The following is a 57,671-nucleotide window of genomic DNA, read 5'->3' as shown; positions in this document are numbered from 1 at the left end:
TTTTCTTTTCATCAAGTCTTTCAAAAGCATCCGTGAGCTTTGCCATATCCTCATCTTTGATGCCCATTCCGGTGTCGCTTACTTTGATTTTCAAAATTATGTTTTCGTCAAAATTATCGTCGGGATACTCCGGCACATATTCTTCGCATCCTATATCAAGCATTACCTTTCCTCTGTCGGTATACTTGATAGCATTGGTCATCATATTCATTATGCACTGCTTTATTCGTATCTCATCGCCAAAAAGAATATGCGGAATATCTTCCTGAACCTTGAGCACAAATTCAAGGCCCTTATCCTTGGCTCTCAGCTGCGTCATATTTGCAACGTCATTTATTAAAGATCCGACTTCGTACTCAACGGGAATTATCTCCATTTTACCTGCTTCTATCTTGGAGAAATCAAGGATCTCATTTATAAGTGCCAAAAGAGTTTTTCCCGAATTCTTTATATCAAGCGCATATTCCAGGATCTCTTTATCCTGTGCTTCTCTTACTATCATCTCATCAAACCCAAGCATGGCATTGATGGGTGTTCTTATCTCGTGAGAGATATTTGAAAGAAATCTCGTCTTGGCCTCATTTTCAAGTTTCTCGGTCTGCAGCTGATCTTCTATGATCTGTCTTGATTTCACAAGCTCTATATATTCCATAAGTCTGTAAAGCGTAAGATCCACAGCATGATAAAGCTCCTCGATCTCATCCTTGGTTTTTATCGGAAGCTTATGAATATCATCAACTTTTTTCTCAAGATCAAGTTCCGAAGAATTGTAGATATCGGTTACCGCCTTGGACAAGCTTCTTATAGGCTCGGCGATCCTTCTCTGAGCAAAGCCGTTTACGAATACCGCAAGCGGAGTGATTATGATGGAAATAAGCATCGCCAGTTTTACCCCATACTGAGAGTTGTTATATGCCCTTGCGTATGAGACAGAACTAAGCTGCGCATTCTCCGATGTAAGTGTATTGCTTACGATTCCTTCAAGCATTTCTGCGTTATGTGCAATTCTTAGGTCTTTATATTTTTCATGCGTGTTATCACCGCTCTCTTCCATCTCCGCAACCACACCAAGTGTAGGAATTAGTGTATTGGCCGAGATCTCCGCGGACACTCCAAGGACAAGCGCCTCGAATACGATTATGAGCGTAACTACTTTTCCTATCCTGGATTTACCCTCAACAATGTATCTCTCATCTTCATTCAGAAGCTCTTTGTCGACATAATAGATGCCGTTTCCGAGAAGCATTTTATGATTGTCGGGAAATCTGTTAAAAAGGAAAAAAACAAAGAAGCAGCACAAAAGACATCCCGGCGCTTCCGAGAAAAAGAACTTCCAAAAGTTTACGAAATTAATATTTGCCGCGGATCTTCCTCCCAATAATACAAGTATTATTCCCCAGAAATCTCCTGCGATAAACTGTAAGATAATTGCAGCCATCAGCGTCTTGAACCGTGTCTTAAAAAAACCTTTCATAGTAAGGATCTGCACAGCACAAGCCATAACAAGATATATAAATGTAAGATATGAGAATCCACTGGATAAAAAACATCTATAGATAAAAACAATAAGAACCGTCCACATTCCGGGCACGATTCCGCAAAGCGCGGTCACGACCGTAACGGGAACATATTTAAAGATATAAGTAAAAAAAGGAAAAACGCCGGATACGCTGCTAAGATTGTGAACATTCCGGCTATACATTATAGTAAAAAGAGAACAAAAAAATACCAATACGATATTGATCAGGTCCTTTTTGGAAAAACCGGAAAACAGCCTGCGTTTCATGACAATCACCTCGTAATGACCGGTCACTATGTTGCACTACTATTTTACCATAATTGAGTATATGTATAAACTTTATTCAATATAATGAAGCGCCCAATAATTATTCTTGTAATTGATGATACAAGGGGCTGTAGCGAAAACTTCATCGCCTATATAGCAGCGATCCTTTTCCTTATCGAAAGTGTACTTTCTGCCTTCCTTGTCGTGTTCATTGATATATTCAAGCGCCTGTTCAAGGGTTTCATCTCCCTTGCAAAGATGGATATTCATCAAAGTCCTCCCGCTATAGGTAAATCTCTCCGGCGCTTATCAAAGGCCGCCGACTGCCTTCTCCATGAATCGCTCGATGAGTTCGGGACATGAAGGATAATAAAGGTGAGGGAATCCCGCAAACAGATTGTTGTTGGAATGTATTCCCTTCCAATAGCGGTTTCTTGTACCCTTGGATACTATGCAGGCATCTCCGTTGTCGGATGTATCATAGTAGTGGAACTCATGTCCGCTCACTGATTCAAACGGTCTTAAGTAGTCGTTGTTTCTTGCAGCCGTCACCGTAACGTATCCAAAATGCGACAGCTTGTCCGTCATATACGATTCACCGGGGATCACGCCGACCATAGGATATTCGTTGTCATCCTTGTCCTTCATATTTTCCTGAAGATACATGAATCCGCCGCACTCAGCAAAGATCGGAACTTTTCTAAGATAAGCTCCCCTTAAGCTGTTGATCATGTCGGTGTTCTCAGAAAGCTCTTTGGCATACAGTTCGGGATAACCGCCGCCTATGATATAGCCCTGCGCCTTTGGAAGCTGCTTGTCATGAAGCGGTGAAAAGAATGATATCTTAGCACCCATATCCCTGAGCATATCTAGGTTATCTTCATAGTAAAAGCAAAATGCCTCATCCATCGCGATCGCAATGTGAGGATTAAAAAGAGCTCTTTTCTTTTTGTACGTGGGAGCAAAGCTCTCCTCAACGTCGGGGATAGTATCTGCCTCCGCAGCGATCTCAAGGAATTTTTCAAAATTAAGATTCTCCTCAAGTTTATCTGCGACAACATCTATCTTGCTTACAAGCTCGGGAACCTCATCGGGAAGCACAAGTCCCAGGTGCCTGCTCATAATATCAGCCTCTTTTATCTGAGGAAGGTATCCGATAACGGGAATATGTACCTCTTCCTCCACAAGCTTGATGATATCGGGAGCTATGGACGGAGAAATGTTGTTGAGAAGGATAGCCTTGATCTGGTTATGATCATAGTCCATGTACTCGCAAAAGCCCTTAACAACGGCTGCTATAGATCTGCTCATGCCCTTGGCGTTGACAACAAGAATCGCGGGAGTTCCCGTGATCCTACTGATATCATAGCTTGAGCCCTCTATGGACGAAGCACCAAGGCCGTCGTAGAAGCCCATAACGCCCTCAATGATGCCTATATTTCTGTCTTTTATGCCTCTTTTGAGTGAGCGCATAACTCCGCTCTTACCGGCAAGGAAAAAGTCCAGATTTCTGGAAGGGATACCCAGCACCTTCTGATGAAAGAGCGGATCGATATAATCGGGTCCACACTTAAACGATGCGGGTAAAAGACCTTTCTTTATCAAAATACGAAGGAGCGCACAGGTAATAACAGTCTTACCGCTGCCGCTTCCGGGTGCACATATAAGTACTCTTGGAAAAATATGTTCCATCTTGAGTCCGTCCTTTGCTGTAATATACAAGCTGTTCCTATAATTATAACCAAAGAGCAGGCGGTGTACAATTACTTTTGCGGAGGTGGACCCGCTCTACACGGAGAGCTTCCAGTCGCAGGTGGCTGTATTGAAATACAGGCGGACTGTTCGGTATATATCGAGGATGAGGACGCGGCATTCGAAGATCTTGTCTCTGCTGCTGACCGTGACGCCGTCCGGTGTTGTGTAGCAGCCCTTCTTAAGGATCTCGCGGTATCCCTTTATCGTGTAAGCCTCGTAGGCGCCATCCTCATTTACAAGCCTAAAGCGTAGCGGAATAACGGTTCCGTCGCTCTTGTGCTCACAGATTACATCTACTTTATCAATTATTCTTCCCATGGTTCATATAACACATCCTTACTGCTTAATCGCATACTCCACAGCGGCGTCGGTGCAACCGACTGCCCTGTCGTCTATGTACAGATCACAACTTATCTTCCTGCTGTTGTTGCCGTACTTCTCTGTAATCTCGGGAAGATTGTCATTGATGGCGTCAAACTCAAGCCCGTTACTGCTGCAAAAATCAACCGCATCGGCAAGCGCCTCTCCCGCTCTGCACGTCCACAATATAAGCTTGTCTCCAAGGTTCTGTCTCTCTTTAAGATATGTGATAAGAGCCCCGTTCGCAGGCCCAACTTCCGGCCACTCTCCAAGACTTAATGTTCCGTCAAAATCAACTGCCAATATCATATCAAAGCCCTCTCTTTCGGTTGAGTTGTACTAATCTACTGATCTTTTCCCTGATTATAGTTCCTGACTTGTTTGCAAACATTTGTTCGTTTCTTCACCTTTATTATACGAACGTTTGTTTGTATTTTCAACCGCAAGATATGGGGATTGGGGGGCCAAGGCGCCACAAGATTGTGGCAAGATTATAGCAAGAATATGGCAAAAAAGGCCTCATCTCCACAAGATTGGGAGATGAGACCGATAATAATATTGCATAGAATGATGCGCATTTGATGATTCGTATTGATTTACGGGTTGTAGCCGCATTTCTCTACGCGAGCCGTAATAATATGCCTGTGTTTACGGGTAATATTGCTTGTTTTTTCTCCGACCCGTAAAAGCACCTCTGGAATTACGGGTTACTCCGACATTTGTCTATCCGAGCCGTAAATTTTGTCGTATGCTCTTGCAAATGATGTATTCTCTGCAAATTCTTTTTTCAACTAATGTTCCCAACTCATACGGCGGTTTTCTCGACTATTGTATTTGGTCAAAAAACACACTAAAATATGACAAATAGAGGACTTGTCATAAATGACAGATTTCACACTATTGACAGCGAAGCTCTATAGCAATAAAAATAAGGAGATTGATGTATGATTACGTTAGAGCTTATATTTTGATAATTACAAGATTTAATCCTCTTCAAACTCTTCCACAAATCTTATAGCCGCATCTCTACTGAGGTATTCGTATGTGGAAAGCAAATATTCAACGATTTTCTCATTCGACACACCAAAACTTTTTGCAGTTTGTATTGATGCCTGTACAGCCGCTTCGTTTCTCATAATTTCTATTGTTCGACTCATGGTTTATTTTTCATTCTCCTCTTCAGCCAGCATAGCACGTCTGCATTCTTCTGCTCTTTTATGAAGTTCTGTTAGATCCGATTTTGGTGTGCTAAGGATTGTTTCGATAATACTTCTTCCGATTCTTCCGCTCAACGCTCCCATATAGGGCTTATGATAACGTATTTCTTTTCGTCTCGCCATTTGTATCACCTCTCTCATTTTCAGTCATAATCAAATAATAAAATAAGCCACAAACAACGCAATCCCCACAACGCACATGATAATCCCTAAGACAAACATAATCTTATATCCTGTGCCATATGTAATGCATCTCTGCACATAGGCCATCTTTGGCTTGTCGGGATTGTAATAAACAGAAGCACGACTTCCTATAGGATAAAGCTCGAAGATCGGATCTTTGTGCTTATTCATCAGCTTATGATCGTAATAAGTAACCTTCAATACATCAGGAAGATCTTCTCTTGTAGTAAGATTGGATTCCTCCGAAACAGCATGTTTATTGAATGGATCCGGTATTTCTTTGAATTTTATTCCTTTGAATTTCGGACCGACTACTTTATATCTTTTACCGGCCACATAGTACTCAACCACAGGAAGCGCGATGTCAATCGAATCTCCCGAGTAAAAACGTATCACCGTTCCTTCAGTATGCTCGGTGCATTTTACCGATCTGTTATTGCTTGGCAGACACAGTATCAGCCACAAAAGAACAAATACTATACCGAATGCAAATAAAGAAATTCCTAAAAGCAATAATGCAATCATCAGTCGTATTTATTCCCCTTCCAAAACATTTTATAATATCATCATAATAGCAAATGCAGTCAAATATATGTTATTAACAGATTATCTAAGAATTCATTATGTGTAAAGGAAATAATAGAACATCTGAATATGTGAAATATACCTTTTACATGGTGCTAATATAAAAAGCAATAAGCAAAAGTTATATTTACAATTATAATAATTTGAATTATAATAATTACAAATATAACTTTTGAGGTATCTACTATGTCCACATTCATAGATAGAATTGATGAACTGAAAACATTGGAAAATGAATACTCAAGAAACTCTGCCTCCTTTGTAGTTTTATACGGAAGACGCAGGGTTGGTAAAACTACGCTCATCAGCCATTTCTGTAAAAATAAGAACTCAATATATTTTTTGGCAACCGAGGAGAATGAATCAGAAAACAGAAATACATTTAGACAGCTTATAGCCGAGAAATATAATAACGAACTATTGGCAAGTGCCTCTTTGGATTCGTGGACACCACTATTTAAAATAATAGCTGATGAAGCAAAAAAAGAACGTATCGTGCTTGTAATTGATGAATTTCAATATCTATGCAAAGCCAATAAAGCGTTCCCTTCCATCATGCAAAAAGCCTGGGATGAAATATTGCTCAAGTCTAATGTGATGCTTATCTTATGCGGTTCTTTGATCAACATGATGACATCACAGGTTTTGAACTATGACTCTCCTCTTTATGGCCGTAGAACCGCTCAAATAAAGTTAAAACAGATCGATTTTTCTTTTTACCACGAATTTAATGAGTCATTATCACTTGAAGAACAGATACAGCAATACGCCGTAACGGGTGGCGTACCTAAATACATAGAACTTTTTGACACAAAAAAGAACATATACAGATCAATAAACGAAAACATCTTAGCAACAGGATCATTCTTGTACGCAGAACCGGAGTTCTTACTTCAAAAAGAAGTCACGGAGATAGGAAGTTATTTTTCCGTGTTAAAAACAATAGCTGCGGGAAATCATAAGCTAAGCAAGATTTCATCTGCATTAGGAGTATCTCAATCAAATCTGACTTCATATCTGAAAACGCTTATTGATCTGGACATTGTTGAAAGAGAAGTTCCTATCACAGAAGAGAATCCCGAAAAGAGCAAGATGGGATTGTACCAAATCAAGGATAATTTCATTTCATTCTGGTTTAAGTTTGTTTATCCAAACAAAAGCATGCTGGAATCAGGGCATTCAAACTATGTAGAGGATAAGATAAAGAACAATTTTATTGATAATCACGTTTCATATGTGTATGAAGACATTTGCAGAAACGATGTATGGAGTCTTCTCTCTGAAGGCGTTTCATTCAATCGTGTCGGAAGATGGTGGGGATCAAAAGATGTCGAGATTGACATCCTTGCATATGATTCGGTCGGTACGGATATTGTATTTGGAGAATGCAAATATTCTAAAAACAAAAAAGGAATGGAAACACTTGAAAATCTCCAAAAAAAATCCCCCGCAGTCAATTGGAAAAAAGATAATAGAAATGAGTACTTCGTGATATATTCCAAAAGCGGCTTCACCAAGGAACTGCTTGAATTTGCCCAAAGTAAGAACAATGTGTTTTTAAAGACTCTGTGAGACAATCAGAATGATTCATCATTCTGACTGTCTCCTTTAATCTTTATAGATTAAATCATCGCCAAAAACTCTGATATATACTATCGCATCTCCGATGGACACTCGCTGCTTGCGTCCACGCACAAAAGCAAATTCTGCACATTTGCAATTATTTATTCCCCTTCCCAAAACATACACAACTCAGCACGCCTTCAATACCGTAGAATATTGCCGAGACCCTCTTTAGCGCAATGTCCTGAGGATGATATACAATCATTGACATAATATTAAAAACGTGACCCGAAAAATCAGTTGGTACATTCTGAATAATATAATTCACTGTTATAATAAATACGATAAACACGGCAACCATTGCCACTACTATCAACTTATTTATCTTTTTTCGTCCGGAGAAAAAATAATAGCTAACTGCCAACGCACTGCCTAAGCACAGAACATTCTGTACACCATACCATGCACCGGTCACTATATCAGGTAACCTGTTAAACAGCGCGAATAGCAAATATTCCACACCGCTCCCAACAGCTCCCCATATAACGGTATAAATAATTCCCATTTTTATTGCATGCTTGATATCTTTTGTATAGGTATAATCCACTATCGCAAAAACTCCTACCCACACAAGAATAAAGATACTTCTAACACCTATAAATAAAAAAGATATATTACCGGTTAAAGTCATCAAATAAAAAAGCAGAGCCTGAACTGCAATTGATATTATGGATAATTTTTTCTCCCGCATTTCATACTCTCCTCTTTTTCCTGCGCAAATCCGTAGGTTCTTAATATTCCCAAAACTTTATACGCTATATCTTCATTAGCACCCCAACTTTCATGGAGTAGTCCGGTTTCACCGCCCAGGCCGGAAACCACTGCCATTTGAGTATCGCCCGTACAAATACATTGGATGATCACAGCTGCGCTACTACCTGCTCTAAGATAGTATCTTTCGAATCCAAGAAGTAAAACTTCTGTATCTCCGACATGTTCTATATTGCAAACCTCGATCTCCGATGAAAAGAAACCTTTTGTCATTTCATCTATGATCTTTTGAGATAATTCGAGCATCGTTTCCGATGATTGTCTTTTTAATTTGAAATTTACTCCACTCATATTTATGCACCCAACTTATCTCACGTTAAGATCGAGGCCAAAAAACTCTTCTATCTCTTCAGTTGAGATATAAAAATCATCATCATAGTTCCTCAAAAAAGTTTTCTCCCCATCCGCCAAAACATATATTCCGTCTCCGTCATAGAAATCATAGGAAAATTCGTATTCAATTCCGGAAGGAGCTAAGACTGTATAATGTGTCGCATATCCGGTGACATCAAATCCTTTTTCCTTTAAAAGAAGATACAGGCTTCCAAATGTAAGATCCCAGCATCTGTATGATATGACATCAGGAATGAGTTCTTCGGTCTCATCGGCATTGACTACGCTGACATGTATCATATGTTCATATGCAAGCATCTCTTCTATATCTTTTTCCGTTATGTCATCAAGAAAGACCGGCCATTGATAGTTATACGCGTGCCAGACATAGTACAGCTTGATCTCGTTATAGATTTCATCTCCTACATTTTTTCCACAACTTTTTTTAAAAGAGATATCTGCGTCATCAAGGTCTACATCAGGCAATTTATTGTTTACATCTTCTTTAAACGAAAAATCCAAAATGCTGCTATAAGTTACTGCAACTTCTGAATTCATTTTGCTAAGACGTCTATAGATTTCTTCCAGTTCATCACAACGTTTTCTAAGATCGGCAAGGTTTTTGTAATGAAACTCAAATTTGACCGGATAATATGGATTGTCAGAATTATCAACACACTCAAACTCATCGAATCCATCAAGTAATATGTCACTTTTGTTCATAACAAGTGAAAATTCATAATCATCAGTTAGATAATATCCATCATGACCAAGGTTAAACAAATCGGTGACGCTGAACTCTACGTCATTCTTTTTATCTACGACAGTCCAAACATCAGCTCCGTCTTTTTCCTCAGATTCTTTGGATATGCTTATATTCCAAAGTCCATATTTTTTAAACACATACTGTCTGACATTAAACCTACTGTGCGGAATAATCCTACATCCGGTCAAAATAACAGCGATTAACATCAACGCTGTAGCCATCACAATAAATTTTTTCTTATACACAATTCCTATCATCCTTCAATTTATATTAACCATGGTCAATGTCTTTATCTAATAAACATTTATCCCTGCACATTTGTTGCAATCATCTCTACCATCCAACTTATTTCCCTGTGACAACCTTCTCAAGCTTCTTAAGGAGCAGCGCAAGTGGGATGGTTGATGCGATCACGGCGAGCGCGTAAAGGCTGACTTTTTCTATGGGGAAAGGTGAAGGTGCTATTCCCACAAAGTCATGATCGTAAAGCTCAACAAATATTCCGTGTATCAGGTAAATCTCAAGAGTATACTTTCCAAAGAATGCCAGCACCTTGTTTCCGAGCCTTATATTCATTCCGATCAGAAGGATGCAAGCAATGAACACATATAATGCAAGCATTTGCGCCGAGAGACTTAGGAACTTGTATATCACGCCGTTTGGAATGCTTGCAGAAAAATAGCCCAGTTTTTTATATACAAAATAAGACAGTCTAAACGCAGGGTAAGCAAAGATCAGATGAATAACGAGATAGACGGCGTAATGTCTTTTTACATGATCTATGATCCGACCTTCGTTTCTTGCAAACAACATACCCAGAGGCAGCATGAAAACAGAGTTATACCACCACTCGCCTCTGATAAAATAATCATTTCTTGGGATAAAAAGAGATATCGCAATGTACGCAAATACAATAATTGTAAAAAGAGTCACTGCGGAGCGTTCGTTTTTGGCACGCTTAAACACCAGATAAAACGCCACATAAAAGATTAAAAGAACAACTATATACCAGCTGTAAGGACTGCTGTGAACAACTCCTGTAAGCTGAAGCAAAAAGAGTTTTCGTCCCATTTCTTCTCCGACCAAAACTCTTATCGCAAGAAATATCCATCCCGTTACATAATAGGCCACAACAGGTGCGACCAGTCTTTTCCTCAAAAAATTGTCAAGATATCCGGGCTTATTTATATAGCTCTTGTAAAGACCATATCCGTTAAAAAAGAAAAATACGGCGGTCAAAAAAACTCCGATATTAACAAAAGGAGACAGCATGTTTCTGATAAATACAGCAACCTCCCGGTTTGCAAAAACCTTTTGAGAAATGTGATGAACGCCAATGGCAACGACGCAGATTCCCTGAAAAGCTTTGGTCTGTTCCAGAGAAAGAAATCCATCATTCCACTTACCTTCTTCTGCTATCCTTGAACCCCAAAACAGGATCACGGGGAGGATAAAATATATGAAAAAAATAAATTGCATTTATTTATGTCCTCAAAGTTATGTACAAAATCAGGTCTCCACAATACCTACATTGGGAGACCCGATCACATTTGAAATTATAATCAATATTAGATTGCAAGCTATGCTTACGCTGAAATGGTCACTTTCTTAACTGCGCCGCCCTCGATAATAACTTCAAAGGCAAGTCCGCCTGAGCCAAGACAATTTTTGAAATGCTCTCCGAATTCTTCCTTTGTAACCGTCTCAGGGCCTGTATCTCCGCCGCTCATAACGAACTCGGTTGAATCTGTAAGCTTAAGTGCATGTGAGCCATCAGCAGTAAATCCTGTGGGATCGTAAGGATCGGGAGCAAGCACTCCGACTACGTTAAGCACGTCGCCTTCTAATCCGCCGTCATAAATGATGCTCATCGGCTCTCCTACTTCTCCTACTTTACCTGCGTCATCTTTTCTTGTGTTATCAAGATATGCGCTCCATGTACCGTCTGCAATATCTGAACTTGCGCTCTGCTGAGTATCCTCTGCAGTCTCCTTAGATTCCTCTGCGGGAGCTTCAGCTGTTTCTTCCGGCTCAGATTCGGTCTGTGCCTGGCTCTCATCTGTAGCAAATTCAGGAGCCATTTCCTCAAAGCCTGCATCTGTCGCAGTTTCTTCCTGAGATGTGCATCCGACAGCCATAGCAAGAACGCATCCTGTCATCAGCGCAACAAGAAATTTATTCTTCATCTCTTTTTCCTCCTATTAAGCGTTTTTGAATTACAAAGTATATTGTACCACACAGACGCAAGTTTGCCGAAAAAAATACCGCCCGGCCGTGAAGCCAAGCGGTATATCTAAAGATTTATGAAGAAAAAACTTTGTTAGCTTAAATGGCTGCAAATCCTTTTTCAAGGTCTGCGATGATATCGTCGATGTGCTCTGTTCCGATCGAGAGACGGATCGTGCTCTGTGTGATCCCCTGATCGGCAAGCTCCTCATCGTTAAGCTGTGAGTGAGTTGTTGTAGCGGGGTGGATAACAAGGCTCTTTACATCGGCAACGTTAGCAAGAAGTGAGAAGATCTCGAGATTATCGATGAACTTCCAAGCAGCTTCTTTTCCGCCCTTGATCTCAAATGTAAAGATTGAAGCACCGCCGTTAGGGAAATACTTCTCATAAAGCGCATGATCGGGATGATCTGCAATTGAAGGATGGTTGACCTTGGAAACCTTGGGATGGTTCTTAAGGAACTCAACAACCTTCTTGGTGTTCTCCGCATGTCTGTCGAGACGAAGTGAAAGTGTCTCAACACCCTGAAGAAGAAGGAATGCGTTGAAAGGAGAAATTGTTGCACCTGTATCTCTTAAAAGAATGGCTCTGATATATGTTACGAATGCAGCAGGTCCTACAACATCGTAGAAAGATACTCCGTGGTAGCTGGGGTTGGGAGCTGCGATCTGAGGGTAGTTGCCGCTCTCTTTCCAATTGAACTTACCTGCCTCAACGATGATACCGCCGAGTGTTGTTCCGTGTCCGCCGATGAACTTTGTAGCTGAGTGAACTACGATGTCAGCGCCGTGCTCGATAGGTCTGATGAGGTAAGGTGTTCCGAATGTGTTGTCGATAACAAGAGGAAGTCCGTGCTTGTGAGCTATCTCTGCGATCGCGTCGATGTCCGGGATGTCACTGTTGGGGTTTCCTAATGTCTCAAGGTAGATGGCTCTTGTGTTGTCCTGAATTGCATCCTCAACTTCTTTTAAATTATGAGCGTCTACAAAAGTAGTCTTGATTCCGTACTGAGGTAATGTATGTGCAAGGAGATTGTAGCTACCGCCGTAGATGGTCTTCTGAGCAACTATGTGTCCGCCGTTTGCGGCAAGTGCCTGAATCGTATAAGTGATGGCTGCTGCACCGGATGCAACTGCAAGTGCTGCGCTACCGCCCTCAAGGGCTGCAATTCTCTTTTCAAAAACATCCTGTGTGGAATTGGTAAGTCTTCCGTAGATGTTACCCGCATCCGCAAGTCCGAATCTGTCGGCTGCGTGCTGTGAATTTCTAAATACATAAGATGTGGTCTGATAGATCGGAACCGCTCTTGCGTCCGTAGCGGGATCGGGCTGTTCCTGTCCAACGTGTAACTGAAGTGTCTCAAATTTGTAATTGCTCATAGTCTCTAATCTCCTTTGAATTTGGATTTGAATTTGAAATTTTATGTTGCAATAATATCTCCTATGACCTACTATGTCAATAGGTAATTCAATCAGTAATATCTATCGCAGGCGATAACCCGAAGTAATATTTTGTTTTACCCGCTCGCAGCGCAGGATTTTACTATTGATGAGCCCATTTATCCTAGTATATAATAGGTAAAAGAAAAGGAGTGATGTTGTATGTTTTCCACCAGAGGACGTTATGCATTAAGGGTCATGATCGATCTTGCTGAGCACAAGGACGAAGAACACATTCCCCTTAAAGATATTGCAGAAAGACAAGGTATCTCCAAGAAGTATCTTGAGATCATAGTAAAAGATCTTGTGAAAGGCGGTCTTATTTCCGGCGTGAGCGGCAAGCACGGCGGATATACTCTCACAAGAAGTCCGGAGAAATACTCGGTCGGCGAGATCGTTGAGCTCATGGAAGGCTCTTTTGCCCCTGTAGCATGTCTTGAAAAAGGCGCTGAGAAATGCCCTCGCGCACGAGGCTGCAAGACTGTTAAGATGTGGAAAGAGTTTTATAAGATAGAGAAAGACTTCTTTTTCGGAAAGAAACTTAGTGATCTTGTTTGAATATAAATATAAGAGGAAAAGAAATGAGTACACTTGCTACAAGAATCAAGCTTAACAACGACACAGCGATTCCGTGTCTGGGCTTTGGAACCTATAAGATAAAAGATCCGGTTGAAGCATATAATTCAACGAAAACCGCGCTGGAAACCGGTTACCGCCACATCGACACCGCCGCTTTTTACGAAAACGAAAAGCAGGTAGGACAGGCGATAAACGACTTTATAAAAGAGAATAATGTCAAAAGAGAAGACATCTTTGTGACAAGTAAAGTCTGGAAGACAGAGCTTGGATACGATAAAACACTTGCAGCATTTGAAAAGACAATGAGCGAGATCGGTCTTGATTATCTTGATCTTTATCTTATTCACTGGCCCGCTTCCTATGCTTTCGACGATGATTGGGAGAACACCAACCGCGATACTTGGAGGGCCATGATCGAGATCTACAAGTCGGGAAGAGTTAAGGCAATCGGTGTTTCCAACTTCCTTACTCATCATCTTAAGGCGCTCATGGAATTTGATATCATCCCCGCGGTCGATCAGATTGAGATAAATCCCGGATTTCTTCAGGAAGATACTGTGGATTTCTGTCAGGAGCACGGCATCCTTGTTGAAGCATGGAGCCCGCTCGGGCGCGGCAAGTCACTTGATCATCCTTTGTTAAAAGAGCTTGCGGATAAATACGGTCGCACCGTCGCACAGATAATATTAAGATGGGAGATCCAACACGACGTCGTTCCGCTTCCCAAGTCGGTAAATCCCGACAGGATCGCGCAGAACGCGAATGTTTTTGATTTTGAAATATCAGATGAAGATATGGAAAAAATAGACGCGATCGAGCCTTACGGAAACTCCGGACATTCACCGGATCAGGCTGATTGAAATAGTCCCGGGGTACGGGCTTTGTGATCCATTATAGACAAAAAAGCAATGTGTATTTTCAGATCAATACACATTGCTTTTTAATTCTTAATAAACCATAATCTCGCTTACGCAAGTATCATCATACTTCGCACCTTTTTTGGCTCCTGTGATCTTGATAGTGATCGTATCTGTCTCAACAGGCTCATCAAGCTCAATATGATTAAGATTATCCTCCACCAGATCCTCTACGGTTTCGTTCTCAATATCATGTGCAAAGAGGTCTACACTTACCTTCTTGCCATTTCCAAAATCAACTTCTATATCCGTAAGCACGCCGTTTGAATGATGAAGGTCATAACTTGCAGTGTAACCGTTACAAATCTGGACACCGTTTACAGACTGCTTCTTATCAAGTTTAAGCGTTATTGTTTCTCCAACGCCTTCCCCTTTAGCACCTTCACACCATACTGTGGAGTAATCACCGTCTATAAGATTCTTACCGGAATAATTCTTACCCTTCGAAGCCGCAAGTTCTGAAGATGTAGTGACGGAAGCTACCTTTACCGTGTCCTTTCTATATCTTCCGTATATTGCAGTAAAACCAAACACGCTATCAGTATTCTTCTTAAACAATATATCCGCATATCCTTTAAATGTTCCGTCGTTTATGTTATGTCCCTCAAAAACCGGTCCCGTGAAAAGAAAATACTCATCATCCTCATGGTACTCACAGTGTGATGCTAATGCTACCTGCTCTCCATCACCAAAACTATAGTAAATCTTTCCATCCTTAACATCCTCATATTCTCCGGGATTAAAATCATCCTCGCCATAGAAATCCAGCCATATTTTCTTGGCGTCTTCTACACTTACAACGGTTTTATAATCTTCTTCTCCGGTTTTAAGTGATGCAATCTTTTTTAGCTCCGAATTCTCATATGTGCTGTACCTGATTACTTGATTTCGAAGTCTGGCCTTTGAATTATTATCCGCTTTAGAAAAAACGCCATTTTTATCAAGCACATTTGAAATTGTAACAACTCTGGCCATATCCGAAAGAAGCTCTTCCTTATCGGGAGTAACCGCTTTTGTCTTTAAAAGCTTGTCAATCGTTGAATCGTATTCATTGTCTGAAGAAGCCGTATCCTTTTTATCATCAGCTTTAGCAGTTGACGCATCTGCGTCTGAAGCTTCCGATTTTGAATCATTTGATGCTCCTTCTGTAGCAGCTTCGGAAGACTCATCCGATGACGAATCCTCAGATGAAGCAGTGTCAGTTGAAGCTTCTTCCGAAGTTTCTTCAGTCGCCTGCTCTGTAGCCTCCTGCGTTACTTCTTCTGTTGCTTCCTGCGTGGTCTCGGTGTTGATAGCGCCCTGTTCCTGAACATCAGCCGATGTACATCCCACTGCAGCCGCACTGACCATTACACTGATTGCCATTGCAATAAATGATTTTTTCATATTTTTCCCTCTTTCCTTTTTAAAATTGTTACTTTGTTTTCTGCTGTTTAAAACTCATAATTCATTTATGAATACATCATCTACGCAGGTTGTTTCTATGTAACCCACATACAAATAATACTATCATTTGTCGTTTTTTACAACCTGCTGTCGTTTTTATAACAAAAATGTGAATTTTTTATTCCCAAACAAGCAGCCACTATCGCCAATAAGGATGCTACTATTGCCAAGTTGCAAGAAGAATTACAAAAATATAAAAGCAAATGATCAATTACAAATGCCGGATCGTATGATCCGGCATTTTGTATCTCTTCATAGTGTTATGATATACACAGGGTTTATCGCATCGGGCATGTGGTAGTCGCCGACTTTTTTGTACCTGCTTGCGCTGAGCTGGACGATATCGGGCTCAGCAAAATTCATCTCCTTTATCAATGAAAGGGTCTCGGTCAAAGTCTCAAGAGTAACGCAGTTTATAACGATCCTGACGTTCTCATTTTTCTTTTTGAGTTGTTCGATGATAGCTTTGAGATTGCCGCCGCTGCCACCGATGAAAGCATGGGTCGGCGCGGGAAGCTCCTCAAGCGCAGCGGGCGCTTCGCCCTTTATGATATTGATGCTATCTGCACCGAACTTCTCTTTGTTTTTCTCAAGAAGATCAATCGCCTCATCGTTTCTCTCAATCGAATAAACCTTGATATCGGGATGCAAAAGAGCTGCCTCAACAGAAACAGAGCCTGTTCCGGCGCCGACATCGTAAAGTACGGAATCCGAAGAAAGCCCAAGCTTTCTGATAGATATCGCACGCACCTCTTCTTTGGTCATGGGCGTTTTGCCCCTTATAAACTCATCGTCAGGTATTCCTCTTATCACAGGGCTTTCGCCCGCGCTTCTATTCTCAATAAACAATAGACATTTTCCTTTCTCATCAGGTGAAAAGATATCGTTTCCAAGTTCATTTTCCGTAACTTCAAAAACTCTCTCCGCCTCAGTTCCAAGTTCGTATCCAAGAACTATTCGGAGCGGGGTTCTGATTGCTTCGCCCACCTCGCCCGGCATCGCCAAAACTGCTGCCTCGCGATTCTCGCTTTGCGCTGCCCTTGCTATCTGCCCTGCGTGCGCACAGCTTGAAGGAAGGACGATAAGCTTCTTACTGCCGACAATGTATCCCGTGACATTACATTTTCTTCCGTGCGCACTCACAACATCGCAGTCTTCAAGTCCAAGTCCCAATCTGTTTGCAAAAAGAGCTATCGAAGAAATTCCGGATATCTTATGAACTTCATAGCCCGCCTTTCCAAAGATCACTGCTGCACTTTTTGCTCCGCTGCAAAGACTGATATCTCCGGAGAAAAGAGCAAGCGGATGCTTATACTCTGAATAAGATGCCTTTGCTTCTCTTCCGTGGAAGCCACTCTCTACCAAGCCTTCATGGAATCCGCTTCGAGCCGAATCTTCACCAAGCCCGCGCTTTTCAAGAAACTCCAATATATCCTTTCCCATATACAGCGGTTCAAAATGCGCCTTGATCCCGCTCTTATCTACTCTCTCAAGAATGCTCTTTGCACCGAAAATCACGTCTGCTTTCTTAAGCGCTTCCTCAAGCTCCCGTGTATAATAACGCGAATCTCCGGGTCCGATCCCGGCAAGAGTAATTATCTTTCTCTCAATACCCGCCTCTATATCTTTAACGCCAACCTTATCAAGTATTTCAGTTAAGCTGTGGCCTTCCGATGTAATCACACTCTCGGGGCTCTTTATCATTACGGCTTTTATTCCGCACTCTTTTGCCGCAAAAAGCTTTTCATCAAGTCCGCCCGCAGCGCCGCTTTCCTTGGTAAGAATTACCGATGCACCAATCTCTTTTATCAGAGCAATATTCATATCCTTGGAAAAAGGACCCTGCATCGCGATTATCTGCTTACCTTTAAGCCCGGCTTCTTCACACTTTGTAATGCTTTCAAGATTTGGAAGGACTCTTGCATATACTCTGGAAACATCGCTGATTCTTGAAACTATTGCTTTTAAATCCTTGCTTCCCGTAAGAAGCAGAATATTGCCTTCCGTCTTTTCAAGCTCGTCAGCGGCAGCCTCAACCGAAGAATATGCTTCCGCCGCAGGCAAAGCCCTAGCTCCCGTATCCCTAAGAAGCCTTAAATACTCTACCCCTGACTTCTCGCAGGCTTTCTTGATCTCACCGGAAACAAGCGTGGCAAAAGGATGTGTTGCATCAACGCAGACAGTAACGCCCTCGTCCGAGATAAGCTTTGCCATCTCGTCCGCATCCTTCCTTCCTACAATAACATTGTCTTCACCGCAGGAATTCTCGATTTCTTTTCCGTAGTCCGTCGCAACGCTGACAACATGCGATACGCCTGCCCGTAAAAGCGCAGATGCAAGCTCTCTTCCTTCAGTTGTTCCTCCGAAAATCAGGACCTTTTTATCCTTATCTCTCACTCTTGTATCCTCTTTGAGTAACCATCTTTCCGCCAATATTCGCAGTTGTGGAATTGCCGATAAACACAGTTGAAAACATGTCGGCGTCCGCATCCTTAAGCTCTGCCAAAGTCATAACGCTACAGCTCTCGCCGTCTCTTCCGATGTTATTTGCAATTCCGCATACCCTGTCCTCAGGCAACGTCTCCAACAAAATTTCGCACGCGTGCTTAAGATACCCTTTCCTTCCCTTGCTCTCCGGATTGTAGATAACTACCGACATATCTGCCATCGCCGCGCACCGCAGCCTCTTCTCGATTAGCTCCAAAGGCGTAAGTCTGTCGCTCATGCTGATAAGGCAAAAGTCATGTATTAAAGGCGCCCCAAGAAGTGCCGCTCCACTAAGAGCCGCAGTAACCCCGGGGATTACCCTGATATCGACATCAAGAAATTTTTGTCCCAAAAGAAACGCAAGTCCCGCCATTCCATAAACTCCCGCATCCCCGCTGCAGATAAGCGAAACCGCCTTGCCCTTGGCCGCTGTCAAAAGAGCCAGCTCAACCCTTTTCTCTTCTCCCATCATGGGCGTAGAGATGTATTCCTTGTCCTTGTAATAAGGTCTTACAAGATCGCAGTACACCGTATACCCCGCGATCACATCCGATTCCAAAAGAGCTTTCTGAGCTCTGACAGTCATATCTTCATAGGCGCCGGGCCCTATTCCTACTACGGTTAAAGAGCCCTTCTTGTTAGGCCTCATAACACCCGCAGCAAAGGTCATCCCTGTTCCCTTGGTCTTGTGGACAAGAACTTCTTCCGCTCCAAGAGCAACAACCGCTCTCTCGCAGATGTTATCGCAGCCCGTCACCTCAAGTGCAAACTCGGAAGCTTCAAAGTCTCCCGGCATCGCCATAAGATCATCCGCTTCAAAGGTCACAAAATATGCATCAAGCTTATCAGCGACATATTTTAGTCCCTCTTCATCTTTTTTTATCGATGCGGAAGCAAGAGCATCCACCGCCCTTGCATCAATCCTCGCTTCTTTAAGCTTATCAAGGCAAAAAGAGTAAAGAGCTTCTCCGTCCGTACCCTTCTTGCAGCCCATACCGACCGCGATACATTTGGGAATGAGCTTTAAGAAATCACCTTTTAAACCAAGCGCAGAAAGTGCATCGTCGTCTCTGTACGAGATCACAAAGAAGTTCTTTCTACCGCGCTCCGGCAGCGCAGCTTTCTTCTCAGGATTCGCATCATCACTATACAAGTCACCGATGTCTTCTACCCTTACAACATTCTCATATCCTATGCCGCTTCCCACAAACGCTTCCGCGCCTTCATCTACAAAGTAGTAGCCTTTCTTCTCTTCCAAAAGGCGCGCCGTAAACTCTTTTGCCGCCTTCATATCGGATATAACAAGGTCATTTGCCTTGGCATAGACATCAACAGCGAACTCGTTCTCAACATCCGTTGCGGTTGTAAGAACCGGCTTGGCACCAAGAAGCATCGCCATAAGGCGCGCCTGTTTAACTCCGCCTCCGATGTGCCCCGACAAAATCGGAATCACGTTCCTGCCTTTTTCATCGATAACGATGACCGTGGGATCTTTGGTCTTATCCTTGATATATGGTGCGATCGCTCTTACAGCAATGCCTGCGGCACCTATAAATACAAGAACTTTTCCGGTATCAAAATTTTCTTTTACAAAAACATCAAGCGACTCTACGGGCATAACCGCAGCGCTTTTGCCTTGCAGATCATCTTCCGCATTACCCGAAAAAGCTCCTTCCGCCCACTTGGCTTTGCCGCCTGTCACAAGAAGAATAAGGAGCCTTTCTGCCAACTCACGCCCCGCATCGGTAAAGCTTATGATCTTGTATTTTTCATATTCTACCTTGTTCATAGCATTCTCTTTCCGAGCGCCTTCTCATACATCTCATCCGTAAGTGAAAAGAGCTCTTTTATCAGCCCCTTTTCAAGAACCTTCGAAGGTTCCTCGCACATCGTCCTTCCGTCATCATAGATAAGAAGAAGTCTGTCCGAATAGTTAAGTGCAAGCTCAAGCTCGTGAAGCGACATGATAATTGTCACGCCCTCTTTTGCAAGCCCTTCGATCACATCCATAAATTCCATCCTATACCTGATGTCCAGGTACGAAGTGGGCTCGTCCATGATAAGGTACTCAGGCTCCTGAGCGATCGCCCTTGCTATCAAAGTCCTCTGTTTTTGCCCGTCGCTAAGCTTGTCGTAAGGCTTGTCCTTCAGCGCTTCTATCTTCATAAGCGACATCGCCCTCTGCACAGCCGCAGAGTCTTTTTCCGAACCGAATCCGAAGCAATCGGTAAAAGGAAGCCTTCCCGCACTCACAACATCCTTGCACGTCATAAGCTCAGGCTTTATCCTGTCCGTCGTAACGATCGACATCTTCCTTGAAAGCTCGCGAAGCGATATCGTCTTAAGCTCATCCTCGCCGAGGTAGACCGCGCCTCCAAGAAGCGAAAGCTCGCCTCTTATACTTTTTAAAAGAGTCGACTTACCCCCGCCGTTTGGACCGATCAGCGAAATGATCTCACCCTTTTTCACCTCGAGGTTAACGTCCTTAAGCACTATGTTTTTGCGATATCCGGCAGAAACGTTCTCTATTTTCACCTGCTCTTACCTCGTCTTATTATCATAAAAATAACTATCGGCGCGCCAAAGAGCGACGTCACCGCTGAAATATTCATCTCCGTCGGCGCAAAGAGCATCCTCGCTAGAAGGTCGCTCAGCATGCAAAATACCGCGCCCGAAAGGAACGACGCCGGGATCAAAAGAATCGGCTTGGACGATTTCAGCACTTCTCTCATAAGATACGGAACCGCGATTCCAATGAACGACACGGGTCCCGCGAATGCCGTAACGCACGCCGACAATATGCCCGACAAGATTATTATCACGATCCTGCAGAGCTTAACGTTAACTCCCACGCTCCTTGCATAGCCCTCTCCGAGCCTGAACGCATCAAGAGTTTTGGAAAAAAGAACCACCGCAAAAAATGTAATTCCCACAATGATCACGGAAAAAAGAGCTCCCTCGGCATTCGCTCCGGAAAAACTTCCCTGCGACCAGCTGTGGAGGTTAACGATGTCCGAGTCCTCCGCAAACGTCACAAGAAAATCCGTTATCGCGCTGCAGATGTATCCGATCATGATTCCCGCAGCCAAAAGAGCCGACATACTCCTAACCTTTTTCGAAATCATGATGATAAATCCCGTCGCCGTGATCGCTCCGACAAATGCAGCAAACACAAGCAAAAGATTCGATACCCTTCCTATTTTTCCCGCAAAAAATATAAGCGTAAGCGCAACCACCATCTTGGCTCCCGATGAAATACCAAGGATATAAGGGCCTGCGATGGGATTGGCAAAATACGTCTGAAGAAGGAATCCCGACACGGCAAGTGCGCCCCCGAGAACCAGCGCCATGACCGCCCTCGGAAGTCTTATCGTCATTATTATGTTTATGATCTTGGTATCGGTGCTCTTTCCGGCAAAAACTTCCGCGATCTCCTGCGGGCTTATCCTAACATTTCCCACGAGTATATTTACGAAAAACGCGCCTGTCACCAATATCAAAAGAGCTGTAAAAACAACCGCCGTTCTTTTCTTTATCTTTTTTTCCATCTTAAGGATTCTCTTTGGCCTTTCTGAATTCCGTGCTGAAATCCGCGGCGTAAAGCCTTGATCTCTCGTATCCCGCCTGTTTTAGCGCATCACCGACTATGATGAGTGCCGTCTTATTTATACCGTGCTCGCTTGCCATATCAGGCAGTTCTTCCAGCGTGCAGATAAATTTCTTTTCATCATCCCAGGTCGCTTTGTAGACAACCGCGCAGAGAGTCTTAGGATCTCTCCCTGCATTTATGAGCTTTTCCTTAAGCCCCTTGATATCTCCCGCTGACAAAAAGAACACCATGGTCGCGCCGATAGAAGCAAGGTTCTCAACCGACTCTTTTTCCGGAACCTTGGTCCTTCCTTCCATCCTCGAGATAATTACGCTCTGAGTGATCCCGGGTAGCGTGTACTCAATCTCAAGCGCTGCCGCCGCCCCGCAAAAAGAGCTCACTCCGGGCGTTACGTCATAGGCTATTCCAAGCTTATCAAGCTCATCCATCTGCTCTCTTATTGCGCCGTAGATGCTCGGATCTCCCGTGTGAAGCCGCACAACATCAAAGCCTTTTTCCTCAGCTTCCTTCATAATAGCAATCACTTCTTCAAGCGTAAGCTTGGCGCTGTCATGAATCTGCGCGCCTTCTTTAGCAGAATCCAAAAGCTTTGGATTAACAAGCGATCCCGCATATATGATCACATCCGCGTTCTCTATGAACTTCTGTCCCCTGAGGGTTATGAGATCCACAGCCCCCGGTCCCGCTCCGACAAAATGTACCATAGTCACACTCCCTCCATGAACCCGTGCGCACCCGCCGTGCTTACAAGTTCCGTGTACTCATTGGAAAAGACTATAATTTCTATCTGTATTTTTCCCTCAGCCCATTCTTCCATGTGCTTTTTAATAAGCTCCGCCATCTTGGGAAAAACCTTGTCCGCAAGGCCTTTCTCCGTGATGATCCTTACGGCTTCGTCCGTCATTACACACTCAGATAATTCGGATCTGATACCATCATCATTCGCGATGTCCGATAAGATCTCCATTCTGTGGTCGCCGTACCTTGAATGTGTATTCTTTATTCCGCCCGCAACCTTTACGAGCTTACCGATGTGTCCGACAAACAGCATCTTCGAAAAGCCTTCAGAAAGCGCGATCCTCACCGCGTCGTAGACAAAGTTGGAAGTCATTACTGCGTTTCCGTCTTCAAGCTTGTATCTCTCGCTTAAAAAAGTTATTCCGTAGTTTCCGGGCGCCGCCAGCAAGATCTCTTTTCCCTCGGCTTTTTTTACCCTGACATGTGTCCTTATCGTCTCAACGATCGCGCTGTCGCTCATAGGCTCTACGATCCCGGTTGTTCCAAGGATCGATATCCCTCCGACAATTCCGAGCATCGGATTAAATGTCTTTTGCGCGATCTTTTCTCCGCCCGGAACGCTTACGATAACGTCGAGTCCCTTTATATCTGATTTTCCTGTCAAAAGAACCTGCTCAAGATTCTCCTTTATCATTCTGCGCGGAACGGAATTGATGGCGGCTTCTCCTATCGGCTGATCGAGCCCGGGCTTTGTGACTCTTCCAACGCCTTCTCCGCCGTCTATCCTTATGCCTTCTTTGTCCGACTTTCTTAAAGTCACATAGACATAAGCACCCGTCGTGACATCGGGATCGTCGCCGCCGTCTTTAATGACCGCGCAGGTAACTTCGCTGTTATCAGCGCTTTTCTTAATGTCAACGATCTCTGCGTTGTATATGATACCTTTGGGCGTAACTATACTTACGTTATAGATATCTTCGCCCGTAATCATCATTATAAGGGCCGCCTTCGCCGCCGCAGCTGCGCAGCTTCCCGTTGTATAACCGCTTCGAAGTTTCGTAGCGTCCATATGATCATCTTTGCCGCCGGGATTTGAGCCGGCTCTTTTTCCTGTTCCGCTCATATGCCCTCCGCGGGTTATTTCCCTCTTTTTTCATCCATTGAATAAAGGATGGAGTTGACGATCGCAGCAGCAACGCCGCTTCCGCCCTTTCTTCCCCTGTTTACAATATACGGAACATCACTTTCAATTATCAGCTCTTTTGCCTCAACGACATTCACAAAGCCCACGGGAACGCCGATTATAAGCTCAGGCTTGTAGCCTTCATCCATCAGCTCTTTTAGTTTAATAAGAGCAGTCGGTGCGTTGCCGATTGCAAAGATCAGCTTCTTATCCATACGCGAAGCCTTCTCCATGCTTACGTAAGCTCTTGTAACCTTCCTCTTTGAAGCTTCGCCGGCAACTTCTTCATCCGCCATAAAGCAGAAAACTTCGCCTCCGAATTTTGCAAGCGATCTTTTGTTGATCCCCGAAAGAGCCATGTTGGTGTCGGTCACAATGCAGGCGCCCTCATAAATGGCCTTTCTTGCCTTCTCGATAACATCATCGGAAAACATTAAAGTATTGGCGTACTCAAAGTCGGCCGTGGTGTGAATAACTCTCACAACGGTCTGCTCAACGGCTTTGGGAACGCTCACGCCGCTTTGCGCCAGCTCTTTTCTTATGATCTCGAAGCTTCTTTTTTCAATATCCGAAGGAAGAATGTGCTCTATCTGCATGCGCCCACCTTGTCTTGTTATTCATTTATTTAAGTTTATGGAAAAACTCCGTATCTTCCGAAGCTTTCGCAACAATATCATTCAGATCCTTGATTATATTTCCTGTTCTGTCCGTGAACTGATACAGCGATTTATCCGTGTACCAGACATCGCCGCTTTTTACCGCCTTGAAATCGGCGAATATCGCATCCTCGGCTTTTAGATCCGAAAGGCTGTCGGGACAGTCCTCAATCGTTGAATTGTAGATGAGAATGTCCGCATCCTTGGCGTAGTCGTAAAAGGCTTCCATACTTACGGAAAGATATGATGAGTGTCCCTTGGAATCAACATTCTTCGGGGCAAGATACTCTCCGCCCGCCTTTTCAACCATCTTGGGAAAATAGTCATCGCCGCTTCTCGTATACACGAGGTGCTTGGAATTAATGGAGAAAAAAGCTATCTTCTTGCCGGAAACATCCGAGCTTTCAAAGGTCTTTGCAAGCTCTACCTGCTCGTCGTAAGCTCTTTTTGCTTCATCTTCCTTATCGCAGATAAGTCCGTAAACCCTGATCCATTCGCACCTTCCAAGCGGATCGCTCTCATAGCTCGATCTGTCCACAAATACTGGAACTCCCAGCTTTTCAAGCTTCTCCATGACCTTGGGTGTATGAAGGATCATCGTCGATTCTATTGCAAGATCAATGTCGTTATTTACTATCTTCTCGTAGTCGGGAGCACTGTATTTGCCGCCGTATTCAAGCTTTCCGTCGTCCATGCTCTTCTTTGCGGCGTCTATATACCAATTATCTCTTTCTATTCCGGAAAGTGCAATTTTATCGACCGAATCTATGGAATCAAATTGGCACATCGCGCTTGAAGCCGCAAGGTATATCTTATTCACGGTTTTTTTTATCACGATAATACTTCTGCCGTCTCCAAGGCCCTTTTTCACCGCTTTTAAAGTGTCCTTTGGAAGTTCTTTTCCCTCAGGTACAAGGAGGTAATTCCTGCCGTCATAAACGCTGATAACAGCGTAATCGTCTTTATATCTATGTATAGCGTAGCAATCCGCGTACGCGTTTTGGTCTGTACTTAAATATTCAAGCCCTTCGATATCGGGAGCTTTATTAACCAGCGCCTTGTTCGCAATATCTGCGCTGTCTGCGCTTTCATCATCGGCGTCGCCCGGTTCTTCACCGAATTCTTCGGGATCCCCTGCTTTGTCGCCGGACTTTGCATCTTTTACCGAGAAAAAGAGTTCGTAGTCGATCAGGTGGGGCGTGCTCATCGCAACGGTATCCGCCTGAACCATCATCTTCTTATCAAGCTTAACGGGAATAATAAATTCGGAATTCCCGTCCTCGTTAACGGGCTCATACCTTGTTCCGTCAACGATCATGTAATCATAATTGGGACTGCTCCAGAAAATGTCCGCAGTAGCCTTTCCGTCTTTTACAGTGACCGTGCAAGGACTGTCAATGCTTGCTCTTCCGCTCCCTCCCGTAAGAGTAACAGATGCGGCATATTCCCCATCTGAAATACTGCCGCATCCGATCACACTTATGGAAAAGAACAGGATTATCACCGTACTCTTTATGCTGTTAAAAAGAATATTTTCCTGTCTGTTCATTTAATACCTGTTTTATTTGATAACCGCACCTGTGTGCTCAACATAGAGTTTCTGTACATCTGCGATTCTTCCGAGGCCGCTGATCTGGCAGTCAACCTTCTCGAATGCGCCTGATGCCTCAAAGCCGCTCTTCCATGAATCATCGTCGTCGCCTGCCATGTCGTTGTTGGCATGATCGCCCGCAACAACCATAAGAGGACGAAGAACAACCTTGGTATAGCCTGCATCCTTAACCTTGTCTATAACAACCGAAAGCTCTGTCTCTTCAGGCTCACCCTCAACAGTTCCGATGAATACGTTCTTGTAACCAAGCTTCTCCATCTGTGTCTGCATCTGGCGGTATGTTACGTTTGCGGTGTGTGATGTGCCGTGACCCATAAGAACGATTGCTGTCTTGTCCTTGTCTGCAGCATCAACACTGTCAAAGCTTGCATCCTTGATTGCCTCTGCAACTACCGCCTTGGCAACTGCCTCTTTATCTGCATTGATAACTGATGCATCCTTACCTACTTCACCGAGAAGGGGCTCAGCAACAGCTACCTTATCAAACTTCTTATCATATTTCTTGAGTGCATCCATGAGCTCATCATACTCTGCGCCGTGCATAAGGTGTGTGGGCTGAACAACAAGCTCTTTTACTCCGTTATTAACTGCTCTCTCAAGAGCCTGCTCTACGTTGTCGATCTCAACATCTTCTCTTGCGTTGATGTGGTTGATGATGATCTGAGCTGTGAACGCTCTTCTTACTGCCCAGTCGGGATAAGCTGCCGCAAGGGCCTTCTCGATACCGCCGATATCCTGAGCTCTGCTGTCGTTAAAAGAAGTACCGAAGCTCACTACAAGAATCTCCTTGTCGCCGATGTTGTCGGTGTTAAGAGCATCGTCCTTGGAAGCATCACCTGTATCTCTTCCGAAGTAATCGGGATCCGCTTCCTCTCCTTCAACGAGTTCTTTCTGTGTATCCGTAAGAGCATCCCAAGCCTTCTTTGCTTCCTCACACTGCTTATCTGTATCCTCTGTCCACTCCTGAACATAGATGGCATCGATCTTCTCTGCAACCGCATCCGCTGCTGCCTGATCCTCCTCTGAAGCCTCGGGCTTAACGTCAGTTACTGTTACCTTGTGGTCATACCATTTTTCTTTTGTTCCGATAAGTGCCAAGTCAAACTCCTCATCAATAGCGGGAACGGGAACATAAAAGCCGAATACTTCTTCTGTTGTTCCGTCGTCATAAGTTACTGTATCTGTTGTGGGCTCAAGTAAAACAGCGCCGTCCTTCTGAGCATCCTCTGCTGTTCCGGGGAACAGATTTACGATGTTCTTGGAAGGAAGTGTGATGTGGATAGTCATCTCGCCGTTCTTTACAGTGAGTGTGCCCTTTCCGTCATAAGCTTCGTTGATATGGAACATTGAGCTGTCTGTGCTAAAAGAAGCTGTGTATGTTCCGTCAGCAAGTGTTCCGTCTTCTGCTGCCTCTGCGCTTGTAGCCTCTGTTGCAGCTTCGGTAGTCTCTGCCGCCACTTCTGCAGATGCCTCTACATTAGACTCCGCTGCAGGCTGCTCGCCCTGAGTCTTTGCACATCCTGCGATCATTGATGCGCACATCATTGTTGCAAGAACTAATGCAAGTGTTTTCTTTTTCATAATGATCCTCCATTTAGATATCTATGAATCCAAAAGCCGGGAGGATGTGGAACTCACACCTCTCTTTGAGAGGTGTATAGCAAAAGCAAGGGCCCGTGCCTAAGCACGAGCCCATAATCTCAAAGATATAAAAATGCGCACAAAACGCACATCTGCTGCGTTCTACAGCAGTGCTATCTTCGTACAACCAGTTCCTCGTGGCTTGGATATCCCATGTACAGCGACAGGCAGGTCTCCCGGCTGATCGAAGCGTTCTCTGCATAAAATCCGCGGCGCCTAGCGCCTTCCCTTTGCGGTTTTTTTTAAACACTTTCGAATCACGGTGACGAGTTCGTGCAGGACTTACACCTGCTTCCCTTTTCACCCACAGCTCTTTTATGTTGCCCTTCTCCAAAAACCGAATCCGGTTCCAAGAACTGCGGACACCTTCCGCTTTATGTAATTTTCAAAACATATAATAGCACAACTTTTGCAAAAAAGAAAAAGATGTCGGCCGCATATCAATATTTATACTCCACCAGCTCTCCGTGACCGTTTGTATATTTAACGACATTCTGCTCAGGATCAAAGTTTTCTAGGCAGGTATATTTGAAGAAGTTGTATTTATCACTGTCTGCGGTGAGCGAAGAATAATCGAAATCACCGTCATATATACCGCGAATAAGAATTGAATTAAGGTCTCTCGGAACATCAAATCCGCTGCTGTTTCGCTCCTTAGTGTTCATCAGGAAGTAATCCAACACTAAATTTCCCTCTGAAGCATAAGGGATTGCATAAGTCACATCAGAAAAAAATCCCTCACCGTCCAACTTTAAATATACCCACGCATGAGCTTTATTATCAGCACCGACAGTAAATGCGTCAATATTACACTGCATCAAAAGATATGCATATGCAGGAGCAAGCCCCGAACAGATTCCGGATCTGTTTTTAAAACAATTATATGTTCCGAAAAGTCCGTCTCCTTCGCCTTCCGCAAAGTCGCCGTTCATATCGTCATTATAGTCAAAATGGTAAGCCACATAATCATATATAGCCAGACATTTTTCAAAATCCGTATAATCTGTTTTGACACAGTCTCTTAAGATTCCTTCTATGTCCTGCTCAAACGCCTTTTCTTTTTCAAGGAATTCATCGACAGATATCGAATAGGATATAGTTCCTTTTCCGTCCTGATATGTACCCCTTTTGATAAACTCGGTCGCAACAGGGAAAAGATTTCCCAGAACACCCATATCCGTGCACCATTTAAATGCCCCTTCACTTGAACATTCAAATGTATCTTCTCCGGATCTCAACGCATCAACAAGCTTATAAAAGGACTCCCAATAATCCATGGGATAAGTCGGATACAAGCTTGCCACAAAGACATGAGGGTTAAAAAGATAATGTCCCTCCCCGTCACTGTAATTCTCAGCCTGAGACTCATCAAGTTCAAGCTCATCACCTGAAACAGAACCATCGGATAAAACATTCTCATCCGTTTCGGAAGACTCTGAAACCGGCTCAAGACCGCTCTGAGCATCAAGCTGCTCAACCATCGCATTGATGCTGTCTGCATTTTGGCCGCCTTCATAAGATTCATCAATGCGGCTTGTAGAACTGCAGGCCGAAAGCACCACTGCGCACAACAATACAATACCAACTATTTTCTTTTTCATTTACCTAATTCCTTAAAACTTCTTTTATTCTTTTGGCATATTCCTTCGCGCATCCAGGAATATATCCCAGTCCTTGAGATATGAGCCGATAGGAACTATCTCATCAAACAGATTGACGTATCCCTTTAAAGACAACGCCTTTTGATGAAGCGTTTTGGATCTGCCCCAGACAAGTATCTGTGCCTTTCCTTTGCCGTTCTTGGCTTCCTGAATGAGATTGGCTGCCGCACTGTTTCCGTCAAAAGCAACGACCATGGACGGTCTTCTCTCAAATATCTCGTAGTTAAAGCTCTTGTAGATTCCCATGCCCTGAGCTTCCGGCGAAACACGTATGCTAACGCCCGCTGCGATCAGCTTATCTCTTTCAGCTTTGGAAATAACGGCGGGAACAACAGCATATATCTTAAAACCTTTCTTGTTGTGATCAACCAGATATTTCTCATATCCCGAAAGCTTATGACCTATAACAAAGCATATCTCTTCGGGTGAAAAGTGTTTGATCAGAGCGTCAAGCTGCGCCTTTCCTTCGGGTGTAACTCTTGTTGCTCTCTTCTCTGTATTAAAACTTCCCCCAAGAAGAACAACGGGAGTGCAATCCCATGTTATCTCGCTCACATGCTCTTTTAACTCAGTATATGCATCAAGACCTCCGGTCTTGGCAAGCTTCTTACCTATCTTGACGGCCTTCATTTTTTCAAGAAGAACTTCCTCCATATCACGTCCGTCAAGAAGTGCATTGTATCTGTCCGACTTTTCAAAAAAAGCCTTCTCACTTCTTTCTATAACTTCTTCCTCCGACCGCTTCATAAGAAGCATATCTTCTTCGGAAAGGTCCAAGAGCTTTTGCAAAGAAAGCTCTTCATCTATCGAATTGGTTCCGTAAAGCGCTGCTCCATCCGTTCCCTGAACGCATTTTATGCCTTGTTTAAGATACGCTCTAATCGGATGTTTATCAAGTGAATTTAAATTATTTAATCTGACATTGCTTGTAAGCTGGAACTCAAGTACCACACCGTTTTCTTTTAGCTGCTTAAGCACGGCTTTTCCCTTGGCGGATCTGGGGCTGTAAGTATAAAGTCCGTGTCCGAGGCGCATGTACGGCATCTTCTGTCCGGGCGCCAAAGAATCTTTTACGCAAGAAATACTGTGTGCGATATTGTCCTTCTGGCTGTCGTTCTCACCCGCATGAACTCTTATTACAAAAGACGGATCTTTCGCAGCTATCTTAACTATCTCTTTAAACGCAGGCTTTAAAGTGATGATGTCGTTGATCTCTTCTCCGACAAAGTCGCAGCCGGCAACGTACGGATCAAGCGCCGTCGCCTTAAGCACTTCGAGATTCTGCGCAAGATAATCGGCCGGTGTCACGGCGTCTTTTATGATGGTAAGAGGAATCCTTCGCATTGCGGCAAGGAAACGGATCATCACACCCGTCTCTTTGTAGATCTTGGGCATAACATCATGAACCTGCCTTAGCATCTCAAGCGACTCATACTTCTTAACAAGCGTCGTATCACTGATCTCGGCGTACTTTATGCCATATCTTTTATAATTTCTCGCTATCCAAAGGAGCTTATCCTGAAAGACGGTATTATTGCAGTAATCGGGATTTTCCTTATCACGAAGCATCCGGCGCAATGTCTTTTTCACATCTTCATCGGGAATCTGCGAAACATCGCCGATGTCTATCTTATCCTCGCTCTCTTCTCCCTTTGTAAAAACATATCTGTAGAGATAGACCTTCTCAAGGTTGGTAAAAACAGCCTGTCCGTCCTTGATCACAGAGAGCGATCCTCTTATCTTAACGATGTTGAGCTCCGCATTGTCCAAGTTATTAAGGATAAGATCCGCGAAATTTATGAAGGTCCTGTCGTTGATCTTTCTGTCGAGGTACTTGCCCTTAAGATCCGAATAAACGAACTGTCTTGCAACCTTTTCTCTCTGGGCGTTAACTCTTTCCCACTGCTCGTCGGTGAGCTTTAGATCGAGTTTTTTGACATAGTATAAGGGATAACGTATCTGATGATAGATTCCGAGCGCAATAAGCACATCCGCAGGCAGATTGCCGTTCATGTGTGTGTGCAGATCGGAGCGGAATTTGAGATCTTTATTTATGAAAGTCTTGAATATGATCTTATCTTTTTCAAGGCTGTATTCTTTGGACTGACTCATCAAAGTCTTGGCGATGGCGGGCATCGTTGCAACAACATTTACGCTTCCGTCGGGATATATCCTTGCCACTTCCGTATCTCCCAGGGAAAAGATATAGCTCTCTTCGTTACTTCCGTCGATATAGCAGGGAACTTCGCCTTTTATGATAAGCATATTGTTCGCGTCCTCGGAAAGCGGCAGCTTAAAGGTTCTCGCAAGATTCCTTATAAGGTTTCCCGAGTGATGATTGGGCGTTGACAATATGTAAAAGAGCTTATCCAAGTCCTTATAAAGGCTTACGATAATATCTTTTTCATTATCAAGAAAAAAGCATGTGAAATACGTCATATAGGATCTCCCTCTACGAAAAACAGCGTGAATATTTGTATTCATTATACTACAAATATTCACGCTACTATTTACTCATAATGTATTATGAAATCTTCCAACCTACCGCTTGACGACGTGAGTCGATAAATCTCTTGTATATTCCGTCCTGCGCAGCAAGCTCGCTGTGCTTTCCTCTCTGAACGATCTTACCCTGATCAACAACAAAGATCTGATCTGCGTTCTTAACCGTCTTAAGTCTGTGCGCGATCATAAGAATTGTCTTTTCCTTGGTAAGCTCTTTGATAGCTGTCATAAGCTCTTTTTCATTCTCGGGATCGACGTTGGCGGTCGCCTCATCGAGAATAATGATCGGCGCATCCTTCATGATGGCTCTTGCAATAGAGATACGCTGGCGCTCACCGCCCGATAAAGAAGCTCCGTTCTCGCCGATGACTGTATCGTAGCCTTCGGGGAGTGCCATGATAAAGTCATGGCAGCAGGCTTTCTTGGCCGCTTTGATCACTTCCTCCAAAGGAGCATCGGGATTTCCGAAGCGAATATTATTGGCGATCGTATCATGGAAAAGGAATACATTCTGGAATACAAAGCTGTAGTTGCTCATAAGTGAGTTCATCGAATATTTCCTTACATCTTTTCCGTCAAGTTCAACCCTACCTTTATCTACATCCCAGAATCTTGCGATGAGATGACAAAGAGTTGTTTTTCCGCCGCCGGAAGGACCGACAAATGCAGCGCTTGTTCCCGAAGGAATAGAAAGCGCAATATCATCGATGATCTTCTTTTCATCATAAGCAAAGTCAATATCGTTTACATCGATGTCACTGTTATCCGCTACAATATCATCTCCTTCAATATCCATAGGCTTAATTGCAAGAATCTCATTTGCTCTTGCAACGGACATGTCTACAATTCTAAGGAGGGCGGAAAAGCTTCCCGTCGCCTCAAGCCCCTCAAATACCTGGAAGGACATAATCATCATGATTATCGCGGTTACAAGATCCATACTTCCGTTTATATAAAAGATACATGAAGCAAGTGTGATTGCTACTCCCGTTATCTTAAGTACGCCTCTTTCATAGGGAACAAAAGAATTGGCTGAGATCTCAAGATCAGTGCATACGTTAGCGGCCTCATCAATACTATTGTTGAGTTTCTTGCGAGCGTTTCCGATAAGGTTATATGCCTTAACTTCGGGAATTCCCTGAACGTATTCGATTATATTGGCAACAAGTGTCGAGTCAGCAACTATCTTTCTTGCAGAGATTTTCTCGCCGTGCTTTCTCATTGCATAGTTGATAAATGCATAGATAATTATTCCGGCCAAGCTGATAAGTCCGATACGATAATCAAAAATAAAGATAAGAAGCATGATGACGCTTGTTCCAAGGATACCCTGCGTCGTGACCATAACAACTCTTGTCGCAACGTCTCCAAGTGCTTCCATCGTGTTGGTGGTTACGGAAGTTATCTGTCCGAGACTGTTCTCATTGAAATATCCCATAGGAATAAATCTGAGATGTTCGGCGATATGGATTCTTTTATCTGCACATTCACCATAGCCGCCTCTGCACTGAAGCATTGTTGAAAAGCCTTTTAAAGTTGCTTCCAAAGCAAGCGGAACAGTCATGATCAAAAAGCCGATGAGTATTGTCTTTTTATCTATAGTCCCGTTAATGAAATTCATGAGGATATATCCCATTGCGGGGAATTTCATCGCTCCGCAAAGTGCTGCGACTATACTGAGCACAAGTGCTATATAAAATCTCTTTCTGTTCTTTTCAGAGCAAAACTTAAAGAATCTTCTAAGTGTTGCGATCATTATGCCACACCTCCTTCCGAGTCGCTGTCCTTGGCGGAAATATGAGCTTCCCACATCTTGGAATAAAGTCCCTTCTTATCAAGAAGCTCTTTGTGAGTTCCCATTTCTTCAATATTTCCGTCGTTGATCACAACGATATTGTCGGAATCAATAATAGTTGAAAGTCTGTGTGCGATAACGATAAGTGTCTTGCCTTTGACAAGTTTCGCTACGGAAGCCTGAATAACCGCCTCGTTCTCGGGGTCGGTATAGGCAGTTGCTTCATCGAGGATCACTATCTTGGCATCTTTCATCATTGCTCTCGCAATTGCTATTCTTTGTCTCTCACCGCCGCTAAGATGAGCGCCCGAGCCTCCGACTACGGTATCGAATCCTTTTTCAAGTCCCATGATAAAGTCATAGCAGCCGCTGTCTTTTGCTATCTGCTCAACCTGAGCGTTTGTAGCACTTGGATTGCCCATTCTGATATTCTCTCTTACAGTTGTATCAAAAAGGAAATTATCCTGAGATACATATGCGACCATGTTGTTGTAATCGCAAAGTGACATATCCTTGATGTCGACTCCGCCGATCTTGATGCTTCCCTCATCAGCATCCCAAAGAGATGCGATAAGTCTTGCAACGGTTGATTTACCGCTTCCTGAAGGACCTACCAAGGCTGTTATCGTACCGGGCTTGATATCAAGGTTTATTCCGTGAAGAACTTCTTCGTCCTTGTATCCGAATTTCACATCTTTGAGTTCTATGCCGTTATCTGCGGGATAAGCTTTACTCTTTTCGGGTCTTGCAAGTTCTTTTTCCTCAAGCACCTTATCAATATCTCCGAAGATAGCCGTAGCTTTTCCGATATCGTCACTGTAGCCCATCGCAACAACAAGAGGTGAAGCAAGGCCTGCAGCAAGAATAAGGATGTTGATGAAATCTACGAAATCAAGGCTTCCGTTTAGTGCATAAAGAGCTCCGACGGGAAGAACCGCAAGAAGCGTAGCAGGCCCTATTGCCGTTGCAAAAGCATGAGGAACTATGCAGGATCTCATCCAATCAACGAAGCTCGCCGCATTTTCATTGGCCGCGGAGACAAATCTCTCGTATGAACTCTCTGCTTTTCCAAAGGCCTTTATGACTTCAATTCCTCCGATATACTCAACAGCCGTGTCATTGAGTGCCTTGGTTGAATCCTGAGTTCTCTTAAAAGGTGTCTCATAGTCCTTAAACATATAAGCCATGGCTGCAAAAGCTATGGGGAGTGTTGCAAGTGACCAAAGCGCCATTCTCCAATCGAGTCTTATTATGAAAATGAACATGATAATAGGCGCACTGATATTAGCCGTGAATTCGGGAACAAGGTGAGCAAGAGTTGTCTCTGTAGAATCAACTCTTTCAACTATTATGTTCTTCATTGCTCCCGAAGGTGTATCGAGAACAGTTCCTAAGGGAAGTCTCGAAAGCTTGTCGCAGAGCGCCTTTCTTACGTTTCCTATAAGCTTAAATGTGGTTTTGTGAGAAATGTTGGTAGATATAGTATGGAAAAGAAGTCTCAGCACCCAACAAGCCGAGATGAAGATTGCCATCTTGATATAGAATGAAATCTCTTTATTTCCATTCACAAGATTCCTTACCACCTGTCCCATAAGTATGTATGGTGCAAGTGCAAAAACAACGCCGATAAAGGCTACGATCATGCTGGTAATATACTTACTTTTATATATGCCGGCATACTTGAATATATAATGCAATATATTCTTTTCTTTGGTTTGACCTCCCATATAAGTCTCCTCCTTATTTATGTGGATAATGATAATAATTATCAGTTAGCAACAGCTAACAATGGTGTCAAAAAAAAGTGAACGATGTTCACTGAAACAAAGTCAGTGTACACCGTCCACCTATATCTGTCAAAGCTTTTTTAGATTACTTTGATTCGTTCTTATCAACCTTGATATCTACGCCTGCGCCGTTAAGATTAATGTTCTTATTAACCTTGGCATCATATGTGCCGGCCTTCATGATCTCGGTGAAATCAACGCCTGTAGCTTCCGACATGGTATCAAATACCTGTTTCATAACAATAGGCATATTTCCTGAAATCTGGCTTGCTCCATTTGATCCGTCGCCTGTTCCGTAGATGTTGATCTTGTCGATCTGAGAAAGAGGCTTTGCAATCTCTGCAGCCATCTGAGGCATGATCTTGATCATCATCTCAGCCATGGCAGCACCGTTGTACTTCTTGTAGGCTTCTGCCTTTTTCTCCATTGCTTCGGCTTCAGCGATACCTTTTGCCTTGATGGCTTCGGCTTCCGCTTTACCTTTGGCTGCAATACCTGCTGCCTCTGCATCGTACTTAGCTTTGATACCTGAAGCTTCCTGCTCTGCAGCATATTTCTGAGCTTCCGCCTGAGCCTTCTTTGCATCAGCCTCACGCTCCTGCTCGTACTTGGCAGCTTCAGCTTTCTTCTGACGCTGAATAAGTTCAGCCTCAGCTTTTTTCTCAGCCTGGTACTTCTCGGCATCGGCTTTTTTCTCAACCTCAGCTGCAAGTTCCTGCTGCTTTACAATAACTTCTTTCTGCTTAAGTTCGGCTTCGCGCTCCGCTCTTGCAATCTGGGCATTAACAGTTGCGGCCTGAATGGTCTTTTGCTGTTCCTGCTCCTGAATTGAATAAGCTGCGTCCGCTACAGCGCTTGCGGTATCAGCCTGCTTTTTAAGTTCAGCCTGCTTGATGGCAAGTGCGTTGTTCTTTTCTGCGATCTCGGTCTGAGCAATAACTCTTGCATCGTTTGCTGCCTTGTCGGCCTCAGCCTGTGCAATTGCTACGTCTCTGTCTGCCTGTGCTTTCGCGATTGCGGCATCCTTCTTGATCTTAGCTGTGTTGTCCATACCAAGGTCATTTATAAGACCGTTCTCATCAGTAACATTCTGGATGTTACAAGAGAGGATCTCGATACCGAGCTTGTTCATATCTCTTGAAGCTTTCTCCATAACCTGATCTGAGAAGCTGTCTCTGTCGGTGTTGATAGTCTTAAGAGCAAGTGTACCGATGATCTCACGCATGTTACCCTGTAAGGAATCCTTCAGGTCATTAGTGATCTGATCGGGAGCCTTGTTAAGGAAGTTCTTAGCTGCAAGCTGGATAGCTTCCTGGCTTGTACCGATCCTAACCTTTGCAACAGCATCAACGTTTACATTGATGAAGTCGTTTGTAGGAACGGACTGCTCTGTTTTGATATCGACCGTCATCTGTCCAAGATACAATTTATCGACTCTTTCAAAGAACGGGATCTTGACGCCTGCACGACCTATCAAGATTCTTGGCGCCCTCCGCATACCTGAAATGATAAATGCTTTGTCCGGAGGCGCCTTCACATATCCTGCCGCAACTACGATAAGAAGCACGGCAATAATTGCTGCGATAATAATAATACTAATGGTATTCATACTGTTCCTCCTTTAATTGAAACATGTTGTTTTGTATGAATACATTGTATTGTAGGCTACATGCGGGATACATAGTGACCTTTGCAAAAAGCCTCTGTTTATTTTTCAAGAAAAGAAAAATAAGCAGAGGCTTTAATTCTCTTATTTTTTATACAGTTTTTCTAAGTCTCACTCTGTCTCTGTGGCTTTTCTCAGAAAACGCAAGGCGCTTTTTAAGTCTGTTTTTATCCAGATTCTCACCTATAAAGACGCACTGACAATCCTCAACCGGAGAAGCACCGACTTCATACATTCTGTCTGCAAGATCAAAACGAATAAGTTCACCTCCGGCCCAAAGTGTTCCTTTGGCTCTTGCAATATTTCCAAACTCTCCGTGAAGGCAATCTTCCAGCAACATGACAAGCTCGGTCGGACTGTGAAATCCGACACCGTCAAATGTTACCTGAGAAAAAGAGCTGCTTGGGTTTTTGGTATCTACGGTATTGCTCTTTGTCTCTGAAGCCCCCGCTTCCATGAGCTCTTTCCACCAATCGGCATCCACGTTTTTGTAATGCCCGGGTAAAAGCTCTGCATTTGGATTTATCGCATGTATCTTATCCGAAACTGCTTTTATGACACCTAATGATTCGTGCTCGCATTTTGAAAAAGCAATTATCTGTGCCGCTTCTATCTGATTCTTATATAGCTCCGGCCACTGCCTCATGTTGTCTTCAAAGTTTGAAGGAGACAGAACCGTTACAGGCTTAAGGAGCGAAATATCACCGTGAAGGATCGGTTTTAGATTGTCAAGGATGCTTCCAAGCTTTCCTACTCCCGTAGGTTCTATTACCAGATATTCCGGTGAAAGAGATGCATAGACAGACAATACCGAATTAACAAAACTGTCTTTCATGGTGCAGCATACGCAGCCTTCCATAAATTCAAGGATCTGCAGGCTTTCACCTTGGGAGTTTTCTTGCTGCAGGTCTTTTGAATCTATGTTATTGTCTCCGTATTCATTTTCCATGATCACGGGATGAATGTCTGTTTTATGTATCAGTTCTTTTATAAAAGTTGTTTTTCCTGCTCCGAGAAATCCGGATATAATAAGTATCTTCATTACGCTTACGGCTGATTATCAAGAATAACTACAGGTTTAATGAGATCTGCGGGCTTATCTTTCATAAGCTGCAGTGCTTCGGGAATATGCTCCCAACCATGGAATACATGAGTGGAAAGCTTACTTACATCAAGCTTACCTGATGAAATAAGTGCTCCGAGTTTCTCCATACGAAGTCTTCCGCCGGGCATAAGTCCGCCTGCAAGCTGCTTGTGGCCCATTCCAACGCCCCATTCAACACGAGGAATTGTGATATAATCACCGCTTCCGAGATAGTTGACGTTACCGATCTTACCGCCTGCCTTAAGTGACTTAACTGCAGACTCAAAGGTCTGAACACCGCCACCTGCAACGATAACTCTGTCAACGCCGACTCCGTTTGTCATTTTAAGAACCTGCTCTTCAATAGTTCCGTTCTTGTAGCTGATGAATTCATCCGCGCCATAGAACTTAGCTGCATCAACACATTTAGGACGTGTTCCGACAGCAATTATACGTGAAGCGCCGCGAAGTCTCGCGCCGGCAACACTCATAAGTCCTACAGGTCCTATTCCGATAACGAGAACCGTATCACCGAACTGAACGTCGGCAAGCTCTACGCCGTGGAAACCTGTGGGAACCATATCAGACAACATACATGCATCTTCAAGTGACATTCCTTCAGGCATGTGTGCAAGGTTACCGTCTGCATCATTAACGTGGAAAAATTCAGAATCGAGACCATCCTTGAAATTGGAGAACTTCCATCCGGCAAGCATTCCTCCTGAGTGCATAGAATAACCTGCCTGAGCTTCAAGTGAATTCCAATCAGGTGTGATAGCGGGAATAAGAACCTTGTCGCCGGGTTTGAAGTCTTTTACCATAGAACCGACTTCAACAACCTCAGCACAACCCTCATGTCCGAGAATCATGTTGTGGCGATCGCCAACAGCACCTTCCCAAACAGTGTGCACATCCGATGTACAGATGGCGATAGCGAGCGGACGACAGATCGCGTCCATGGGTCCACATGCCGGGCGGTCCTTCTCTATCCAGCCGACCTCCCCGATCTTAAGCATAGCAAAACCTTTCATTATTTCCCTCCTTTACATTATTAAGTCCATAAATACCCCAAGCTAGATATATCCATTATAAAGGAAGATGATAATGTTTGTCATTAGTTTAACGATAATTTCGTATTTTTTATTCATTAATTTGACAGATGTTTTAAGAGTTCCTCTATAGAGAGCTTTTTACCGGTCTGCCTCTCATAGATCTCATCAAATGAAAGTCCTTGATCGGCAGGATTGAGGTCAACGTCTTTGGTCTTTCCTTTCCATCTGTTTCCTTCGGGAAGAAAAGTGTATGCGAGGTTATGCTGTTCCCACTCGTAGGCCATATCCTCCGCAGTTCTGTATGACTGCATATCGCTTCCGTGAATAGGATGTTCTGCGATAAGTGCCTCGCAGATAATAGTGATATCTGCTGTATTATCTATCAGATATGAATCAATAATCTTCCAGTTATCTGTGGTATAGATTGCCGAGAATTCCGATCCGTTGTAAGAAAAAGCGTAATTCTTGCTTCCGCCGTCAACGCTGTGGAGATTGATGTCGGAAGTACTATTTAATATTCCCGCACCAAAAGAAGAGGCAGCACTTCCCGAATCGCTCCGCGCCTGTGTCTTTCCGGGTTCTGTTCCTGCATTATCCGCATTTTCGGAAGCTGCGCTTTCTTCCGCGTCAGGTTCCACGACTGCTTCTCCCTCAGGCTCATTATTTTCGTCAGTCTCCTCGTCATCGGATGATATGAGCTTCTCAACCTTGGAAGAAAACTTTGAAACAAGCCTGGATGCTTTTTCCTTATCGTTTTCATCAAGTGCATTGGTAAATACCAGTCCGCAACCTATAAGAGCAAAAGAGATAGCAAGAAAGATTGCCAGTGTCTTAAAATATAAACTTATTCTGCTTTTTGTTTTTTTCTTCATTCTTCGTCTAGCCATAGCGTAATTATATTCCGTCATATAAAAAAGGTCAAAATCGTCCTACTATTAAAGAATATAATCCTTTACACAGTGGCCATATTGTTGTATTTTGGACAAGTAGGAGGAATTAATATGTCAGAGACTATAACACTTACAATACCAAGACAAAAGACTATCGCTCTCATCGCCCATGACGGCAAAAAGGGAGAGCTCATTCAGTGGTGCAAAGCCAATGCTCATACACTTAAAAAGCATTTTCTGTGCGGAACGGGAACTACAGCCCGCATGATAACAGACGCAACCGACCTTCCGGTAAGAGGCTACAATTCAGGCCCTCTCGGTGGCGATCAGCAGATCGGTGCTAAGATAGTGGAAGGAAAGATCGACTTTGTTGTATTCTTCTCAGATCCTTTAACAGCGGCTCCTCACGATCCCGACGTAAAGGCTCTTATGAGGATCGCACAGGTTTACGATATTCCTTTTGCAAACAACAAAGCGACAGCGGACTTCCTCATCAACTCAACACTTATGGATGAAGAGTACGATCACGATGTCATAAACTTCAAACAGAACATCGCAGAAAGAGCCGAGACTCTTCCGACAGAATAAGATAAGCGCTCTGCTATGATATGTGCCCTCTTTACCGGACAACCGGTAAGGAGGTTTTTTTCTGCCATGAAAAAATCCAAAAAATTTGAAATTTCACTTAGGAATTTTGAGATTATCGGTGTCTATATATATGAAATCAGCTAATCATAATTTCAAGGAGAAAATGTATGAAAAGGGAAAAAAATACTAATAAGTCGGTTGTAATAGCGCTCGGTGCACTGCTGTTCATTGCTCCGATTACAGTAGCAATGACCACTCCGGCGGAAGCTCATGCAAACGGTGTTACAATTCCAACACCAATACCGGATATAACTGACGGGGAAAGAGGCAACGTCGAAGAAGGTCAATCCTTAGATACAAACGCCGGTACAGTCGGTAATAATGATGGAAGTATCAATACAAACAACGGCGCCGTCGAAGAAAACAATGGCTATATCCTAACAAATAATGATCATGTAGAAAATAATAATGAAAATTCCACAATAGAAAACAACCGCGGAACTGTAAGAAATAATTCCGGACTGATCAACGATAATTACAATGTTGTTGAAAACAATAACCAAGGTGGAATTGTTAAATTTACAAGTTCCGGATCAGGAACCATAATAAATAACGACGGTGGAGAAGTTTTGGATGCATCATCCTTCGCATCTGATTCAAGCGATATCATAATAAACAATTTTTATTCCGGAACTATAACTACCAATTCTGACTCCTATATTAAAATTATAAACAACTACTCTGACAACGCCTATGATTCAGGTAAGATCACTGATACAAACAGATTCCACTCTGTAACAGTAGAAGGTGCCAATAATGCAGACGTCACATACAGCAGACCTGAATTCATACATAATGACTACAACAACAAAGAATATTTACAGGTCAAAGAGAACGGCGCACCTAAATCCATAAGCGGATCCATAACTATTAAAGCTAAAAACGGTTACAAGATCTCGGATGAAGGCGTAATGAATAATGAGATAGGTCAGCTTGCTTATACTCTAAACAGAAATACCGACGGTTCTTATACTGTAACTCTTATGAATCTCAACGGAAACGTGACAGTTACTCCTGCAAATCTTCATCTTATTATTTCTGCCATTGAAAATCAGAATAATACTCCGGGAATAACCGGTGGCAGTACAACACCTATAACGATCACAAAAGCAAATATTGCTGAAGTTCCTGCTAATAATAGTTCGTCAAATAACGCTTCTGCCTCATCAAACAATGAATCAGGAGTAGCGACACCAAACTTTACACAGGAAGCAATTAACAGTATTCAGACTCAGGCACAGGCACAAGCTTCTCTTGCAGAGCAAACCGGTACGCCACTGCAGATCCTTGATATTTATTTTGATAAAAAGATAGATATAAACCCTATGCTTATAAGATATCTCTGCGAGCAGATCTCTCTTCCTAAGAGATGCCACTTTAATTACAATGATCAGCACTACGTGCTTTTCATCCCCGCCTTTGATATCTCTGCTCCTGCATACCAAGACGGCCTGGATATGCTTGATAAAGAGCCTGCAAAGACAGCCGGTTTCCTGAGGATCGAGCAGTTATTCAAGCCTTTGGGATTTGCCACCAATATCATTGAGGAAGAAGAAGCTGAAGCAGTTTTGCAATAATAAAGCATAAACAACATTTGCCCCCCAATATTCTAAATATTATTTCATAAAAAGAACTCCACCCTAAGCTCCATCTAGGGTTGGAGTTCTTTGTTTACCAAGTAATTCAAATAACAATAATGATTTATAAAGAGTTTATTACTGCTCCAAGTATTTTAATATTATAGTTTTTGCAAAGCTCCAGTTCTTTTTCTATATTTTCATATCTGGACTTTCTTATTGTTTCAAGCAAGACGATTCCATCAGAGGCTATAGCATTATCTAGCGTTTCAAAATCAGTGATCATGCTTATGCCTTTTTTCAGCTGAACATTTTTCTCTTTAACCTTATCTATTATTTTAAGCTTAATGGCTTCAACATTATCATCCATGTATGATGAAACAATGTAAATATTCGAAGAAGGTTTTGTTCTGACAGTAGCACAAATACCGCTGCTAATTATATTCATATTATCTGCATCGAAATCTTTAACTGTTCCAATAACAGGGATTTGAAAAGCATACTTGAGATCATCCTCGGTCTTTAAAGTAGGTGACAAAACATACAGTGCACTGTAAATAAGAGCTAAAACAAATGCAGCAGCTGCACATCCAAAAATGCCGTATTTCAATACAGTTTTTATTTCAAAATCATGTTTTTCAGCTTTCTCTATACCATACTCAATATCCAGTTCATCCAAAAGCTCTGTAAAATAAGTCTTTTGATTACCGCTTAAATTGGCGGCAACCGACATCATTGAATTATTTAAGTCTTTAAGCTGATTATTGATGCTATCCTTGTTGGATATAATGTATGAGGATTTTTCATAATTTGAAGTTGTAGTTGCAACAGTAATTTCATGTTTAACACTTTTAGCTACAGTACCGGATTTTTCCTCGATAGCTTGCATGAGCTGTTGCAAATTGTTTTTACTTTCATCCAAAGTACGTCCATATGCAGTGACTGTCATAAGACTGAATCCATTTTTTTCTACGAAATACAATTCACGAACATACCTGTCATCAAGGTCACTTCCCATGGCCTTTTTAACTTTATCAACGGTGTCATCTTTATTTATTTCAACAGAATATAAATTGATGATGTTATCAACAATAGTTTTTTCCGATGAATTATTGATATTTGTGATCGAACTAGATTCCGGGTTATTTAAATTCACCGGGCCATAACAGCTCAGGACGTAGGTACATGTACTTTTTGGCGCATTATATCCATCAATCTCCATAAGAGGAGACTCGTTCTTATACTTTAAGACCTCATTATAGCGATTAAAGTATGTCGTATACGTGTTTACCGATGAATTTACTTCATAGATTTCTTTAGAAGTCAAAAGAGGTTTCACTGAATCTTCTTTCTTGTTTCCGGAATCATTCGACAAGTTTTCCTTCATAAATCCGTAGGCAGAACCCAAGGTACAACCTATCACCATGACTATAACGAAGAAACGCATATGCCTTACTAAAAAAGATAATAGATCCTTCAGATCTATTTCAAGACTGTCTCTGTAATTATTCATAATTACTCTTCCCCCAACGCTTTTTTTGAAATCAATTTAACCATATCAACAGTATCATTTACAATACTATATTGCAATATAAATATAGCATTTCAAACGACATAATCAGCCGCTATGAAGCTAAAATATTTAATTAGAGGTGAGAATTAATGGCTGAGAACAGTAATGAAAACTGTGATGAAAAGAGATTTGCTAATGATTTTGCAATGCGTCTTTCTAAACTCAGAGAACAAAAGGGCGTATCTGCAAGAGATATGAGTCTTTCGTTAGGGCAGAATGCCGGATACATCAATGGTTTTCTCAATCATTTAATATCATCAACAAGTCTGTGTTTTCCATCAATGGATTCGTACACAAACACTTCGCAGTTAACGGGCCTGGGTCTCCAGATAAAGCCCCTTTTGGCATCCTCAAGATAACCTCTTATAGGTCTTATTATTCCGCCGTGGCATACTACAAGTACGTTCTCGTAGTCCTTTTTTTCAAGCTCAGAAAGGAACTCGGAAGTTCTTTTAACCATGCTCTTGATGCTCTCAACTGTCTTGGGCGCCGGAAAGACCTCGGGATACATCCAATAAAGATTCATCGGAAGCGGAAGCTTCATATAATTGGCTTTCTCGTACTTACCAAAGTCGGCCTCAATGATCCTCTCGTCTTTTATTATATCTTCCTGCGCATATCCGCTTATGATAGAAGCTGTCTGGATCGCTCTGATCAAAGGGCTTGCGTATACAGCATCAAACTTAATGTCTCCTATCTTTTCTTTTGTTGCCTGCGCCTGCGCCGTTCCCGTCCCATTAAGCGGAATATCGCTTCTTCCCTGCATGAGTCTGTCTTTGTTGTAATCGGTCTGACCGTGTCTTGTAACATATATCTTCATCTGTATCTGTTATAACTCCTATTTTATCTGCTAAGTGCTCTTATCTGGTCTTCTTCCCATAGTCGGGTTTCATGTTTTTAAGTTCCTCGTACAGTACTTTATAGTTGTCGTATCGAACCTTTGCTATCTTGCCCTCTTCGACAGCTCTTTTGACCCCGCAATCAGGCTCTGCGATGTGAGAACAGCCCCCGAATCGGCACTCAGGTTCAAAGGCTTCGAACTCGGGATAATAATTCATGAGATTATCCGTCGTAAGATCAAACATCCCAAGCGATGTAAATCCGGGCGTATCTATGACAAATGTGTGCACGCCGCCTTTCGATAATTCTTTTACGTAAAAGAGCTCCGAATGCCTTGTGGTGTTCTTGCCTCGCTCGATCTTCCTACTGAGCTCTCCTATCTGCATCTGCGCATCGGGAACCAGCTTGTTCAAAAGAGAAGACTTTCCGACGCCGCTAGGACCCGCGAGAGTCGTAGTTTTGCCCTTCAAAAGCTCTTTTAACTCATCAAGTCCCTTTTCCTCTTTGACGCTGATAAAAAGAACTTTGTAGCCACATTTCTCATACGCATCATAGAGCTCTTTCTGCTCCTCTTCCGATGCGATGTCCTGCTTGTTAAAGCAAATGATAACGGGAAGATTCTGCTGTCTCATCATGATAAGAAAGCGGTCCAAAAGATTGTAATTGGGGTTTGGCTTAACGATCGCAAACAAAATAACCGCCTGGTCAACGTTGGCAACAGGCGGTCTTATAAGTAGGTTCTTTCTGGGCAATATCTCGGTAATATTACCCAGCTTTTTTTCTTCATCAATAATGTCGATGCCAACAACGTCACCGACAAGCGGTTTGATATTGTCTTTTCTGAAGATGCCTTTGGCCTTACATTCATAGATGTTGGTATTTTCCGTTTCTATGTAGTAAAAGCCGGCTATCCCTTTAACAATTCTTCCTTTGTTCAAATTTCTCAGTTCCCCTGTGTGAAATTCACAGCTACTTCGTCGACAACTTCTGTAGTCTGTCCGCCGGTCTGCTCACCTGTTTCCGGGTTTGTAGCCACCGGAGTCGTAACGGTGTATTTATATACTATTCTTCCGGTTGGAGAAGCAATACCGTTGTATGTAACAGATATTGGAAAATCTGTATACTGTGAGTCCGTTATAACCGTTCCGTCCGACGAAATAAGCTGTACATGGACGGGAATACCCGGAGTATAACCTTTTCCGGGTGGCGGAGCATCAATATTGCCCTTAAAGCTGTACTTTACATTGGCAGGTCCTATGGAGTGCTCCAAGTGGATCGCTGTTCCCTTATCAACCATCTGTCCCACGGGAACGCTCTGTGCACAGATCTTGTCCGTAAGATTAGGGTCATTGTTATTAACGTCGGTAGTTCTTCCTTCTTGAAGTCCTGCTTCGATAAGTGTAAGCACGGCTTCCTCTGAATCCATACCTATAACATTGGGTACCGCAACCTTTCCTTCGTCATTTGTGGAAGCTTCCGCTTCTGCTGACGCCTGATAGTTGGAACCGTCACTTACATAAACGGTTATGGTATCTCCTCTTTTAACTTTTTTACCGGCTTCGGGCTTGGTTGATACAACTGTATCCTTGGGTGCCTTATTATCGGGATCGGCTTCTTTCTCAATCTTAAGATGCTTATCATCTACAAGTATAAGCTTGGCTTCCGCATAAGACTTACCGGTAACATCTGGAACCTGCATAGTTCCGCTGCTGTTTTCATCACCGTTTTCTTCTGTCGATGCAGAGGATGAAGCGGTTGCGGATGCTTCCTCATCGCCTCCGAACAATCCCATTCCTCTTGCAACAATCATGATAACAATAAGTCCGATGATAAATGCAGAGAAAATAGCCATTCCGATAGTCATCTTCTCTATCTTACCCGACTGAGGGTCAAAAGAACTCCTTCTTCTTTCTCTGTCTCTCTCATAATAATAATCGTCATCGAGCTCATCGTCGTAATCTCTCTGAGATCTCTTTCTTCTGGGCTCGTAATCATCTTCATAACGGTCGTCACGACGATCCTTCTTGTAGGAAGTCTCTCTGAGTCTCATCTGCTCAGTCTCAGACAAACGCATACTTCCTGTGTCGACATGTCCCGCAAGAGACTCCTCGTGGTCTACTCTTGTAGCACCGTCTTCGTCGGGATCTGTAAGCGTAACAAAATCCTTATCGGGTGTGATGAGCGATCTCTTAAGATCTGTAATAAGCTCAGCAGCGCTCTGATATCTTCTGTCAGGGCTCTTCTGACAGCACTTAAGAACGATCTTCTCAACACTTATAGGTATCTCATCGTTGTAATCCGCAGGAGTGGGTAAATCCTCCTGAATATGCTTAATAGCAATAGCTACCGTAGTATCTCCGTTAAACGGAACTCTTCCCGTGAGCATCTCAAAGAGTGTGATACCAAGTGAATAGATATCACTCTTGGCATCACTGTAACCGCCTCTTGCCTGCTCGGGTGATGTGTAGTGAACGGATCCCATAACATTGGATGTGATGGTGTTGCTGGTTGCAGCCTTGGCAATACCAAAGTCTGTAACCTTAACCTTACCGTCCTTGGATATCATGATATTCTGAGGCTTAATGTCTCTGTGAATGATATTGTTGTTGTGCGCAGCCTCAAGTCCCATAGCAACCTGGATTGCTATGCTGACAGCCTCTTTAACGGAAAGACGAGCCTTTTTCTCAATATATTTTTTGAGAGTGATGCCATCAACAAGTTCCATTACAATGTAGTTGATACCATCTTCATCGCCGACATCGTACACGTTAACGATATTGGGGTGCATAAGGCCAGCGGTAGACTGAGCTTCTACCCTAAACTTGGATACAAAGTTCTCATTCTCCGAAAACTCCTGCTTCAGAACCTTAACAGCAACAAGTCTATTTAATTTATGGTCTTTGGCTTTATACACATCGGACATTCCGCCGGTACCTATCTTCTCAAGTACCTCATAGCGATCGCCGATCACCATTCCTATCTTAATCATTCAAGTCCTCCATCGCGCACGCGTTCTTCAGCAAACGGTTCGATCAAAATAACGGCTATATTGTCTTTGCCGCCGTTATTGTTTGCTGCAACAACCAGCTTCTGGGCTTTTTCTATAATATCTCTCTGGCCGCTTACGATCATGCGTATCTCTTCATCGTCAAGCATGTTGGTAAGTCCGTCAGAGCACATAAGTACAATGTCTCCGCGATTTAACTCCACGGTAAAAAAGTCGATGTCAACAGTATTGGTGGCACCGATCGCCCTGGTGATGATGTTCTTGTCTAGGTGCGTTCTTGCGGTTTCCCTGTCAATTCCGCCCATCCTGACCATTTCCTCAACCAGCGAATGATCTCTTGTTATCTGTGTGATTTTATCATTGATGACATAGAGTCTGCTGTCTCCGACATTGGCAACCTGCAGATACCTGCCGAGCACGGTGCAAGCAACAACGGTCGTACCCATACCAAAAAGATTGGGGTTCTCCGCTGCCTTCTCTCTGAGCTTCTTATTGGCAGTCTTGATCGCTTTCTCCAATATCTTGACAGGACTCTTTTCAAAAGACCTTTCGATTTCTTCAACCATAGTGTCTACCGTGTATCTCGACGCATAGTCTCCGGCGTTGTGACCGCCCATACCGTCAGCTACGATAAACACGTTGGAAAGATTTCCGATCTTACTATCGGATGAAAAGACATAGTCCTGATTCAGTTTTCGCTTTTTTCCAATGTCCGTAACGGAAAAAGTCTTTAACAAAATCTTCCTCCCCGGGGATCAACTTTTTTCATCAACAAAATAAGCAGGTACTACTATTTCTCCTCCAAATGTCTCCTGCGAAGCTGTCCACAGGCTCCATCAATATCCCTGCCCATTTCTCTTCTTATAGTAACATTTATTCGATTTTTTTCAAGTTTATTCTTAAATGCCAATGCCCCGGAACGGTCTGTAGGTCTGTAATCTCGCTCTTTTATGGGGTTGACGGGAATAAGATTAACAACACAATTTATTCCTCTTAACAATTCCGATAATTCCGAGGCATCTTCATCGGTATCATTTACCCCCGAAACAAGTGAATACTCAAAGGTAAGCTGCCTTCCTGTCTTGTCAAAATAGGTCTTGCAGGCATCGAGTACCTCATGTATATCGTAAGTGTTGGCGATAGGCATCAGCTCTTTTCGCTTGTTATTATTGGAAGCATGGAGCGAAAGTGCGAGATTTATGGAAAGCTTCTTTTCCGCAAGCTCCAAGATCTTGGGTACGATACCGCACGTTGAAACCGTGAGATTGCGCTGTCCGAGGTTCATTCCGTGCTCATCCGACAATAGCTCTATGAACTTTAGAAGGTTGTCATAGTTATCAAGCGGCTCTCCGCTACCCATGACAACGACTCGGGATATCTTTTCCCCGAGATATTCTGAAATCGAATAAATCTGGTCAAGCATCTCAGAGGGTAAAAGATTCCTCTCAACGCCGTCAATTGTAGAAGCACAGAATCTGCAGCCCATGCGGCATCCGACCTGAGAAGAGATGCACACGCTGTTTCCGAATTTGTACTTCATGAAAACGCTCTCTATAACATTGCCGTCATAAAGACCGAAAAGAAATTTCTTGGTATCGTCTATGTGAGACTCCTGAACCTGCACCACTTCAAGGCTTGTGTAGCTGCACTTTTCTGAAAGCTTTTCTTTGAGCGCCTTGGGGATGTTCTTCATCTCATCGTAGTTTCTTGCTCTCTTTACATGCATCCAGTCATAGAACTGCTTAGCCCTGAATGCGGGCTCGCCTATATCCTTGATGAAAGAAGAAAGCTCATCAAGATTAAGCGATTTGATGTCTATTTTGTTGTCTTTACCTAATATAAATTCACTCATACTTATAATTATATCTCACATATTCTTTTTTCTGACATTTTTCCCAAGTAGCTTCTTGGCTTTGGTACACCACTTAAGATATGCCTCGTAAGTATCTATACCAAACGTCACCGTAAGATAATAATTCATGTGATCCTTCTCATCAAGTACTTTCTCAAGATTGTACTTATATAGCTTTAGGATCTGCAATTCCTCTTTTACCTGCTTCTCAAAAACTTCTATATTGTGCACCGTAACTTCCGGTTTCTCTACGCCGCCAAAATAGATCTTAAGAAGTGTCTCGTACTTAAGGTCGTTAGCTGCCTGCTCTTCAAAAAGCCAGGATCTGAGCACTTTCTCTCCGCTTACTGTTATATGATAAAAGATCTTTTCTCTGCCGCCGGTCTTTTCCTGTTTTTTCTTTATAAGACCGCTCTTTTCCATGTCATTGAGTGCGGGATAAATGCTTCCAAAGCTACCCTTCCAAAAGAAATTGATGCCGTTGTCTATTTGCTTTTTTATATCATATCCTGTGAGATCCTCATGGGTCAGAAGCCCAAGGATCACCAGATCGATCTTTCTTTCCTTTGCCATGTTATCGCCTCCAAATAAGCTTATAACTCAGCACATTCTTGGGACATTCGTCCACACATGCTCCACACTGTATGCACTCGGTGCACTTTGAGTTTGCGCCCTCAGCGACCATTTTTTTAACATCAAGTCCCATGGGGCATGCCTTGTTGCACTTTCCGCAGGAAATACATTCAGCTCTATTAGCTTCTATATGAAGCTGAGGCAGATGAAGCCATCTTCCGACAGTGCTTCCGATCACCATAAACGGTGCCATCCAGCATATGTAATGACAAGCCGCCCTTTTACCGTGGATCAGCGCCGGTGCTACAAGGATCAGTATCACTCCATAGTATACCACGTAATTATTTATACCCGATAGAGATATACCGTGATCGGTCCGGTAAAAGAAATTGATGGTCACGTCATTTCTACCGAGGATGAAGGTTACAACGATCGCGATCATCCAGACGATCCAGATAGCATACTTTATCTTATCGCGCCATCCCTGCTTAGCCGGAGTATCTTTTATCCTAAAGATGCATTCCTGAAGTCCGCCTGCCGGGCATAAATAGCCGCACCACGCCCGTCCGAAGAACATAGATAATACGAACATCAAAGCAAATACCACAAAACTTCCGTTCATGATATGTTCAGACGCTGCCTCGATTATAAGGTAGGGCGAAAAATAAAATATGGTTACCGGGAAAAGTAAAAAGGAAATAAGTAGTAGTGTCTTTCTGATCTTTTGTCTCATAACGTCACCTCACAATATATCAATTTGATATATTATGGAATAAAAGATAGTTACTTGTCAACTCCCCTCGAAGGCATAAAAATAACCGCCCAATCCTGCCGGATTGAGCGGTTATAATCATAAACCAAATTGAAACATGCCTGACGAGCACGTCATCTATCAACTCTTTTAAGCTTTGCGATGAAGAATCCGTCGGTTCCGAATTCTCCGGGAAGGAGCTGAATGTAGCCCTTTTTCGCTGTATCTTTTATGTTGTATCTGTCATTATCGAGGATGTACTTAGGAATGAGATCCGTGATATCAACAGGCTCAAACGGGAAATCAGTGCAGATCTTGGTGATCATCTGCTCATTCTCTGCCTTGTTGACGGTGCAGGTTGAGTACATCAGCGTTCCGCCGACCTTAACGTAGTCCCAGCAAGCCTTTACGATATCCCACTGAAGCTTGGTAAGATCGCTGAGCTTTTCTTTCCTGATGTTCTGCTTGATATCGTTCTTTCTTCCGATGATTCCAAGTCCGGAGCAGGGAACGTCGAGATAGAGAATATCGCCGTTCTCTTTCATATTCTCATCATGAATCTTGGCATCTATTATCTCGATTGCGATGTTATTAAGCCCAAGTCTGTCTGCGTTTTCTGCAATTAGCTCTTTCTTTGCGGCAGAGACGTCTCGTGAAAAGACCTTTCCTTCCTCTCCCACAGCCTGCGCAGCATGCATGCTCTTTCCGCCGGGTGCGGCACAAACATCAATAACGGTCTGACCTTTTAAAGGATTAGCGATCTCTGTAACAAGCATTGAGCTTACATCCTGAACCGCGAATTTTCCTTCGGAAAATCCCGGAAGATATTTGATGTTATCTGTTTTTTCAAGTTCGAGCGCATAGGGAAGGATCGGATTTTCCTTTACAACAACTCCCGCATCCTCGAGCTCTTTTTTAAGCTCCGAAACAAATTTGGGACCATTAACACTGTCTCCTATATCTGTTCCGGCACAACGAATTACCGTGGGTCTGGGCTCCAAGAAGAATTTCAATATATTCTCCGTGCGCTCAAAGCCATAGTCGTTGAGCCACATCTTACAAAGCCACTTTGGTACGGAATATAGGACCGAAAGATAATTAGCTCCGCCATCCTCGGTTCTATCGGGATATTCTATATTATCTTTATTTCTTGAAACGTTTCGAAGCACCCCGTTTACAAAGCCCTTAAGTCCCGTGAACTTGTGCTTTTGCGCAAGCTTAACGGCCTCGTTGCAGGCAGCGCTGTCGGGAACCGAGTCCATGAACATGATCTGATAAACGCCCATTCTCATAAGGCTTCTGATAAAGGGCTGCATCTTTTTTACTTCGACTTTGGAAAAAGAATCGAGCACGTAGTCTATCTGGATATTTCTCTCAATACATCCTTCACAGACTCTTTTTATAAAAGCCTTATCCCTTGTCTCAAGGTAGTCGTATTTTTCAAGCACGTCTTTAATAAGACCCGCTTTTTTACTGCCTTCCTTGTCGTATTCGATTAGTATATTTAAAACGATCTCTCTGATATTTGCCATTATAATTATTAGTGCCTTTCATCTTCATTCTCGAATACTTCACAGAATCTGGCTGAAAATGAAGGCTTCTCCCCTATTAGATTAAGGTGTGAGATATCTCCCACCCTGCTTGTTCGGAATGTTGCGATTCCTTTTTCTCTTTCCTCGGTAACGACTACGGTAACCGCGCTCGGTGCTATGCACAAGAACTGAAGCGGAACCATCGGTGATATATGCCACAGATATGACAGCATAACGCTCGTGATACCGTAGTGGCAAAAGAAAGCTATAGTCTTGTCATTTCCCTCTTTTACCTTATAAGCACAGCCGTCTCTGACATAGCCGTAGGACTCAAGGAGCTTTGAAAACTCCGAAGTAACCCGGTCATAGACCTCGACGGCATTGCTGTATTTCATTAGTTCTGCGTCTCTCCAACCTTTGTAGTCAAAGAGCTCGGGATGGCTTCCATAGTAGGATGGAAGGATGTCCCAAACAACGCGCTTTTCATATTTTCCTGTTTCCGGATTTATCTTTCGATCCTTAGAATAAGCTCTGCGGACTTCTTCCGAGAGATTTGGATCTATAAGAGCAGGGAATTCACGAAGCCACTCGCAGGTTGTCACCTTTTTCCCAAGTACCTTCAACGAATATTCCGCTGTTTCAACCGCTCTTCCAAGCGGAGACTGATACACATCGTCAATATTGTAGCGCTCTATCATATCGGCCAGCGCCTTGGCCTCAACTTTTCCCTTTTCGGTTAGTCCGTCTTTGGCATAGTCAGGGTCACCATGCCTGATAAAAATCAGTTTCATAAAATCAACTCTCTTTTTTATTAATGATATACGAATTACTCCATGACCAAAGTCATTTTTGACTTTTGACACCTATATCATTATAACATCATATCCGACTTGACTGAAATTCTCGGGAAAAGAGTCTTCTTTTGAACACGCGCAAAGGCTGTAATTCTCTGCGATATCGTATATATTAAAAAAATAATCATTAAGCTCGGCGTCGTCTTCGTACAACTTATAAATACCGTTTTTCTTGATAATGCCAAACTCATTCAAAGGTTTGGAAAGTCCCATACCGATGCACTTGATATAAGCTTCCTTAAGACTCCACAGATCATAAAAGAGCTTTTTCTTTGCATCCTCTCTTGTTTCCAGCGCCAGAGCTTCTTTTTCATCCTTGGAAAAAAATCTGTCGGCAATGTTTAAGTCCGCGCTCTTATGCTCCTGAACATCAATGCCCACAGGGCTACTGCCGATCGCGCATACAACGTAATTACCCGAATGAGAAATATTATAAAAAATATCATCACGGTCTTTTACAAAAGGTTTTCCGTACTTATTCTTATCAAACGTTATGTCTTTTGGAGCAAGTCCAAATTCCTTAAATATCGCATAATAAGACAAAAGAAGTCCCGCAAGAGACCTCTTTTTATCCGCATCAAAATGAAAACGCAGAATCTTATCTCTCTGCGCCTCATCCACATATTTCAAAGCTTCTTCGAATCTGTTGTCACTTAATTCTTTTAATGCATCTAATACATAAACCTGCATCATGATATGTTCAATCAACCCTCTCAATAGTAAAACGAACTGTCTCTCCGCAGTCTGTACATTGATAGACCTCCTCGCCAAAGTTCAGATTAAGCAACTTGACAGTGCAGAAAATTGCCATGCAAATTATACCACATATCAGATATATACGAGAAATTTGCAGGTACTTGACCGAAAGTCCGAAATTTGGGCACAAAAAAATGAGGGGTCCAAGCAATGACTTAACCCCCATTATAATCACCGCTTGGCTTACCTCTCACCCATCTTTATAAAAAAGACATTACCACTATATTCCATATACTAAAAGGGCGTATTTCGTACAAATTTTATTGCACGATACGCCCTTTTTATATGAATTATCATGAATATAATTATACTTAATCAGTAATCACTGAAAGGAGAAAAGATATGAAAAAGATGTTAGTTTCAGCAGCTTTACTTGCAACACTTGTACTTGGACTCGTAGCAAAAATCAAAGAGCCCGATGCAGGAATCTATCCTCCTCCGGTAAAATATGAGTTAGCTTGTATTCTTATCGCTCATCGTTGAGCTATTTGAATAAATGTTTTTTCATAGAATAGTTGGGGGAGAAAAAACATCAAAAAAAACGCACCACACATTCTTAGCAATGTACGGTGCGTTTTTTATTTTGTAATATAAAGAACTTAGGTGAAATTCTCTTTATAATATCCTTCTATCGTTGGTGTATTGATCGGAGACTCATCAAAATATTTTGCCAGCGCCAACGATAATCCCACATATTCTTTGGCGGCCTTCTTATATTTCTCGTCATGATTGTCCATCCATACTTGATCATATAGCCAGCCTATATTAAATACCAATGCATATAACAACTCCTGACAAGAGTTTTTCTTTTCCAACGCAATGCCTTTTTTGCAAATCTCTATAGACTTCTCATACTGTCCGCTAAGTCCAAGAGTATTCGCATAATTGAAATATATCTTCACAGCTATCATACTGTCCTTATTATCTTCAGCCTGTTCAAGATAAACATCTAGCTTTTCGAATATTTTTACAGCCATTTCGGTACAACCGATCTTATCATTCGTTATGGCTATATCATTCAAAAGATTTAACTCAGTGTCATTATATAAACGAGTTATGGAAAACTCTCCATCCTTATAATCAGGCACGGATTTCTTTAATAACCCTTCTTGGATCTCCAACATCTCTTTTGTATAGTCATAATAAGTAAGAGTTTCCAGCCTGGCAAGGAACTGCTCTTTTTCAACAGATTCTACATTTTTCAGCCCCTCTTTAAGTATTTGCATCTTCATACGAAGCTCATCATACTTCTGATTGTTCAAAAGATTCTCATACTCAACGTATCTGTCACCATCAACAAAGAGCCCCATATCATAAGACATTATGATCTGCTCGGGTCTTCCGCCCATCTTCTCCTGAAGCAGCCTGTAGTTATCCTCGCTTGGGAGCATCCCCTCATTTTCATATCTCTTGAGCGTAGTGATATCACAGATTCCTTCGGAAAGCTTTTCTCTTGAGAAACCCTTTTCAACTCTATGTGATTTTAATAACTTAGATTTTTTGTATACGCTCATAGCATCTTGTTCCCCATCAATTCCAGCCGAGAAGATCGTCAAATTTAAGTATTGTCTCTTCTTCCTCGCTAAGCTCTCCGGCGTATTTTTTCTTAAGCTCAAGAAGTCTTACCACACCTTTACTTTGTTTGATAAGCCTCTTATACTGCAATGCACTCTCAATATACTCAAGCTGCACCTGCTTCATCCATCTGTTCTCGGATTCACTTACCAGCTCCGAAATCAGTTCACCATAATAAACAACCTTCAAATAATGATTATCATTCAGCTTTTTAAGGAAATAACCAAGCTTAAAAAGCAGATTATGATCACTGATACTTGCGATCTTATACAATAGTCCGAATTCTCTGACCGTATATAGCGAATTGTCTATATCATCAAGCTTTTTCTTGCAAGTCTGCTCAAATGCCTCCTTGTAAAAAGACACTGCGCCTTTGGTATCATTTTTCATTCGGCACAGTTCACCACTTACCTCAAGTTCGAGCTGCCTGTGAATGTTCTTGCTCCTTGTTTTTGAAATAGAGGAATACTCTTCAAGATATTGCCTTGTCTTTTCGGAATCTTCATTCTCAATGGACTCCAAAATATTTTTTCTGATATCAAGAAGTCTATGTTCCTCATCGGTTACCGTATACAAAACTCTGTTTGAATTTTTCCCCATTCTCTCAAGGAGCGCAGACAGCATAAACTTATCAGGCAGCATCTTGCCGCCTTCATATCTGTTATATGTTGATGCACTGCAAAGGCCATCACATACTTTGCTGATCGTAAGCGAAAGATTTGTTCGCTCCGTGCCAAGTATCGCCCCTATTACATTACTATCATTCATCGCAAGCCTTATCCCTCAAGTTAAAAAGCGTTACGCTTCACCCGTCAGTCTCTTCTTCTGCCGTTAAGTAGTACGAGTCTAAGTAGCTGTACTACTGCCGATGCGGCACTTGCAACGTAGGTCATTGCCGCAGCTGAAAGAACCTTCTTGGAATGAGAAAGCTCCTCCTGGTCAAGAATGCCGTATTCATCAAGCATCACAAGCGCTCTTCTTGAAGCGTCAAACTCAACGGGGAGTGTGACAACCTGGAAAAGAACTGCAAGTGAAAATACCCAGATTCCGATCTTGATAAGGAAAGGCATACTTAAGAACATTCCCAAAATAAGAATCGGAATTCCCGCCTTGGAACCGATACTCGCCGCAGGAACAATTGCCGTTCTTATCTTAAGCGGAAGATATCCGAACTCATGCTGACAGACGTGTCCGCACTCATGCGCCGCAACTCCTACAGCGGCAACGCTCGGTGAATCATACGTTGCATCCGATAAATTAACTGTTTTGGTTCTTGGATCGAAATGATCGGTAAGATTACCTGAGACATGTCTTACGCTCACATCGGTGATACCGTTTCTGCGAAGGATCTCCATTGCAACCTGAGCTCCGGTCATATTGCTCCTGCTTCTGATCCTCGCATATTTCTTGTAAACGGAAGATACTCTGCTGCTGGCAACCATACACAGAATACCCATGATAATGACCAAAATATACAATGGATCAAATCCGTATCCATAAAATCCTCTTGCGTAATACATATACTCATCTCCTTTACCGCATTAATTCTTTATTGTCAAAAAAGCTTGCTTCCGGCTTCCAGCTTATATCCGAGAAGGAAATCCTTAACAGCCATGCGCTTCTTTCCTTCAAGCTGTACTTCGTTTACCGAAAGATAATCTTTTCCTGTTGAAACCACAAAGGCTTCTTTCCCTGTAAATACGACCGTTCCGGGCTCTGCCCCTGTCAAAAGAGCTTTCTCATTCGAAAATTCTTTTACCTGAGATTCATTAAGAACCT

The 57,671-nt window shown here is 42.8% G+C and carries 53 protein-coding genes, 1 pseudogene and 1 riboswitch (2 of these 55 cut by a window edge); of the genes and pseudogenes, 7 read left to right on the top strand and 47 right to left on the bottom strand.

Translation table 11 applies throughout. The annotated features are described in order from the left end of the window. The 8 genes from D6856_RS07725 to D6856_RS07695 form a co-directional block, all read right to left on the bottom strand. Positions 1-1,786, bottom strand: the 5' portion of a protein-coding gene (locus tag D6856_RS07725) for a HAMP domain-containing hybrid sensor histidine kinase/response regulator (RefSeq protein ID WP_120686422.1). It extends 1,241 nt beyond the left edge of the window; the window shows 1,786 of its 3,027 coding nt (coding positions 1-1,786); it begins with the start codon at positions 1,784-1,786; the stop codon falls past the left edge of the window. A 72-nt stretch (positions 1,787-1,858) separates the two neighbouring features. Further along, a complete protein-coding gene (locus tag D6856_RS07720; protein WP_092242316.1) occupies positions 1,859-2,056 on the bottom strand; it encodes a hypothetical protein in 198 nt (65 codons plus the stop codon). Positions 2,057-2,095: 39 nt separating this feature from the next. After that, entirely contained in the window at positions 2,096-3,478 is a 1,383-nt protein-coding gene (locus D6856_RS07715; RefSeq protein ID WP_120686421.1) for a cobyrinate a,c-diamide synthase, read from the bottom strand. A gap of 96 nt (positions 3,479-3,574) precedes the next feature. Next, positions 3,575-3,859 carry a hypothetical protein gene (locus tag D6856_RS07710; protein WP_092242310.1) on the bottom strand — a complete coding sequence of 95 codons (285 nt, stop codon included), beginning with the start codon at positions 3,857-3,859 and terminating at the stop codon, positions 3,575-3,577. Between the two features lie 18 nt (positions 3,860-3,877). Continuing rightward, positions 3,878-4,210, bottom strand: a complete 333-nt coding sequence (locus D6856_RS07705; RefSeq protein WP_092242307.1) for a hypothetical protein — start codon at positions 4,208-4,210, stop codon at positions 3,878-3,880. A gap of 674 nt (positions 4,211-4,884) precedes the next feature. Then, positions 4,885-5,058: a hypothetical protein gene (locus D6856_RS15165; RefSeq protein ID WP_207667270.1), complete on the bottom strand. Its 174-nt coding sequence runs from the start codon at positions 5,056-5,058 to the stop codon at positions 4,885-4,887. A gap of 3 nt (positions 5,059-5,061) precedes the next feature. Then, positions 5,062-5,241, bottom strand: coding sequence for a hypothetical protein (locus D6856_RS07700; protein WP_120686420.1), 180 nt, complete (start codon positions 5,239-5,241; stop codon positions 5,062-5,064). Positions 5,242-5,271: 30 nt separating this feature from the next. Next, positions 5,272-5,826: a DUF3592 domain-containing protein gene (locus D6856_RS07695; RefSeq protein WP_120657226.1), complete on the bottom strand. Its 555-nt coding sequence runs from the start codon at positions 5,824-5,826 to the stop codon at positions 5,272-5,274. Between the two features lie 246 nt (positions 5,827-6,072). On the opposite strand from D6856_RS07695, the gene D6856_RS07690 reads away from it, so the two are divergent. After that, positions 6,073-7,458: an AAA family ATPase gene (locus D6856_RS07690; RefSeq protein ID WP_120686419.1), complete on the top strand. Its 1,386-nt coding sequence runs from the start codon at positions 6,073-6,075 to the stop codon at positions 7,456-7,458. Positions 7,459-7,606: 148 nt separating this feature from the next. Here the strand turns inward: D6856_RS07690 and D6856_RS07685 are convergent, their stop codons facing one another. The 6 genes from D6856_RS07685 to D6856_RS07660 form a co-directional block, all read right to left on the bottom strand. Continuing rightward, positions 7,607-8,200 carry a hypothetical protein gene (locus D6856_RS07685; protein WP_120686418.1) on the bottom strand — a complete coding sequence of 198 codons (594 nt, stop codon included), beginning with the start codon at positions 8,198-8,200 and terminating at the stop codon, positions 7,607-7,609. Beyond that, entirely contained in the window at positions 8,176-8,571 is a 396-nt protein-coding gene (locus D6856_RS07680; RefSeq protein ID WP_120686417.1) for a DUF6054 family protein, read from the bottom strand. The genes D6856_RS07685 and D6856_RS07680 overlap by 25 nt, the downstream gene beginning before the upstream one ends. Before the next feature lie 15 nt (positions 8,572-8,586). Further along, positions 8,587-9,624, bottom strand: coding sequence for a hypothetical protein (locus D6856_RS07675; RefSeq protein WP_147367815.1), 1,038 nt, complete (start codon positions 9,622-9,624; stop codon positions 8,587-8,589). A gap of 100 nt (positions 9,625-9,724) precedes the next feature. Next, positions 9,725-10,858 carry an acyltransferase family protein gene (locus D6856_RS07670; protein WP_120686415.1) on the bottom strand — a complete coding sequence of 378 codons (1,134 nt, stop codon included), beginning with the start codon at positions 10,856-10,858 and terminating at the stop codon, positions 9,725-9,727. Positions 10,859-10,965: 107 nt separating this feature from the next. Further along, on the bottom strand, positions 10,966-11,565 hold the full coding sequence (locus D6856_RS07665) for a hypothetical protein (RefSeq protein ID WP_120686414.1): 600 nt from the start codon (positions 11,563-11,565) through the stop codon (positions 10,966-10,968). A 139-nt stretch (positions 11,566-11,704) separates the two neighbouring features. Then, positions 11,705-12,985 (bottom strand): O-acetylhomoserine aminocarboxypropyltransferase/cysteine synthase family protein, encoded by a 1,281-nt coding sequence (locus D6856_RS07660; protein WP_120657234.1) that lies wholly within the window; start codon positions 12,983-12,985, stop codon positions 11,705-11,707. A gap of 222 nt (positions 12,986-13,207) precedes the next feature. On the opposite strand from D6856_RS07660, the gene D6856_RS07655 reads away from it, so the two are divergent. After that, complete coding sequence (locus tag D6856_RS07655; RefSeq protein WP_092242283.1) at positions 13,208-13,603, top strand: RrF2 family transcriptional regulator; 396 nt, start codon at positions 13,208-13,210, stop codon at positions 13,601-13,603. A 23-nt stretch (positions 13,604-13,626) separates the two neighbouring features. Continuing rightward, a complete protein-coding gene (locus D6856_RS07650) occupies positions 13,627-14,484 on the top strand; it encodes an aldo/keto reductase (RefSeq protein ID WP_120686413.1) in 858 nt (285 codons plus the stop codon). An 87-nt stretch (positions 14,485-14,571) separates the two neighbouring features. Here D6856_RS07650 and D6856_RS07645 read toward each other — a convergent pair whose 3' ends face one another. From D6856_RS07645 to D6856_RS07560, 18 genes are all read right to left on the bottom strand, one after another. Then, positions 14,572-15,927: an NADase-type glycan-binding domain-containing protein gene (locus tag D6856_RS07645; RefSeq protein WP_120686412.1), complete on the bottom strand. Its 1,356-nt coding sequence runs from the start codon at positions 15,925-15,927 to the stop codon at positions 14,572-14,574. A gap of 312 nt (positions 15,928-16,239) precedes the next feature. Further along, positions 16,240-18,384, bottom strand: coding sequence for a precorrin-6A reductase (cobK, locus tag D6856_RS07640; protein ID WP_158588864.1), 2,145 nt, complete (start codon positions 18,382-18,384; stop codon positions 16,240-16,242). Beyond that, positions 18,374-20,263 (bottom strand): precorrin-3B C(17)-methyltransferase, encoded by a 1,890-nt coding sequence (gene cobJ, locus D6856_RS15545; protein WP_120686410.1) that lies wholly within the window; start codon positions 20,261-20,263, stop codon positions 18,374-18,376. The genes cobK and cobJ overlap by 11 nt, the downstream gene beginning before the upstream one ends. Continuing rightward, positions 20,260-21,009, bottom strand: a complete 750-nt coding sequence (locus D6856_RS07630) for an ABC transporter ATP-binding protein (RefSeq protein ID WP_120686409.1) — start codon at positions 21,007-21,009, stop codon at positions 20,260-20,262. Before D6856_RS07630 ends, cobJ begins: the two co-directional genes overlap by 4 nt. Continuing rightward, entirely contained in the window at positions 21,006-22,022 is a 1,017-nt protein-coding gene (locus D6856_RS07625; protein ID WP_120686408.1) for a FecCD family ABC transporter permease, read from the bottom strand. Before D6856_RS07625 ends, D6856_RS07630 begins: the two co-directional genes overlap by 4 nt. 1 nt (position 22,023) lies before the next feature. Next, a complete protein-coding gene (cobM, locus tag D6856_RS07620) occupies positions 22,024-22,788 on the bottom strand; it encodes a precorrin-4 C(11)-methyltransferase (protein ID WP_120686407.1) in 765 nt (254 codons plus the stop codon). A 2-nt stretch (positions 22,789-22,790) separates the two neighbouring features. Beyond that, a complete protein-coding gene (gene cbiD, locus D6856_RS07615; protein ID WP_243114051.1) occupies positions 22,791-23,945 on the bottom strand; it encodes a cobalt-precorrin-5B (C(1))-methyltransferase CbiD in 1,155 nt (384 codons plus the stop codon). Between the two features lie 14 nt (positions 23,946-23,959). Then, on the bottom strand, positions 23,960-24,601 hold the full coding sequence (locus tag D6856_RS07610; protein WP_120686406.1) for a precorrin-8X methylmutase: 642 nt from the start codon (positions 24,599-24,601) through the stop codon (positions 23,960-23,962). Between the two features lie 25 nt (positions 24,602-24,626). Further along, positions 24,627-26,210, bottom strand: a complete 1,584-nt coding sequence (locus D6856_RS07605) for an ABC transporter substrate-binding protein (RefSeq protein ID WP_120686405.1) — start codon at positions 26,208-26,210, stop codon at positions 24,627-24,629. Between the two features lie 12 nt (positions 26,211-26,222). After that, entirely contained in the window at positions 26,223-27,362 is a 1,140-nt protein-coding gene (locus D6856_RS07600; protein WP_243114054.1) for a sirohydrochlorin cobaltochelatase, read from the bottom strand. 701 nt (positions 27,363-28,063) lie between these two features. Beyond that, a riboswitch (cobalamin riboswitch) is annotated at positions 28,064-28,257 on the bottom strand. A 97-nt stretch (positions 28,258-28,354) separates the two neighbouring features. Further along, entirely contained in the window at positions 28,355-29,515 is a 1,161-nt protein-coding gene (locus D6856_RS07595; protein WP_120686404.1) for a transglutaminase domain-containing protein, read from the bottom strand. Between the two features lie 24 nt (positions 29,516-29,539). Further along, positions 29,540-32,014 carry an adenosine deaminase gene (locus D6856_RS07590; protein ID WP_120686403.1) on the bottom strand — a complete coding sequence of 825 codons (2,475 nt, stop codon included), beginning with the start codon at positions 32,012-32,014 and terminating at the stop codon, positions 29,540-29,542. A gap of 85 nt (positions 32,015-32,099) precedes the next feature. Then, the gene (locus D6856_RS07585) at positions 32,100-33,836 is read right to left on the bottom strand and encodes an ABC transporter ATP-binding protein (RefSeq protein WP_120686402.1); all 1,737 of its coding nucleotides are present in this window, start codon (positions 33,834-33,836) and stop codon (positions 32,100-32,102) included. Next, the gene (locus tag D6856_RS07580; RefSeq protein ID WP_120686401.1) at positions 33,836-35,602 is read right to left on the bottom strand and encodes an ABC transporter ATP-binding protein; all 1,767 of its coding nucleotides are present in this window, start codon (positions 35,600-35,602) and stop codon (positions 33,836-33,838) included. Before D6856_RS07580 ends, D6856_RS07585 begins: the two co-directional genes overlap by 1 nt. 145 nt (positions 35,603-35,747) lie before the next feature. After that, on the bottom strand, positions 35,748-37,271 hold the full coding sequence (locus tag D6856_RS07575; RefSeq protein WP_120686400.1) for a flotillin family protein: 1,524 nt from the start codon (positions 37,269-37,271) through the stop codon (positions 35,748-35,750). 148 nt (positions 37,272-37,419) lie between these two features. Further along, entirely contained in the window at positions 37,420-38,370 is a 951-nt protein-coding gene (locus tag D6856_RS07570) for a CobW family GTP-binding protein (protein ID WP_120686399.1), read from the bottom strand. Between the two features lie 5 nt (positions 38,371-38,375). Next, positions 38,376-39,443, bottom strand: coding sequence for an NAD(P)-dependent alcohol dehydrogenase (locus D6856_RS07565; protein WP_120686398.1), 1,068 nt, complete (start codon positions 39,441-39,443; stop codon positions 38,376-38,378). A 116-nt stretch (positions 39,444-39,559) separates the two neighbouring features. Further along, a complete protein-coding gene (locus D6856_RS07560) occupies positions 39,560-40,351 on the bottom strand; it encodes a hypothetical protein (protein ID WP_143104442.1) in 792 nt (263 codons plus the stop codon). A 114-nt stretch (positions 40,352-40,465) separates the two neighbouring features. Between D6856_RS07560 and D6856_RS07555 the strand changes: the two genes are divergently transcribed. Together D6856_RS07555 and D6856_RS07550 are read left to right on the top strand one after the other, a co-directional pair. Then, entirely contained in the window at positions 40,466-40,942 is a 477-nt protein-coding gene (locus D6856_RS07555) for a methylglyoxal synthase (RefSeq protein WP_120657247.1), read from the top strand. Between the two features lie 167 nt (positions 40,943-41,109). Further along, positions 41,110-42,579 carry a hypothetical protein gene (locus tag D6856_RS07550; RefSeq protein WP_120686397.1) on the top strand — a complete coding sequence of 490 codons (1,470 nt, stop codon included), beginning with the start codon at positions 41,110-41,112 and terminating at the stop codon, positions 42,577-42,579. A gap of 124 nt (positions 42,580-42,703) precedes the next feature. Here the strand turns inward: D6856_RS07550 and D6856_RS07545 are convergent, their stop codons facing one another. Continuing rightward, entirely contained in the window at positions 42,704-44,092 is a 1,389-nt protein-coding gene (locus D6856_RS07545; protein ID WP_120686396.1) for a hypothetical protein, read from the bottom strand. A gap of 149 nt (positions 44,093-44,241) precedes the next feature. Between D6856_RS07545 and D6856_RS15540 the strand changes: the two are divergent. Further along, a pseudogene (locus D6856_RS15540) lies at positions 44,242-44,392 on the top strand (XRE family transcriptional regulator); the annotation flags it as partial. Between the two features lie 4 nt (positions 44,393-44,396). On the opposite strand, the gene D6856_RS07535 reads toward D6856_RS15540, so the two are convergent. The 10 genes from D6856_RS07535 to D6856_RS07490 form a co-directional block, all read right to left on the bottom strand. Continuing rightward, positions 44,397-44,972 (bottom strand): histidine phosphatase family protein, encoded by a 576-nt coding sequence (locus D6856_RS07535; RefSeq protein WP_120686395.1) that lies wholly within the window; start codon positions 44,970-44,972, stop codon positions 44,397-44,399. A gap of 40 nt (positions 44,973-45,012) precedes the next feature. Beyond that, a complete protein-coding gene (rsgA, locus tag D6856_RS07530) occupies positions 45,013-45,930 on the bottom strand; it encodes a ribosome small subunit-dependent GTPase A (RefSeq protein ID WP_120686394.1) in 918 nt (305 codons plus the stop codon). A gap of 5 nt (positions 45,931-45,935) precedes the next feature. Then, positions 45,936-47,981 (bottom strand): Stk1 family PASTA domain-containing Ser/Thr kinase, encoded by a 2,046-nt coding sequence (gene pknB / locus D6856_RS07525; RefSeq protein ID WP_120686393.1) that lies wholly within the window; start codon positions 47,979-47,981, stop codon positions 45,936-45,938. Next, positions 47,978-48,736: a Stp1/IreP family PP2C-type Ser/Thr phosphatase gene (locus D6856_RS07520; RefSeq protein WP_092242180.1), complete on the bottom strand. Its 759-nt coding sequence runs from the start codon at positions 48,734-48,736 to the stop codon at positions 47,978-47,980. The genes pknB and D6856_RS07520 overlap by 4 nt, the downstream gene beginning before the upstream one ends. A 53-nt stretch (positions 48,737-48,789) precedes the next feature. After that, positions 48,790-49,851, bottom strand: a complete 1,062-nt coding sequence (gene rlmN, locus D6856_RS07515) for a 23S rRNA (adenine(2503)-C(2))-methyltransferase RlmN (RefSeq protein WP_120686392.1) — start codon at positions 49,849-49,851, stop codon at positions 48,790-48,792. Between the two features lie 15 nt (positions 49,852-49,866). Then, the gene (locus D6856_RS07510; RefSeq protein ID WP_120686391.1) at positions 49,867-50,424 is read right to left on the bottom strand and encodes a PadR family transcriptional regulator; all 558 of its coding nucleotides are present in this window, start codon (positions 50,422-50,424) and stop codon (positions 49,867-49,869) included. A gap of 1 nt (position 50,425) precedes the next feature. After that, positions 50,426-51,157: a 4Fe-4S binding protein gene (locus D6856_RS07505; RefSeq protein ID WP_120686390.1), complete on the bottom strand. Its 732-nt coding sequence runs from the start codon at positions 51,155-51,157 to the stop codon at positions 50,426-50,428. A 152-nt stretch (positions 51,158-51,309) separates the two neighbouring features. Beyond that, on the bottom strand, positions 51,310-52,707 hold the full coding sequence (gene rsmB / locus D6856_RS07500; protein ID WP_120686389.1) for a 16S rRNA (cytosine(967)-C(5))-methyltransferase RsmB: 1,398 nt from the start codon (positions 52,705-52,707) through the stop codon (positions 51,310-51,312). 8 nt (positions 52,708-52,715) lie between these two features. Then, positions 52,716-53,498, bottom strand: coding sequence for a histidine phosphatase family protein (locus D6856_RS07495; RefSeq protein WP_120686388.1), 783 nt, complete (start codon positions 53,496-53,498; stop codon positions 52,716-52,718). Between the two features lie 72 nt (positions 53,499-53,570). Further along, a complete protein-coding gene (locus D6856_RS07490) occupies positions 53,571-54,269 on the bottom strand; it encodes a 4'-phosphopantetheinyl transferase family protein (RefSeq protein WP_147367814.1) in 699 nt (232 codons plus the stop codon). Between the two features lie 390 nt (positions 54,270-54,659). Between D6856_RS07490 and D6856_RS15160 the strand changes: the two genes are divergently transcribed. Beyond that, positions 54,660-54,800: a hypothetical protein gene (locus tag D6856_RS15160; RefSeq protein WP_158588862.1), complete on the top strand. Its 141-nt coding sequence runs from the start codon at positions 54,660-54,662 to the stop codon at positions 54,798-54,800. A gap of 116 nt (positions 54,801-54,916) precedes the next feature. On the opposite strand, the gene D6856_RS07485 is transcribed toward D6856_RS15160, so the two are convergent. The 4 genes in view from D6856_RS07485 to fmt are tightly spaced (at most 44 nt apart) and all read right to left on the bottom strand, a layout consistent with a single transcriptional unit that may run on beyond the window. Beyond that, positions 54,917-55,831 carry a helix-turn-helix transcriptional regulator gene (locus tag D6856_RS07485; protein WP_120686386.1) on the bottom strand — a complete coding sequence of 305 codons (915 nt, stop codon included), beginning with the start codon at positions 55,829-55,831 and terminating at the stop codon, positions 54,917-54,919. 16 nt (positions 55,832-55,847) lie between these two features. Further along, positions 55,848-56,660: a hypothetical protein gene (locus D6856_RS07480; RefSeq protein WP_120686385.1), complete on the bottom strand. Its 813-nt coding sequence runs from the start codon at positions 56,658-56,660 to the stop codon at positions 55,848-55,850. A gap of 44 nt (positions 56,661-56,704) precedes the next feature. Then, a complete protein-coding gene (locus D6856_RS07475) occupies positions 56,705-57,412 on the bottom strand; it encodes a zinc metallopeptidase (protein WP_120686384.1) in 708 nt (235 codons plus the stop codon). Positions 57,413-57,447: 35 nt separating this feature from the next. Next, on the bottom strand, positions 57,448-57,671 hold the 3' portion of the coding sequence (fmt, locus tag D6856_RS07470; RefSeq protein ID WP_120686383.1) for a methionyl-tRNA formyltransferase. Its footprint extends 742 nt past the window's final position; the window shows 224 of its 966 coding nt (coding positions 743-966); its start codon lies beyond the right edge, outside the window; it ends in the stop codon at positions 57,448-57,450.

The organism is Butyrivibrio sp. XB500-5 (genome assembly GCF_003625505.1).
Taxonomy (GTDB): Bacteria; Bacillota; Clostridia; order Lachnospirales; family Lachnospiraceae; genus Butyrivibrio.
Note: the sequence above shows the minus strand (reverse complement) of the source record. Positions and strands in the feature narration are given on the sequence as shown.

Bases quoted from the DNA above. Each gene is read 5' to 3' on its own strand.
- D6856_RS07720 (WP_092242316.1), bottom strand. From the start codon at position 2,056: ATGAATATCCATCTTTGCAAGGGAGATGAAACCCTTGAACAGGCGCTT.
- D6856_RS07715 (WP_120686421.1), bottom strand. From the start codon at position 3,478: ATGGAACATATTTTTCCAAGAGTACTTATATGTGCACCCGGAAGCGGC.
- D6856_RS07710 (WP_092242310.1), bottom strand. From the start codon at position 3,859: ATGGGAAGAATAATTGATAAAGTAGATGTAATCTGTGAGCACAAGAGC.
- D6856_RS07705 (WP_092242307.1), bottom strand. From the start codon at position 4,210: ATGATATTGGCAGTTGATTTTGACGGAACATTAAGTCTTGGAGAGTGG.
- D6856_RS15165 (WP_207667270.1), bottom strand. From the start codon at position 5,058: ATGAGTCGAACAATAGAAATTATGAGAAACGAAGCGGCTGTACAGGCA.
- D6856_RS07700 (WP_120686420.1), bottom strand. From the start codon at position 5,241: ATGGCGAGACGAAAAGAAATACGTTATCATAAGCCCTATATGGGAGCG.
- D6856_RS07695 (WP_120657226.1), bottom strand. From the start codon at position 5,826: ATGATTGCATTATTGCTTTTAGGAATTTCTTTATTTGCATTCGGTATA.
- D6856_RS07690 (WP_120686419.1), top strand. From the start codon at position 6,073: ATGTCCACATTCATAGATAGAATTGATGAACTGAAAACATTGGAAAAT.
- D6856_RS07685 (WP_120686418.1), bottom strand. From the start codon at position 8,200: ATGCGGGAGAAAAAATTATCCATAATATCAATTGCAGTTCAGGCTCTG.
- D6856_RS07680 (WP_120686417.1), bottom strand. From the start codon at position 8,571: ATGAGTGGAGTAAATTTCAAATTAAAAAGACAATCATCGGAAACGATG.
- D6856_RS07670 (WP_120686415.1), bottom strand. From the start codon at position 10,858: ATGCAATTTATTTTTTTCATATATTTTATCCTCCCCGTGATCCTGTTT.
- D6856_RS07665 (WP_120686414.1), bottom strand. From the start codon at position 11,565: ATGAAGAATAAATTTCTTGTTGCGCTGATGACAGGATGCGTTCTTGCT.
- D6856_RS07660 (WP_120657234.1), bottom strand. From the start codon at position 12,985: ATGAGCAATTACAAATTTGAGACACTTCAGTTACACGTTGGACAGGAA.
- D6856_RS07655 (WP_092242283.1), top strand. From the start codon at position 13,208: ATGTTTTCCACCAGAGGACGTTATGCATTAAGGGTCATGATCGATCTT.
- D6856_RS07650 (WP_120686413.1), top strand. From the start codon at position 13,627: ATGAGTACACTTGCTACAAGAATCAAGCTTAACAACGACACAGCGATT.
- D6856_RS07645 (WP_120686412.1), bottom strand. From the start codon at position 15,927: ATGAAAAAATCATTTATTGCAATGGCAATCAGTGTAATGGTCAGTGCG.
- cobJ (WP_120686410.1), bottom strand. From the start codon at position 20,263: ATGAACAAGGTAGAATATGAAAAATACAAGATCATAAGCTTTACCGAT.
- D6856_RS07625 (WP_120686408.1), bottom strand. From the start codon at position 22,022: ATGGAAAAAAAGATAAAGAAAAGAACGGCGGTTGTTTTTACAGCTCTT.
- cobM (WP_120686407.1), bottom strand. From the start codon at position 22,788: ATGGTACATTTTGTCGGAGCGGGACCGGGGGCTGTGGATCTCATAACC.
- cbiD (WP_243114051.1), bottom strand. From the start codon at position 23,945: ATGAGCGGAACAGGAAAAAGAGCCGGCTCAAATCCCGGCGGCAAAGAT.
- D6856_RS07610 (WP_120686406.1), bottom strand. From the start codon at position 24,601: ATGCAGATAGAGCACATTCTTCCTTCGGATATTGAAAAAAGAAGCTTC.
- D6856_RS07605 (WP_120686405.1), bottom strand. From the start codon at position 26,210: ATGAACAGACAGGAAAATATTCTTTTTAACAGCATAAAGAGTACGGTG.
- D6856_RS07595 (WP_120686404.1), bottom strand. From the start codon at position 29,515: ATGAAAAAGAAAATAGTTGGTATTGTATTGTTGTGCGCAGTGGTGCTT.
- D6856_RS07590 (WP_120686403.1), bottom strand. From the start codon at position 32,014: ATGACGTATTTCACATGCTTTTTTCTTGATAATGAAAAAGATATTATC.
- D6856_RS07585 (WP_120686402.1), bottom strand. From the start codon at position 33,836: ATGATCGCAACACTTAGAAGATTCTTTAAGTTTTGCTCTGAAAAGAAC.
- D6856_RS07580 (WP_120686401.1), bottom strand. From the start codon at position 35,602: ATGGGAGGTCAAACCAAAGAAAAGAATATATTGCATTATATATTCAAG.
- D6856_RS07575 (WP_120686400.1), bottom strand. From the start codon at position 37,271: ATGAATACCATTAGTATTATTATTATCGCAGCAATTATTGCCGTGCTT.
- D6856_RS07570 (WP_120686399.1), bottom strand. From the start codon at position 38,370: ATGAAGATACTTATTATATCCGGATTTCTCGGAGCAGGAAAAACAACT.
- D6856_RS07565 (WP_120686398.1), bottom strand. From the start codon at position 39,443: ATGAAAGGTTTTGCTATGCTTAAGATCGGGGAGGTCGGCTGGATAGAG.
- D6856_RS07560 (WP_143104442.1), bottom strand. From the start codon at position 40,351: ATGGCTAGACGAAGAATGAAGAAAAAAACAAAAAGCAGAATAAGTTTA.
- D6856_RS07555 (WP_120657247.1), top strand. From the start codon at position 40,466: ATGTCAGAGACTATAACACTTACAATACCAAGACAAAAGACTATCGCT.
- D6856_RS07550 (WP_120686397.1), top strand. From the start codon at position 41,110: ATGAAAAGGGAAAAAAATACTAATAAGTCGGTTGTAATAGCGCTCGGT.
- D6856_RS07545 (WP_120686396.1), bottom strand. From the start codon at position 44,092: ATGAATAATTACAGAGACAGTCTTGAAATAGATCTGAAGGATCTATTA.
- D6856_RS07535 (WP_120686395.1), bottom strand. From the start codon at position 44,972: ATGAAGATATATGTTACAAGACACGGTCAGACCGATTACAACAAAGAC.
- pknB (WP_120686393.1), bottom strand. From the start codon at position 47,981: ATGATTAAGATAGGAATGGTGATCGGCGATCGCTATGAGGTACTTGAG.
- rlmN (WP_120686392.1), bottom strand. From the start codon at position 49,851: ATGAGTGAATTTATATTAGGTAAAGACAACAAAATAGACATCAAATCG.
- D6856_RS07510 (WP_120686391.1), bottom strand. From the start codon at position 50,424: ATGGCAAAGGAAAGAAAGATCGATCTGGTGATCCTTGGGCTTCTGACC.
- D6856_RS07505 (WP_120686390.1), bottom strand. From the start codon at position 51,157: ATGAGACAAAAGATCAGAAAGACACTACTACTTATTTCCTTTTTACTT.
- rsmB (WP_120686389.1), bottom strand. From the start codon at position 52,707: ATGGCAAATATCAGAGAGATCGTTTTAAATATACTAATCGAATACGAC.
- D6856_RS07495 (WP_120686388.1), bottom strand. From the start codon at position 53,498: ATGAAACTGATTTTTATCAGGCATGGTGACCCTGACTATGCCAAAGAC.
- D6856_RS15160 (WP_158588862.1), top strand. From the start codon at position 54,660: ATGAAAAAGATGTTAGTTTCAGCAGCTTTACTTGCAACACTTGTACTT.
- D6856_RS07485 (WP_120686386.1), bottom strand. From the start codon at position 55,831: ATGAGCGTATACAAAAAATCTAAGTTATTAAAATCACATAGAGTTGAA.
- D6856_RS07480 (WP_120686385.1), bottom strand. From the start codon at position 56,660: ATGAATGATAGTAATGTAATAGGGGCGATACTTGGCACGGAGCGAACA.
- D6856_RS07475 (WP_120686384.1), bottom strand. From the start codon at position 57,412: ATGTATTACGCAAGAGGATTTTATGGATACGGATTTGATCCATTGTAT.